The organism is Streptosporangium sp. NPDC051022 (genome assembly GCF_040683035.1).
GTDB lineage: Bacteria > Actinomycetota > Actinomycetes > Streptosporangiales > Streptosporangiaceae > Streptosporangium.
The window spans coordinates 173,015-226,703 of record NZ_JBFBCF010000014.1; the positions used below are offsets into that span (position 1 = coordinate 173,015).

General features: G+C 73.4%; 39 protein-coding genes (1 of these 39 only partly in view). 27 read left to right on the forward strand and 12 right to left on the reverse strand.

Features of this window, described 5'->3' with window-relative positions; translation table 11 throughout:
- Together AB0N02_RS23365 and AB0N02_RS23370 are read right to left on the reverse strand one after the other, a co-directional pair.
- Positions 1-684, reverse strand: partial view of an ABC transporter permease gene (locus tag AB0N02_RS23365; protein WP_363950108.1) — the 5' portion only. 327 nt of this gene lie to the left of the window's left edge; only the first 684 of its 1,011 coding nucleotides appear in the window; its start codon is at positions 682-684; its stop codon lies off the left edge, out of view.
- 3 nt (positions 685-687) lie between these two features.
- Positions 688-2,307, reverse strand: coding sequence for an ABC transporter substrate-binding protein (locus AB0N02_RS23370; RefSeq protein ID WP_363950111.1), 1,620 nt, complete (start codon positions 2,305-2,307; stop codon positions 688-690).
- A gap of 378 nt (positions 2,308-2,685) precedes the next feature.
- Here AB0N02_RS23370 and AB0N02_RS23375 point away from each other — a divergent pair, with 378 nt between their 5' ends.
- The 11 genes from AB0N02_RS23375 to AB0N02_RS23425 all read left to right on the forward strand — a co-directional run bounded on the left by AB0N02_RS23375 (position 2,686) and on the right by AB0N02_RS23425 (position 18,168).
- A complete protein-coding gene (locus AB0N02_RS23375) occupies positions 2,686-3,993 on the forward strand; it encodes an NAD(P)/FAD-dependent oxidoreductase (protein WP_363950113.1) in 1,308 nt (435 codons plus the stop codon).
- Positions 3,994-4,154: 161 nt separating this feature from the next.
- Positions 4,155-4,463: a hypothetical protein gene (locus tag AB0N02_RS23380; protein WP_363950116.1), complete on the forward strand. Its 309-nt coding sequence runs from the start codon at positions 4,155-4,157 to the stop codon at positions 4,461-4,463.
- A 124-nt stretch (positions 4,464-4,587) separates the two neighbouring features.
- On the forward strand, positions 4,588-4,893 hold the full coding sequence (locus AB0N02_RS23385; RefSeq protein WP_363950118.1) for a hypothetical protein: 306 nt from the start codon (positions 4,588-4,590) through the stop codon (positions 4,891-4,893).
- Positions 4,894-5,285: 392 nt separating this feature from the next.
- Positions 5,286-6,098, forward strand: coding sequence for a 2,3-dihydro-2,3-dihydroxybenzoate dehydrogenase (locus AB0N02_RS23390; RefSeq protein WP_363950121.1), 813 nt, complete (start codon positions 5,286-5,288; stop codon positions 6,096-6,098).
- Between the two features lie 15 nt (positions 6,099-6,113).
- The gene (locus AB0N02_RS23395; RefSeq protein WP_363950124.1) at positions 6,114-7,226 is read left to right on the forward strand and encodes an isochorismate synthase; all 1,113 of its coding nucleotides are present in this window, start codon (positions 6,114-6,116) and stop codon (positions 7,224-7,226) included.
- A complete protein-coding gene (locus tag AB0N02_RS23400; protein ID WP_363950127.1) occupies positions 7,213-8,718 on the forward strand; it encodes an AMP-binding protein in 1,506 nt (501 codons plus the stop codon). The genes AB0N02_RS23395 and AB0N02_RS23400 overlap by 14 nt, the downstream gene beginning before the upstream one ends.
- A gap of 5 nt (positions 8,719-8,723) precedes the next feature.
- Positions 8,724-9,371, forward strand: coding sequence for an isochorismatase family protein (locus AB0N02_RS23405; protein ID WP_363950221.1), 648 nt, complete (start codon positions 8,724-8,726; stop codon positions 9,369-9,371).
- On the forward strand, positions 9,364-9,582 hold the full coding sequence (locus AB0N02_RS23410) for a phosphopantetheine-binding protein (protein ID WP_363950130.1): 219 nt from the start codon (positions 9,364-9,366) through the stop codon (positions 9,580-9,582). Before AB0N02_RS23405 ends, AB0N02_RS23410 begins: the two co-directional genes overlap by 8 nt.
- A gap of 32 nt (positions 9,583-9,614) precedes the next feature.
- Entirely contained in the window at positions 9,615-16,616 is a 7,002-nt protein-coding gene (locus AB0N02_RS23415; RefSeq protein ID WP_363950133.1) for an amino acid adenylation domain-containing protein, read from the forward strand.
- The gene (locus AB0N02_RS23420) at positions 16,613-16,807 is read left to right on the forward strand and encodes an MbtH family protein (protein ID WP_363950136.1); all 195 of its coding nucleotides are present in this window, start codon (positions 16,613-16,615) and stop codon (positions 16,805-16,807) included. The genes AB0N02_RS23415 and AB0N02_RS23420 overlap by 4 nt, the downstream gene beginning before the upstream one ends.
- An 11-nt stretch (positions 16,808-16,818) precedes the next feature.
- Entirely contained in the window at positions 16,819-18,168 is a 1,350-nt protein-coding gene (locus tag AB0N02_RS23425; protein ID WP_363950139.1) for a DHA2 family efflux MFS transporter permease subunit, read from the forward strand.
- Here AB0N02_RS23425 and AB0N02_RS23430 read toward each other — a convergent pair.
- From AB0N02_RS23430 to AB0N02_RS23440, 3 genes are all read right to left on the reverse strand, one after another.
- Positions 18,116-19,318 (reverse strand): amidohydrolase, encoded by a 1,203-nt coding sequence (locus AB0N02_RS23430; RefSeq protein WP_363950141.1) that lies wholly within the window; start codon positions 19,316-19,318, stop codon positions 18,116-18,118. The two genes, AB0N02_RS23425 and AB0N02_RS23430, sit on opposite strands and share 53 nt — an antisense overlap.
- Positions 19,319-19,383: 65 nt before the next feature.
- Positions 19,384-20,544, reverse strand: coding sequence for an enterochelin esterase (gene fes / locus AB0N02_RS23435; protein ID WP_363950144.1), 1,161 nt, complete (start codon positions 20,542-20,544; stop codon positions 19,384-19,386).
- Positions 20,545-22,752: an iron ABC transporter permease gene (locus AB0N02_RS23440; RefSeq protein WP_363950147.1), complete on the reverse strand. Its 2,208-nt coding sequence runs from the start codon at positions 22,750-22,752 to the stop codon at positions 20,545-20,547. It abuts the gene before it with no gap.
- Between the two features lie 55 nt (positions 22,753-22,807).
- Between AB0N02_RS23440 and AB0N02_RS23445 the strand changes: the two genes are divergently transcribed.
- From AB0N02_RS23445 to AB0N02_RS23455, 3 genes are all read left to right on the forward strand, one after another.
- Positions 22,808-23,776: an iron-siderophore ABC transporter substrate-binding protein gene (locus AB0N02_RS23445; protein WP_363950149.1), complete on the forward strand. Its 969-nt coding sequence runs from the start codon at positions 22,808-22,810 to the stop codon at positions 23,774-23,776.
- A 125-nt stretch (positions 23,777-23,901) separates the two neighbouring features.
- Complete coding sequence (locus AB0N02_RS23450; protein ID WP_363950151.1) at positions 23,902-24,846, forward strand: TetR/AcrR family transcriptional regulator; 945 nt, start codon at positions 23,902-23,904, stop codon at positions 24,844-24,846.
- Positions 24,843-27,374 carry a PEP/pyruvate-binding domain-containing protein gene (locus AB0N02_RS23455; RefSeq protein ID WP_363950154.1) on the forward strand — a complete coding sequence of 844 codons (2,532 nt, stop codon included), beginning with the start codon at positions 24,843-24,845 and terminating at the stop codon, positions 27,372-27,374. The genes AB0N02_RS23450 and AB0N02_RS23455 overlap by 4 nt, the downstream gene beginning before the upstream one ends.
- A 56-nt stretch (positions 27,375-27,430) precedes the next feature.
- Here AB0N02_RS23455 and AB0N02_RS23460 read toward each other — a convergent pair whose 3' ends face one another.
- From AB0N02_RS23460 to AB0N02_RS23470, 3 genes are all read right to left on the reverse strand, one after another.
- Complete coding sequence (locus tag AB0N02_RS23460) at positions 27,431-28,891, reverse strand: nitronate monooxygenase (RefSeq protein ID WP_363950156.1); 1,461 nt, start codon at positions 28,889-28,891, stop codon at positions 27,431-27,433.
- Positions 28,892-29,278: 387 nt separating this feature from the next.
- Complete coding sequence (locus tag AB0N02_RS23465) at positions 29,279-30,475, reverse strand: globin domain-containing protein (RefSeq protein ID WP_363950158.1); 1,197 nt, start codon at positions 30,473-30,475, stop codon at positions 29,279-29,281.
- Positions 30,476-30,586: 111 nt separating this feature from the next.
- Positions 30,587-31,048, reverse strand: a complete 462-nt coding sequence (locus AB0N02_RS23470; protein ID WP_363950161.1) for an Rrf2 family transcriptional regulator — start codon at positions 31,046-31,048, stop codon at positions 30,587-30,589.
- A 338-nt stretch (positions 31,049-31,386) separates the two neighbouring features.
- Between AB0N02_RS23470 and AB0N02_RS23475 the strand changes: the two genes are divergently transcribed.
- From AB0N02_RS23475 to AB0N02_RS23530, 12 genes are all read left to right on the forward strand, one after another.
- Positions 31,387-32,412, forward strand: coding sequence for a ParB N-terminal domain-containing protein (locus AB0N02_RS23475; protein ID WP_363950163.1), 1,026 nt, complete (start codon positions 31,387-31,389; stop codon positions 32,410-32,412).
- Between the two features lie 180 nt (positions 32,413-32,592).
- Positions 32,593-33,834 carry a hypothetical protein gene (locus AB0N02_RS23480; protein WP_363950165.1) on the forward strand — a complete coding sequence of 414 codons (1,242 nt, stop codon included), beginning with the start codon at positions 32,593-32,595 and terminating at the stop codon, positions 33,832-33,834.
- Positions 33,835-33,927: 93 nt separating this feature from the next.
- Positions 33,928-35,322 (forward strand): diaminobutyrate--2-oxoglutarate transaminase, encoded by a 1,395-nt coding sequence (locus AB0N02_RS23485; RefSeq protein ID WP_363950167.1) that lies wholly within the window; start codon positions 33,928-33,930, stop codon positions 35,320-35,322.
- Positions 35,319-36,881, forward strand: a complete 1,563-nt coding sequence (locus AB0N02_RS23490; RefSeq protein ID WP_363950169.1) for a pyridoxal-dependent decarboxylase — start codon at positions 35,319-35,321, stop codon at positions 36,879-36,881. Before AB0N02_RS23485 ends, AB0N02_RS23490 begins: the two co-directional genes overlap by 4 nt.
- The gene (locus AB0N02_RS23495; protein WP_363950171.1) at positions 36,878-38,662 is read left to right on the forward strand and encodes an IucA/IucC family protein; all 1,785 of its coding nucleotides are present in this window, start codon (positions 36,878-36,880) and stop codon (positions 38,660-38,662) included. The genes AB0N02_RS23490 and AB0N02_RS23495 overlap by 4 nt, the downstream gene beginning before the upstream one ends.
- Positions 38,659-40,158, forward strand: a complete 1,500-nt coding sequence (locus AB0N02_RS23500; RefSeq protein WP_363950173.1) for a lysine N(6)-hydroxylase/L-ornithine N(5)-oxygenase family protein — start codon at positions 38,659-38,661, stop codon at positions 40,156-40,158. Before AB0N02_RS23495 ends, AB0N02_RS23500 begins: the two co-directional genes overlap by 4 nt.
- Positions 40,155-41,612: a hypothetical protein gene (locus AB0N02_RS23505; RefSeq protein ID WP_363950175.1), complete on the forward strand. Its 1,458-nt coding sequence runs from the start codon at positions 40,155-40,157 to the stop codon at positions 41,610-41,612. Before AB0N02_RS23500 ends, AB0N02_RS23505 begins: the two co-directional genes overlap by 4 nt.
- Entirely contained in the window at positions 41,609-43,498 is a 1,890-nt protein-coding gene (locus AB0N02_RS23510; protein ID WP_363950177.1) for an IucA/IucC family protein, read from the forward strand. The genes AB0N02_RS23505 and AB0N02_RS23510 overlap by 4 nt, the downstream gene beginning before the upstream one ends.
- Positions 43,495-44,871 (forward strand): glutamine synthetase family protein, encoded by a 1,377-nt coding sequence (locus tag AB0N02_RS23515; RefSeq protein ID WP_363950179.1) that lies wholly within the window; start codon positions 43,495-43,497, stop codon positions 44,869-44,871. The genes AB0N02_RS23510 and AB0N02_RS23515 overlap by 4 nt, the downstream gene beginning before the upstream one ends.
- 137 nt (positions 44,872-45,008) lie before the next feature.
- Positions 45,009-45,581, forward strand: coding sequence for an NADAR family protein (locus tag AB0N02_RS23520; RefSeq protein ID WP_363950182.1), 573 nt, complete (start codon positions 45,009-45,011; stop codon positions 45,579-45,581).
- 245 nt (positions 45,582-45,826) lie between these two features.
- Positions 45,827-47,368 (forward strand): helix-turn-helix domain-containing protein, encoded by a 1,542-nt coding sequence (locus AB0N02_RS23525; protein ID WP_363950185.1) that lies wholly within the window; start codon positions 45,827-45,829, stop codon positions 47,366-47,368.
- A 208-nt stretch (positions 47,369-47,576) separates the two neighbouring features.
- Positions 47,577-48,827 carry an FAD-dependent oxidoreductase gene (locus AB0N02_RS23530; protein WP_363950188.1) on the forward strand — a complete coding sequence of 417 codons (1,251 nt, stop codon included), beginning with the start codon at positions 47,577-47,579 and terminating at the stop codon, positions 48,825-48,827.
- An 88-nt stretch (positions 48,828-48,915) separates the two neighbouring features.
- Here the strand turns inward: AB0N02_RS23530 and AB0N02_RS23535 are convergent, their stop codons facing one another.
- Positions 48,916-49,476: an ATP-binding protein gene (locus AB0N02_RS23535; RefSeq protein WP_363950190.1), complete on the reverse strand. Its 561-nt coding sequence runs from the start codon at positions 49,474-49,476 to the stop codon at positions 48,916-48,918.
- Between the two features lie 427 nt (positions 49,477-49,903).
- Here AB0N02_RS23535 and AB0N02_RS23540 point away from each other — a divergent pair, with 427 nt between their 5' ends.
- Positions 49,904-50,191: a LysR family transcriptional regulator gene (locus AB0N02_RS23540; protein ID WP_363950193.1), complete on the forward strand. Its 288-nt coding sequence runs from the start codon at positions 49,904-49,906 to the stop codon at positions 50,189-50,191.
- Between the two features lie 67 nt (positions 50,192-50,258).
- On the opposite strand, the gene AB0N02_RS23545 is transcribed toward AB0N02_RS23540, so the two are convergent.
- The 3 genes from AB0N02_RS23545 to AB0N02_RS23555 form a co-directional block, all read right to left on the reverse strand.
- Entirely contained in the window at positions 50,259-51,221 is a 963-nt protein-coding gene (locus AB0N02_RS23545) for a LysR family transcriptional regulator (protein WP_363950196.1), read from the reverse strand.
- A gap of 129 nt (positions 51,222-51,350) precedes the next feature.
- Positions 51,351-52,598, reverse strand: a complete 1,248-nt coding sequence (locus tag AB0N02_RS23550; RefSeq protein WP_363950198.1) for a cytochrome P450 — start codon at positions 52,596-52,598, stop codon at positions 51,351-51,353.
- A 53-nt stretch (positions 52,599-52,651) separates the two neighbouring features.
- The coding region (locus AB0N02_RS23555) for a glutamine synthetase (RefSeq protein ID WP_363950201.1) at positions 52,652-53,689 on the reverse strand (1,038 nt) is incomplete at its 5' end.

Genomic DNA, 53,689 nt, shown 5'->3' on the forward strand with positions numbered 1-53,689 from the left:
CAGCGCGGAGGCCCGGACGCTGCGCAGCAGCGGCGCGATGATGACGATCACCAGGGTGGCCACCGGAAGCACGAGGTGCTCCAGCGCGGAGACGAAGGCGGGCCCGTTGGCCGTCAGCGCCGCGTCGAGCAGGTCGGCGCCGGTGATCAGGCTCAGCTCGGTGTCCGGGTCGACGCGACCGCTGGGCGCCGGGGCCCAGCCGAGGCCGTTGTAGGCGACCAGGACCAGCACCAGGCCGAGCCAGAACTCCGGGACGGAGTTGCCGACGAGCGCCGCGACGCGGACGGTGTGGTCGCCGAACCGGCCGGCGTGCCGCGCCGACCAGATGCCGAACACGGTGGCGCCGACGAGCGCGACGGCCAGGGCGATGACGACGAGTTCCATGGTCGGCCCGACCCGCACGGCCATCTCGGAGCCCACGGGGGCGCCGCTCTGGATCGAGGTGCCGAAGTCGCCGGTGAACAGTCCCCCGACGTAGTCGAGGAACTGCCGCCACAGGGGCTGGTCGAGTCCGAACCTGGCCCGCGCGGCGGCGGCGTCGGCCTCCGTCGCGTTGGGCCCGAGGATGGTCCGGATCGGGTCACCCGGCAGGACCCTGACGAGGAGGAAGGTGAGGACGACCACCCCGAGGAGCACCGGGACGAGCTGGAGCAGCCGTGCGAGAACGAAGCGGAGGATACGCATGGATCACTTGGCGATGCTCAGGTAACGCAGCCGGGCGAGACCGTCCATCGGCTGCACCCATCCGGCCACCTCCTCGCGCACCGGAAGGGTGAAGTTGGGCTGGCAGACCATGATCCAGGGAACGTCCTCGGCCAGGATCTCCTGCACGCGCAGCCACAGCTCGGCGCGCTTCGCCTCGTCGACGACGGTGTGGGAGCGCTCGAAGATCTTCTCGATCTCCGGGTTGGTGTAGTTGGAGTAGTTCAGGTTGGCCGCCTTGGTGAGGCTGGTGCCGAGCATGTACTCCACGTCGTTCACCCAGAGCTCGCCGAGCGTGATCTGCAGCGGGATGTTCCGCTTCTCCCTGCGCTCGGCGAGCGTCGCGGGGTCGAGCGCGGTGAGCTTCAGCTCGATGCCCGCCTTCCTGGCCTCGCTCTGCACGAGCACGGCCAGCTGCTGCTGCTCGTCGCTGTCGGTCTGGAAGACCAGCTCGGAGCTGATCTGGCCCTTGCCCGCCTCGGCCAGCGCCTGCTTGGCCTTGGCCAGGTCGTAGGTGTAGGGGTAGCCGGTCTCCGAGTAGCCGGGCATGTCCAGCGGCACAATGCTCTTGGACGGCCTGGCGTCGCCGCCGTAGACGTTGGCGATGATCTGCTCGTACGGCACGGCGTAGGCGAGCGCCTTGCGCACCCGGGGGTCGTCGAAGGGCGCCGTGGTGGTCGACATCTGGACGGTGACCTGGCTGTTGCTCGGCGCGGAGATGACCTTGACGCCCTTGGTGTTCTTCAGGTCCTTGATGTCGCGCCGGCTGATGCCGAAGGCGATGTCGATGTCGCCGTTCTGCAGCTGGAGGCGCTGGTTGGAGGCGGCGGGCACCACGCTGAGCCGGATCTTCGCGGCCTTGGCGCCGTCGGGGCCGGGGTAGCCCGTGTTGGCGGTCAGCACGACCTCCTGCCCCTGGGTGGCCTTCTCCACGTTGAAGTAGCCACCGGTCGGCGCGTTCTTGGCGAACCACTCCTTGGCCCAGGGGTCGTCGGCCGTCGCGTGCTTCTTCGCCTCCTCCGAGTCGAAGACGTACAGCGAGATGGCCTGGATCTGCCGGGTCAGCGCGCTGGGGAAGGCCTGGTGGAAGCGGACGGTGTAGTCGTCGACGACCTCGACCTGGTCGGCCTTGGTGAGCCCGATCAGCCGGTAGATGCCCGCGACGTTCGCCTGCGCGGCGAAGGCCCGGTCCTTGGACCACTTGACGTCCTTGGCGGTCATCTCGTTGCCGCTGGCGAACTTGACGCCCTTGCGCAGCTTGAGCGTCCACACCTTGTTGTCCGCGTCGGGCTCGAAGGACTCGGCGAAGGTGGGGGCGATGCCCGAGGTGTCGAGGATCTGGCCGCCGTCGACCGGCTTGACGCCGTAGTCGATCATGTAGGGGAAGACGTTCTTGTGGAGCATCAGGGCGATCAGGTCGAAGCCCACGAAGTCCTGGTCCCAGCTGCTGATGTAGCTGTTGACCGCGATCCGCAGCGTGGAGGCCCCGGGGCCCTGCGAGGCACCGCCGGCGCCGGCGGAACCGGCCTTGGTGCCCGCGGCGCAGCCGCTCGCGAGCAGGAGAGCGATTCCGCCGCCCAGCTGGAGAGCCGAGCGACGGGACAAGATGGGCGATCCCGAGCTGTCCGGGCGAGCGAAGCCGGGCATGGCAGTCCTCCAGAGGCCGCGAAGAAATAGGCCACGGGGCGGACGGCTCGTTCCCGTTCACCGCCCACCTGGCCTACACGTGCCGTTTGTTCTATCAGACCTGAGTTCAGTGAACAAGGGATAAAAATTTGTTCACACGCAAACGCGCTGATGAAAGCGCCCCCTAAAGGATCACCAAGCCCTTCCGAGAAGGTTTGTTCACTGAATTTCACAAACCGTGTCACGTAGAAACGATCACGCCTGACGACACGCCCTCCACCGCCCCGATGCTTGATCTCGCGTGGAAAGGGCACGCGAGCACCACAGGGGTTCCACGACCGGGAAGGGCTCACGGACATGACCGAACGTCAGAGAGTCGTCATCGTGGGAGGGGGCTTCGCGGGCTTCACCGCGGCCAGGACCCTCTCCCGGATCGCCAGGGGCGCCGTCGAGATCACGCTGATCAACCCGACCGACTACTTCCTCTACCTGCCGCTGCTGCCCGAGGTCGCGGCCGGGATCCTCGACCCGCGCAAGGTCGCGATCCCGCTGTCGGGCACCTGCCCGGGAGTACGGCACCTGCTCGCCACCGTGACGTCGGTGGACGTGGACGACAGGCGGGTGCACTGCACCGACGCCGAGGGAGGCCACCGCGACCTCCGCTACGACCGTCTGGTGATCGCCGCCGGCAGCGTCAACAAGCTGCTGCCGGTGCCGGGGGTCGCCGAGCACGCGCACGGCTTCCGCAGCATCGCCGAGGCCCTCTACCTGCGCGACCACCTCATCCGCCAGATCGAGCTCGCCGACGCCTCGGACGACCCCGAGGAGCGCCGGGCCCGCTGCACGTTCGTCGTCGTGGGCGCCGGATACACCGGGACCGAGGTGGCGGCGCAGGGGCAGCTGCTGACCCTCGCCGCGCACCGGCGGCGGCCCGGCCTGCGCGACCGGCCGGTCCGCTGGATCCTCGCCGACCTGGCCCCGCGCATCCTGCCCGAACTCGACGAGCGCCTGTCGCGGACCGCGCACCACACCCTGTCCGAACGCGGGATCGAGATCCGCACCGGGACCAGCGTGGCCGAGGCGACCTCCGCCGGGGTCAAGCTCTCCGACGGGGAGTTCGTGCCGACCCGCTCGCTGATCTGGTGCGTGGGCGTGCGGCCCGACCCGCTCGTGGAGTCACTGGGGCTGCCGACGGAGAAGGGCAGGCTGCTGGTCGACGAGTACCTCACCGTGCCGGGCCACCCGGAGATCTTCGCCTGCGGGGACGCGGCCGCGGTTCCCGACCTGACCAGGCCGGGCGAGTACACCGCGATGACCGCCCAGCACGCCGGCCGCCAGGGCAGGCGCGCCGCGCGCAACATCGCGGCCTCCTACGGCCGGGGAAAGCGCGAGCCGTACCGGCACGACGACCTCGGGTTCGTCGTCGACCTGGGAGGGCTCAAGGCCGCCGCGAACCCGCTGGGCGTATCGCTGTCCGGGCTGCCCGCCAAGGTGGTCACCCGGGGTTACCACCTGCTCGCCGTACCGCGGGGCCGGGCGCGCATCGCCGGGAACTGGCTGCTGGACACGGTACTGCCGCGCCAGACGGTCCAGCTCGACCTGGTGCACGGCTCGCAGGTCCCCCTGGAGAGCTGCGCCCCCGGCGAGGAGGTCCGCCAGAGCTGAGACGCGACCCTCACGTGGGGTTTCGCTCCGGTGCGGAAATCACATTCCGGACGACCCTTGACTCGTCTTCCCAGGCAAGTATCTTTTCTTTTAGGAAACTTTCCTAAGGAAAAGCCCGGCCGGCCACTTCCGCCGCTCCAACCCCCACGGAGGAAGCACACGTGAAAGCCAGCAAGTGGGCGGCTGCCCTCTCCACGACCGCACTGCTCACGACCGGCCTGCTGATGGGCACGACGTCCGGCGCCTACGCGATCCCGGACAACTGCACCACCAGCGTCTCGGGATCGACGGCCTCCAGCTACTGCGCCGGCGGCACCGGCGAGCACTATGTCTCCGTGGTCTTCCGGCACCCCAACCCGTGGATCCCCGGCCTCCAGCAGATCTCCGGGCCGTGGAAGCCCGCCGGACAGACCTCCTCTGTCACGGTGAACCTCGGGACGATCGTCTCCGTCAGCGTGATCAAGCGCTGACCTTCTCCGTGCGGTCGTCATCCGCGAACGGGCACCGGTATCCCGGCTGCCACACGGCGTCCCCGGCGGCCACCCCTTCCGGAAAGAGCATCCCCCACCTCTCCAGCCATCAGAGGAAGCACACGTGAAAGCACGCACCCGGGCGCTCGCCCTCTCCGCCACCACCCTGCTCGCCGGCGCGTTCCTGGCGGCCGGGGCCTCCACCGCCCACGCCGCCCCCGAGAACTGCACGGTCTCGGTGTCGGGGTCCTACGCCTCCAGCTACTGCCCCTCCGGCAGCGGGCAGCACCAGGTCGCCATCACCGTCCTGCACGCCAACCCCTCCGTGGGCTACGTCTACAACGTGGGACCGTGGCAGCCCGCCGGGGCCACCTCCACGGCCTACATCCCCCCGGGGACGATCATCTCCCTGCGGGTGAACAAGCGCTGAGGAAGGCCCGGAAGGGCATCCGCGCGAACGGCCCCGGCCACCCGGCCGGGGCCGTTCGTGTCACGCCGGACCCCGGCGATCCGGCCAGCTCCGCCGATCGCCCCGATCCGGCCCCCCCGAGGTCACCCGAGCACGGCCACCGAGTGGCCGCCGGGCGCGCACGAGACGCGCCCGCGGCCATTCGGTGGCCGTTTTTCATGATGTTCACGACTTTCACGATGTTCACGACGGCCGTCCTCCCGGACCCCGCTGTACCCCCTGAGCCGCCGGGACCTTTCGCTTCCCTCCACGCCACTTGACAGATCACCACAGACACATCAAATTAGGTAAGGCTTACCTAAAATTAGGCAAGGCTTACCTAACCCATATATCCTGCCCGAAAGGCATACAAAGTGGACGGGATCGGAACCCGGGTGGCCCTGGTGACCGGGGCCGCGCAGGGCATCGGGGCGGCGGTCTGCGAGGCCCTGGCCGGAGCCGGGGCGCGGGTCGCGGCGGCCGACATGCGGATCGGGCGGCCGGGAGGGCCCGCGGGCACGGTGCCGTACTCGGTGCCGTACGCAGTGCCGTACTTGGTGCCGTACGCGGTGCCGTATTCGATGGACGTGCGCGACCCCCGGGCGGTCGAGGAGACCGTCGAGCGCGTGGAGAGGGATCTCGGCCCGATCGACATCCTCGTCAACGTCGCCGGGGTGCTGCTGCCCGGCCGGGCCGAGGAGACCGAGGACGAGCGGTGGCGGCAGACGTTCGCGGTCAACACCGACGGCGTGTTCCACACCTCCCGCGCGGTCGCCCGCCGGATGGCCCCCAGACGCCGCGGCGTGATCATCACCGTGGGGTCGAACGCCGCCGCGGTGCCCAGGATCGGCATGGCGGCCTACGCCGCCTCCAAGGCGGCCGCGGCGATGTTCACCAAGTGCCTGGGCCTGGAGCTGGCGACCTACGGCATCCGCTGCAACGTGGTCTCCCCCGGATCGACCGACACCTCCATGCTGCGGGCGCTGTGGGAGGGCAGGGAACCGGACGAGGCGCACAGCGCCACGCTCCACGGCGACCCCGCCGCCTTCCGGGTCGGCATCCCGCTGGGCCGCGTCGCCGAACCCGGGGACATCGCCGACGCCGTGCTCTTCCTCGCCTCCGAGCGGGCCAGGCACATCACCATGCACGACCTCTTCGTAGACGGCGGCGCGACCCTCCGCGCCTGACCAGATTGGACCTCGATGCATTCGCTGACAACCGTCGTTGATCCGCTCGCCGGGTACGAACACGGCGGGTCGGTGCTCTTCTCCTCTCCCCGCCGTACCCTGCTGACCCACGGCGTCGAAACCGTCGTCGGCGGCGACCTCGGCGGACTGGCGGACCGGGTGGCCGCCGCGCTCGGCCCGGACGGCGTGGCGGCCGGGGCGATCGGGTTCGACGGCACGGCCCACCTGGTCGTCCCCCAGGCCGCGACCTGGTCGGAGCCGCTGGAGCCCGGTGCGGGGTCGCCGCGCGGCGGCTGGCGGGTACGCCCCGTCCCCGCGCCCGAGGACTACACGAAGGCGGTACGGCAGGCACTGGAGTCCATGGACGCGGGCCACCTCGAAAAGGTGGTCCTCGCCAGGACCCTCGAACTCGGCTCGGACGACCCGATCGAGGTGCGCGAGCTGCTGCGTCCCCTCCTCGGCCACGGCTACTCCTTCGCCGCGCCGCTGCCCGGCGGCCACACGCTCATCGGCGCCAGCCCCGAACTGCTCGTCTCCCGCGACGGCCGGACGGTCGTCGCCAACCCCCTGGCGGGCTCCGCCGCCCGCTCCGCCGACCCCGCCGAGGACCGCCGCCGCGCCGAGGCCCTGGCCTCCTCCGCCAAGGACCGGCACGAGCACCGCCTGGTCGTCGCGGCCGTGACCGACGCGCTGCGGCCGTACTGCGCGGACCTGGACGTGCCCGCGGCGCCCGAACTGACGTCGACCGAGACGATGTGGCATCTGTCGACCCGCGTCACCGGCGTGCTGCGCGACCCCGGTGTCTCCGTCCTGGCCCTCGCCGCCGCGCTGCACCCGACCCCGGCGGTGTGCGGGACGCCCGAGACCGAGGCCCGGCTGGCGATCGAGCGGCTGGAGCCGTTCGACCGGGGCTTCTACACCGGGATGGTCGGCTGGGCCGACGCGGCGGGCGACGGCGAGTGGGCGGTGACCATCCGCTGCGCCACGATCGAGGAGCGCACGCTGCGGCTGTACGCGGGGGCGGGCATCGTGCCCGGCTCCGACCCCGAACGGGAGCTGGCCGAGACCTCCGCCAAGTTCCGCACCATGCTGCGGGCGCTGGGGGTGAGCCCCGATGCACTGGCCTGAGGACGTCGCCGCCCGCTACCGGGCCGCGGGCCACTGGCGGGGCGAGACCTTCGGGCGCATGCTGCGCGACCTGGCCGCCCGGTACGGCGAGCGCCCCGCGCTGGTCTCCCCCTCGGCCCGGTGGACCTACCGCGACCTGGACGAGCGGGCCGACCGGCTCGCCGCCGGGCTGCGCGGTCTCGGCATCGGGCCCGGCGACCGGGTCGTCGTGCAGCTGCCGAACGTGCCCGAGTTCCACCAGGTCTGCTTCGCGCTGTTCCGGCTCGGCGCGTGGCCGGTCTTCGCGCTGCCCGCGCACCGCTCGGCGGAGATCTCCTACTTCTGCGCGTTCACCGAGGCCGCCGCCTACGTCTGCCCGGACGACGGCCACCGGGCCTTCGCCCCGGACACCCCCGCGCTCGTGCTGGGAGAGCTACCCGAGGCCGACCCCGTCGAACTGCCGGAGCCCGACCCCGCCGGAGTGGCATTCCTCCAGCTGTCGGGCGGCAGCACCGGGCTGCCCAAGCTGATCCCCCGGACCCACGACGACTACATCTACAGCTTCCGGGCCAGCGCCGAGATCTGCGGGCTGACCCCGGACAGCGTCTACCTGTGCGCGCTGCCCGCCGCGCACAACTTCCCGATGAGCTCCCCCGGGGTCTTCGGCGCGCTCAGCGCCGGGGCGGCCTCCGTCCTGGCCCCCGACCCCAGCCCCGGCACCTGCTTCCCGCTGATCGAACGCGAGCGCGTCACCATCACCGCGCTGGTCCCGCCGCTCGCGCTGGTCTGGCTGGACGCCGCGGCGGCGGGCGCGCACGACCTGTCCAGCCTGCGGGTGCTGCAGGTCGGCGGGGCCAAGTTCAGCCGGGAGGCGGCCAAGCGGGTCGGCCCCGAGCTGGGCTGCACGCTGCAGCAGGTCTTCGGCATGGCCGAGGGACTGGTCAACTACACCAGGCTCGACGACCCCGAGGACGTGATCGTCTCGACCCAGGGCCGTCCCATCTCACCCGACGACGAGATCCTCGTCGTGGACGACGAGGACCGCGAGAGCGAAACGGGCCACCTGCTGACCCGCGGGCCGTACACCATCCGCGGCTACTGGCGGGCCGAGGAGCACAACCGGACCGCCTTCACCGCCGACGGGTTCTACCGGACCGGCGACATCGTCCGGCGTACCCCCACCGGCCACCTGGTGGTCGAGGGCCGCGCCAAGGACCAGATCAACCGGGGCGGCGACAAGATCGCCGCCGAGGAGGTGGAGAACCACCTCCTGGCCCATCCGGCGATCCACGACGCCAACGTGGTCGCCGTCCCCGACCCCTACCTCGGCGAGCGCACCTGCGCGTACGTGATCTGCCGGGGCGAGGCGCCCTCGAAGGCCGCGCTCCGGGCGTTCCTTCGCGACCGCGGCATCGCCGCCTTCAAGATCCCCGACCGTTTCGAGTTCGTCGACGCCTTCCCGCAGACCGCGGTCGGCAAGGTCAGCAAGCGCCACCTACGTGAGAGGACATGACGATCATGGCGATCCCCTCGATCCAGCCCTACCCGATGCCGGTCGAGCTGCCGGTCAACCGGGTCGAGTGGCGTCCGGAGGCCGACCGCGCCGTGCTGCTCGTCCACGACATGCAGAACTACTTCCTGCGGGCCTTCCCCGCGGGCCAGTCGCCGACGGTCGAGCTGATGTCCAACGTCCTGGCGCTGCGCGAGCGCTGCGCCGACCTCGGGGTGCCCGTCGTCTACTCGGCGCAGCCCGGCGGGCAGAGCACCGAGCAGCGCGGGCTGCTGCTCGACTTCTGGGGCGACGGCATCGGCCACGACCCCCGGGAGGCCATGATCACCGACGAGCTGGCGCCCCGCGAGGGCGACGTGCTGCTCACCAAGTGGCGCTACAGCGCCTACCAGCGGACCGCCCTGGCCGACCTGATGGCCGAGCAGGGCCGTGACCAGCTCATCGTCTGCGGCGTCTACGCGCACATCGGCGTGCTGATGACCGCCTGCGAGGCGTTCATGCGCGACGTCCAGGCCTTCGTGGTCGCCGACGCCGTGGCGGACTTCTCCCTCGACCACCACCGGATGGCCCTGACCTACGCCGCCGAGCGCTGCGCGGTCACCGTCACCACCCGGCAGGTCAGCCGCGCGCTCTCGGCGGAGGTGGCCGGTGTCTGAGGCCGCCGAACGGCTGCGCGCCGAGATCGCCGAACTGCTCTACCTGGAGCCGGAGGAGCTGGGATTCGACGACGACCTCGTCGAGGCCGGACTCGACTCGATCAGGGTGATGACGCTGATCGAGCGGCGCCGCCGCGAGGGCGTCGAGGTCGGCTTCCCCGAGCTCGTGGAGAGGCCGACCATCGCGGCCTGGGCGGAGCTGCTGGGATGAGTGCCGGGACGAGTACGGGGACGGGTGCCGGGATGACGACCTCCGAGGCCTTCCCGCTCACCGGGGCCCAGGCCGGGATCTGGTTCGCCCAGCGCCTGGATCCCGGCAACCCCGTCTACAACACCGCCGACCGGATCGACGTCCACGGCCCCGTCGACCCGGCCCTGTTCGAACGCGCCCTGCGGCGCTGCCTGGCCGAGGCCGAGCCGCTCCGCCTGCGCTTCACCGAGGAGCCCGCCCAGTACCTGCCGGAGACGGACTCGCTGCGCGACTCCATCGCCTTCCTGGACCTGCGCGACCGGCCCGACCCCGGGGCCGCCGCCGACGCCTGGATGCGCGCCGACGTCGGGACGCCGGTCGACGTGGTGGCCGGGCCGCTGTCCGGTCACGCCCTGCTGCGTCTGGCCGACGACCGGTTCGTGTGGTACATGCGGGTGCACCACATCCTGATCGACGCCTACGCGCTGTCGATGCTGGTCGGCCGGGTCGCGGAGATCTACAACGCGCTGCTGGACGGCCTTCCTCCGGGGCCGGGGCCGTTCGGCGGCCTGCTGCCCGTGCTGGAGGAGGAGAAGGCCTACCTGGCCTCGGAGCGCCACGCCCGGGACCGGGCCTACTGGCTCGACCGGCTGGCCGGGGAGGGCGCGATCCCCGAACCCGCGGGTCTCGCCGGCCTGCCCGCGATGTCGGCCGGCGAGGTCCTGCGGCACCGTACGGAGCTGCCGGCCACCGGGCACTGGGATCCGCTCGCCCGGCAGGCGCGGGCGACCTGGGCGGACGTGGCCGCGGCCGGGCTGGCCGTCTATCTCGGGCGGCTCACCGGGGCCACCGACGTCCTGATCGGCCTGCCGCTGATGAACCGCTCCGGAGCCGCCCTCAGGGTGCCGTGCCTGGCGGTCAACGTGCTCCCGCTCAGGCTCGACGTGCGCCCCGGCATCCCGCTCGGCGACCTCGTCCGCCAGGCCGCGCGGCGGGTCGCGGAGGCCCGCAGGCACTCCCGCTACCGGATCGAGGAGCTCCGCCGCGAACTCGGCCTGTCGGGCACCTCGCGGGCCCTGTTCGGGCCGCTGCTCAACATCAAGCCCTTCACGTCCGAGGTGAAGTTCGGCGGCGCCCGCGCCACGGTCGACAACCTCGCCGCCGGGCCGGTGGACGACCTGGCCGTCGCGCTGCTCCTCGACGGCGACCGCCTCACCCTCGAACTCGACGGCAACGCCGCCCTCTACTCGGAGGAGTCGCTCGCCGCGCACGCCCGCCGGCTGGCGCGGCTGCTGACGGCCCTGGCCACCACGCCGCCGGAGACCCCCGTCGGCCGTCTGTCCCTGCTGACCGAGGAGGACGAGGCCGCCCTGGCCGCCTCCTCCGCCGTCTCCTTCCCCGCCGCCGGGCGCGCCCCGCAGTGCGGCGGCACGCCGAGGACCGTCGTCGAGAGCTTCGACGAGCAGGTGCGGCTGACCCCCGGCGAGGTGGCGCTGCGGTGCGCCGGACAGACACTGACCTTCGCCGAGCTGGCCGCGCGGGCCGACCGGCTGGCCCTGCGGCTGGCCGAGGAGGGCGCGGGCCCCGGGCGGATCGTCGCGCTGGAGCTGCCCCGCTCCGCCGACCTGGTGGTCGCGCTGCTCGCGGTACTGCGCAGCGGTGCCGCGTTCCTGCCGATCGACCCGGCCTATCCGGCCGAACGGCGGGAGTTCATGCTGGCGGACGCGCGGCCCTCGATCGTGGTCACCCCGCAGTGGCCGGCCGAACGGGAGACACCCCCGGCCACCGGTTCCGTGCCCGCCGCCGTGCCCGCCGCCGTGCCCGCCGCCGTGTCCACCGCCGTGTCCACCGCCGTGTCCGCTCCCGTGCCCGTGGAGCCCGACGACGCCGCCTACATCATCTACACCTCGGGATCGACCGGGCTGCCCAAGGGCGTGGTGGCCACCCACCGGGGTCTGGCGGCCCTGCTCGCCTCCCACCGCGAACGGCTGTTCCCCGCCGGAAGGCGGCTCCGGGTGGCGCACACCGCGTCCTTCTCGTTCGACGCCTCGCTGGACCCGCTGCTGTGGATGCTCGGCGGGCACGAGCTGCACCTGCTCGACGACGACACCTACCGCGACCCCGAGGCGCTGACCGCCTACGTCCGCGAGCAGGCCGTCGACTACCTCGACCTGACCCCCTCGCACCTGAAGGAGATGCCCGGCCTGATGACGGCGCCTCCGGGGATCGTGGTGGTCGGCGGCGAGGCCGTGCCCGAGCCGCTCTGGCGGAGGCTGCGCGAGCGCACCCTGGCGGTCAACCACTACGGCCCGACCGAGGTCACCGTCGACGCCTACACCTGGCTCGGCGACGGCCGGCAGGGGCCGACCTCGGGCACCCGCGCGCACGTGCTCGACCACGCCCTGCGGCCGGTGCCGCCCGGCGTCGCGGGTGAGCTGTACCTGTCCGGCGACGGCCTGGCGCGCGGCTATCTCGGCCGGCCCGCGCTGACCGCCGAGCGGTTCGTGGCCGGGCCCGGCGGCTCACGCATGTACCGGACCGGCGACCGGGCCCGCTGGACGCCCGGCGGGGGACTCGAACTCCTCGGGCGCACCGACGACCAGGTCAAGGTGCGCGGGATCCGCGTCGAGCCCGGCGAGATCGAGGCCGTCCTGGAACGGCATCCCGGTGTCGCCGCGGCGGCGGTGGCCGTCCGCGGGGACCGCCTGGTCGCCTACGCGGTACGGGCCGAACCCGCGCCCGCGACACCGGACGCGGCGGGCACGGCGGAGCTGCGGGAGTTCGTCGCGGGCAGTCTGCCCCCGGGCATGGTGCCCGCCACGGTCATGTGGCTGGAGGCGCTGCCGCGCACGCCGAACGGCAAGCTCGACCGTGCCGCCCTGCCCGACCCGGGCACGGCCGTACGGCGTGGCCGCGCGCCGCGCGGCCCGCAGGAGCGGGCGATGTGCGAGCTGTTCCGCGAGGTCCTCGGGGTGCCCGGCGTCGGGGCGGACGACGGCTTCTTCGACCTCGGCGGCCACTCGCTGCTCGCGGCGCGGCTGGCCGTGCGCGTCAAGGAGACCTTCGGCGTCCGGATGCCGATCGCCACGATCTTCGAGGTGCCCACGGCGGCCGGGCTGGTCGCCCGGCTGCCCGCGGGCCAGGCCGCCAGGCCGCCGCTACGGCCCGCCCCCCGGCCCACACCGATACCGCTGTCGTCCGCCCAGGCGAGGCTGTGGTTCCTGTACCGGATCGAGGGGCGGACCCCGACCTACAACATCCCGCTCGCGATCCGCCTGTCCGGCCCGATGGACCGCGACGCCCTGCGGGAGGCGCTCGGCGACGTCGTGGCCAGGCACGAGATCCTGCGGACGGTCTTCCCCGACGAGCAGGGCACGCCCAGGCAGCACATCCTGGATCCGGGTCCCGTCCCCCTGCCGGTCTGGCAGCCCGACGACCCGGCCGTGGCCATGCGGACGATCGCGCGGCGCGGGTTCGACCTGGCCGCCGAACCGCCGCTCCGCGCCCACCTGCTGCGCCGCGGTTCCGGAGACCACGTGCTGGTGCTGGTCCTGCACCACATCGCCGGCGACGGCTGGTCGACGGGGCCGCTGGTGCGCGACCTGCTCACCGCCTACGAGGCCAGGAGGTCCGGCGCCGCCCCGGCGTTCGAGCCGCTGCCGGTGCAGTACGCCGACTACACGCTCTGGCAGCTCGGCCTGCCGGACAACGACCTCACCCACTGGACGCGGGCCCTGGCGGGGCTGCCCGACCAGCTGGAGCTGCCCGCCGACCGGCCCAGACCGCCGGTTTCGAGCGGGGCAGGGGGGACGGTCCCGATCAGACTGGCCCCCGAGCTGGTCGCGGCCATCGAGGAGCTGGCGCGGGCGAGCCGTACCAGCGTGTTCATGGTCCTGCACGCCGCGCTCGCGGCGCTGCTCACCCGGCTCGGCGCGGGCACCGACATCCCGATCGGCACACCGGTCGCGGGCAGGCACGACAGCGCGCTGGACGACGCCGTCGGGTTCTTCGTCAACACGCTGGTACTGCGAGCGGACACCTCGGGCGACCCGTCCTTCGGCGAGTTGCTGGAGCGGGTCAGGACGGCCGACCTCGCCGCCTTCGACCACGCCGACCTGCCCTTCGAGCGGCTGGTCGAGGCGCTCAACCCGCCCCGGTCCCGCAACCGGCACCCGCTGTTCCAGGTGATGCTCGTGTACCAGAACGCCCCGGCGCCGGGGGTCGAGGTGGTGCACACCGGGACCGCCAAGTTCGACCTGACCCTGAACCTCGACGAGACCGGGGCCGGGTTCCTGGAGTACGGTTCCGACCTGTTCGACCGGGGGACGGCCGCGAGCATCGCCGGACGGCTGACCCGCCTGCTGGCCCAGGCCGTCGCCGACCCGGCCAGGCCGATCGGCGCGCTCGACATCATGGACGACGCCGAGCGCCGGACCGTGCTCAGGGAGTGGAACGGCGACCTGGTCAGCGAACCGGGCCCGACGCTGCCCGACCTGTTCGAGGCCCAGGTCCGCCGCACGCCGCGCGCCGTCGCCGTGGACCACCTCACCTACGCCGGGCTGAACGCGCGGGCCAACCGGCTGGCGCACAAACTCCTCGCGCACGGCGCGGGCCCCGGGGGCATCGTGGCGCTGTCGCTGCCCAGATCGGCGGACCTGGTGGTCGCGCTGCTCGCGGTGCTGAAGGCGGGGGCGGCCTACCTGCCGCTGGACCCCTCCTACCCCAGGGACCGGCTCGACTACATGATCGAGGACGCGGGTCCCGTCTGCGTGGTCGACACCGAGTGGCTGGACGACCTCGCCGACTGGTCCGCCCACGACCCGGAGCGGTCGCTCGCCCCGGGCGACGCCGCCTACGTGATCTACACCTCCGGCTCGACGGGCAGGCCGAAGGGGGTGCTCGTGTCGCACCACAACGTGGTCCGGCTGTTCGGCGCCACCGACCCGTGGTTCGGGTTCGGCCCCAAGGACGTGTGGACGCTGTTCCACTCCTACGCGTTCGACTTCTCGGTGTGGGAGCTGTGGGGGGCGCTGCTGTACGGCGGCCGCCTCGTCGTGGTGCCCTACGAGGTGAGCAGATCCCCCGCGGACTTCCTCGACCTGCTGGAGCGCGAGCGGGTCACCGTGCTCAACCAGACGCCCTCGGCCTTCTACCAGCTGGTCGCGGCCGACGACGGGCGTGACCTGGCGCTGCGGTACGTGGTGTTCGGCGGGGAGGCGCTGGAGCTGGCCCGGCTGGCCGACTGGTACGCCCGCAGGCCGGAGGGGCCGTCGCTGGTCAACATGTACGGCATCACCGAGACGACCGTGCACGTCACCCACATGCCGCTGTCCGCCGGTCACCGGGAGGGCAGCCTCGTCGGCCGGGGCATCCCCGACCTGCGGGTCTACCTGCTGGACGACGCCCTGCGGCCGGTTCCGCCCGGCGTCGTCGGCGAGATGTACGTGGCGGGCGACGGCCTGGCCCGGGGCTACCTCGGGCGTCCCGGGCTGACCGCCGAGCGGTTCGTCGCCGACCCGTACGGCCCGCCCGGCGGGCGCATGTACCGTTCGGGCGACCTCGCCCGCTGGCGGCGGGACGGCACCCTCGACTACGTGGGCCGGGCCGACCAGCAGGTCAAGGTCCGCGGCTTCCGGATCGAGCTCGGCGAGATCGAGGCGGTGCTGCTGCGGCATCCCTCGGTCGGGCAGGCCGCGGTGGTCGTCCGCGAGGACAGGCCCGGCGACAAGCGCCTGGTGGCCTACGTCGTCCCGGCCGGTCCCGCCCCGGACGACGGGCGGGAAACCGGGCGGGAGGCGACCGCCCCGGACACCGCCACGCCGGCCGCCCTCGCACCGGACGGCACGGCGCCGGAGGCGGCGATACCGGAGGCGGCGGCACCGGGCGCGGCCTGGCCGGACGCCGCCGAGCTGCGCGGGTTCGCGGCCCGGTCGCTGCCCGAGCACATGGTGCCCTCGGCGGTCGTCGGGATGGCGGCGCTGCCGCTCACCGTCAACGGCAAGCTCGACCGGAGGGCGCTGCCCGCGCCCACGGCGGCGGTCACCGAGGGGCGGCCACCGGCCAACCCCCGCGAGGAGACGCTCTGCGCGCTCTTCGCCGAGGTCCTCGGCCTGCCGAGGGTCGGCGTCGACGACGGTTTCTTCGACCTGGGCGGGCACTCCCTGCTCGCGGTACGCCTGGTCGCGCGGATCCGGGAGGTCCTCGGCGTCGAGGTCACCATCGGGTCGCTGTTCGAGGCGCCGACCGTCGCCGGGCTCGCCGCGCTGGCCGAGGGCGGCGCCACGATCGACCCCCTGGCGGTGCTGCTGCCGCTGCGCGAGTCGGGCTCCGGGGCGCCGCTGTTCTGCGTCCATCCGGCGGGCGGGCTGAGCTGGTGCTACAGCGGCCTGATCCGGCACGTGCCCGACCGTCCGATCTACGGCCTGCAGGCCCGCCACGACCCGCTGCCCACCTCGCTGCGGGAACTGGCCGCCGACTACGTGGCGCAGATCAGGCGGATCCGGCCCGAGGGGCCGTACCACCTGCTGGGCTGGTCGACCGGCGGCGTGATCGCGCAGGAGATGGCCGTGCAGCTGCGGCTGGCCGGGCAGAAGGTGGCGCTGCTGGCGATCCTGGACGCCTACCCGGCCGAGGGGCTGCGGGACCTGCCGGTCTCCGACGAGGCGGAGGCGCTGGAGGCGCTGCTCACCATGGGCGGGTTCACGCCGGACGCCGCGCTCACGATGGAGGGGGTCGTCGAGGTGCTGCGCCGCGAGGCGAGCCCGCTGTCCGGCCTGCCCGTCGAGACCCTCGGGTCGCTCAAGGACCTCTACCTGAACACCAACCACCTGGTCCGCGGCCTGGACACCCGGGTGTTCGACGGCGACGTGCTCTTCTTCCGCGCGACCGTCGACACGATCGACGACACCCTCACCCCCAACACCTGGCGGCCCCACGTCACCGGCGTCATCGACGCCCACGACGTGGCCTGCAGCCACAAGGACATGACCCGGCCGGGACCGATCGCCGAGATCGGCGCGATCGTCTCGGCCCGACTCAAGGAGCCGAACGCGTGAACCCCTTCGACGATCCCGACGGCGAGTTCCTCGTCCTGGTCAACGAGGAGGGCCAGCACTCCATCTGGCCGTCGTTCGCCGAGGTCCCCGACGGATGGACGGCCCGCTTCGGCCCCGACGCCCGCGCCGCCTGCCTCGCCTACGTCTCGGCCCACTGGACCGACCTGCGGCCCCGGAGCCTGTCCCGGTGAGAACGGGGCTCATGCCGTCGAGAACGGCGGTGCTGGCGATCTACGTGACGGCCATGTGCATGAACGGGCTGGACGCGACGATCGTCAACCCGGCGCTGTTCATCATCGGGACCGACCTCGGGGTGGGGGGCACCGCGACCAACCTGGTCGAGGTCGCCTTCCTCACCAGCCTGTCGGTCTCCATGCCGGCCGCCGGGTGGCTGTGCGACAGGTACGGCGCGGCGCGGGTGTTCCTGGGCGCCCTGGCGGCGTTCACGGTGGCGTCCGCGCTGTGCGGGGTCGCCTGGGACCTGGGGTCGCTGGTGGCGTTCAGGGTGCTGCAGGGGGTGGGCGGCGGGCTGCTGACCCCGGCCGGCATGACGCTGCTGTTCGTCACCTACCCGCCCGAGGAGCGGATGCGCCTGTCGAGGTACATCGTGGTGCCGACCGCGCTGGCGCCCGCGCTGGGCCCGGTCCTGGGCGGGCTGCTGGCCGAGCACCTCTCGTGGCGCTGGGCGTTCCTCGTCAACGTCCCGTTCGGGCTGGCCGCGGTGGTCCTGGGCGTCGTGACCGTCGGCGCCACCGCCCCGGCGCCGGAGACGACCGGCCGGTTCGACCTGCGCGGGCTCCTGCTGGCCGCCTCGGGGTTCGGGCTGCTGATGTTCGGGCTCGGGGAGGGGGCGGTGCGCGGCTGGACGTCCCCGTGGGTCGTGGCGGCGCCGGTCGCCGGGGCCGTACTGGTCGGCCTGCTGGTCAGGACGGCTCCGAGGACCGCCTCGCCCCTGCTGGACCTGGGACTGCTCGCCGACGGCGGCTTCCTGCGCGGCGTCCTGACGGCCTGCCTGTCGGCGGCCGGGCTGATGGGCATGCTGTTCGTCTTCCCGCTGATGTACCAGGACGGGCTGGGCGCGTCGGCGGCGGACGCCGGGCTGGTGGTCTTCCCCGAGGCGCTGGGGCTGATGGCGGCCGGGTTCCTCGTGGACCGGGTCTGCGCCCGCCTGGGCGAGCGGGTGGTGGTCACGGCCGGCCTGCTCGGCGGCGGAGCGCTGTTCGCGGCGCTCGCCCTGGGTGACTTCGGCCCGTGGACGCTGCGGGCGGTCATGTTCGCCGTGGGGTTCGTGCTCGGCCAGGCGGTGACGGTGGTCCAGATCTCGGCGTTCGCCGGGATCGGCCCGGAGGTGATGGGCCGGGCGATGACCCTGTTCCAGTCGCTGCGCATGCTCGGCGGCGCGCTGGGCGTGGGGGTCTGCGCCCTGGCCCTCTCCTCGGGCTACCGGGCCGCGATGCTCGTCGCCGCGGCCCTCGTACTGGCGGGGGCGGTGGCCGAGGTCACCCGGCCGCGGGACTCCGGACCAGATCTGCCGCCGTCCAGGCCATCATGACGGCGGCGTCGATGAGCGCGCGGTCCGCCACGGGGGCCGCGGCGGCGTCGGCGAAGGAGGCGTCGTGCGGAACGGCGTCTCCCGAGCCGATGTCGAGCATGGGGTGGATCGCGCGGACCGCGTGGGAGACGTTGCCCATGTCGGTCATCGCGAACGGTCCGCGCTCGACCGGGGCCGGACGGCCGAGCGCGGCGGCGTTGGCCGCGTAGAGCCCGGCCAGCCCGGCGTCGTCGCGGAAGTCGAGGTAGTCGGGCTCGGGGCGGGCCAGGCGGACCTCGCAGCCGGTCGCCGTCGCGGCGCCGGTGAAGCAGGCCTCGACCCGGGCGCGCAGGGCCGCGAGGTCCTCCGCCGCGGCGGCCCTGATCTCGTAGCTCGCCGTCGACCTGGCGGGGATGACGTTGGGCGCCTCGCCCGCCCCGGTCACCACGCCGTGCACGTGCCTGCCCGGCGGGAGGTGCTGGCGCAGCAGCCCGATCGCGACCTGGGCCAGGGTCATCGCGTCGGCGGCGTTGCGGCCCTCGTGCGGGGCCAGGGTGGCGTGGGCAGCGCGGCCGAGGTATTCGACGTCGAGCGTGCCGAGGGCGAACGAGCGGAACCTGACGGTCTCGAACGGGCCGGGATGCACCATCATCGCCGCGTCCACGCCGTCGAAGACACCCGCGTCGAGCATCAGGGCCTTGCCGCCGCCGCGTTCCTCCGCCGGGGTGCCGATCACCTTCACGGTCAGGCCGAGGTCGTCGGCGAACGGCACGAGCGCCAGCCCCGCGCCCACCGCGGCCGCGGCGATGACGTTGTGCCCGCAGGCGTGGCCGAGCCCGGGCAGCGCGTCGTACTCGGCGCAGAACGCGACCGTCGTCGGGCCGGAGCCGTACGAGGCGGAGAACGCGGTCGGCAGCCCGGCCACGCCCGCGGTCACCGCGAACCCCGCGGAGCCCAGGACCTCCGCGGTCCACTCCGCGGCCCGATGCTCCTCGAACGCCGTCTCGGGGTGCGCGTGGATGCGGTGGCTCAGCCCGACCAGCGTGCCGGCGTGCCGCAGCACACGCTCGCGGATCCCGTCCTTCACCGCGCCCGTCCCCTCCACCGCGGCCGTTTCCCCTCCCGCCGCCATCGCGTCCGCCCTCTCTCCCGTCGCCGTCACGTCCCGCACCGCTGCCGTCCTCTCTCCCGTCGCCGTCCCGCCCGTCCCCTCGCCCGCCGCCGTCCCGGTCCCCGTCACCGCCACCCCCCGGTCAGGCGGACGAGGCCGTCGGCGAGGCCGCCGAGCCAGCAGGCCGGGTCGTGGCCGCCGTTGTACTCGGTGAGGGTCACCTCGTATCCCTTGGCGGCCAGGACCTGGACGAACCTGCGGTTCTCGGCCAGCAGCATCCACTCGCCCCTGCCGACCTCGACGTGGAGGCGGACCGGCAGGCGAGGCGCCCGCTCGTACCGCCGGGTCAGCCACTCCGGGTCCTCGTCGCTCCACCAGTAGGAGCCCGACTGCGACAGCACGTTGCCGAACCGCTCCGGGGCGACGAACGCCGCGTACGAGGAGGTGAGGCCGCCGAAGCTCTGTCCGGCGACGACGGTCAGCGCGGGATCGGCCGTCACCCCGTACTCGCGTCCGGCCCAGGGCAGCACCTCGTCGGCCAGGTGCCGGACGAACGGCTCGTGGCAGGCCATCTCCCGGAGCCTGCTCTCCCTGTCGACCGCGTCGGGCATCAGCGCGACCATCGGCGGGATCCGCCCCTCGGCGATCAGGTTGTCCAGCGTCGGCCCGATCAGCTCCGCCCACGAGTCGCCGTCGAGGAGGACCGCGACCGGACAGGGGCCCGTGCCGTGCCCCGGTGGCGTGTAGACCCAGATCCGCCGCCCCGCGACCTCGCCGAGGTGGATCCGCCCCTCGGGGACGCCCGGGCGCCGCTCCCGGTACGGCTGCGCGGGCGCCTGCGGCAGTTCGAGCAGGGAGGAGGGGTTTCGGCCGTGCTGCCCGGGAAGCCGGACCGGGTTGCCCGGGTCGGGCAGCGCCGTCAGCATGACGCGCAGCCAGGAGTCGCGGTCGGTGCCGGGGATCTCGGCGCAGGGCAGGATCTGGTAACCGGCCCGCAGGTCCGCGTCGAGCTCGTAGGTCAGGCGGAGCACGTCGCTGCCCGGCACCCTGCGCATCACGTGGCCGCCGATGTCGCCCGCGTGGCGGTCCTTGTCGGTCAGCGTGTTGATCAGCACGACCGCCCGCTCGTCGGCGGACCTCGCCCGCCACAGGAAGGTCACCAGAAACCTGCCCGGGGTGGGGGCGGGCTCGATCAGCGGGGTGATCGGATCCCCCGCCTCCCACCTCCACTCGGGGGACCCGTGGGTTCCGGGGGGCTCGGGGAGCCTGGGAAGCTGGGACGACATTCACGACCTCCGGTTCGACAGCAGGGTCCACAGCAGGAACGGGCCGCCCAGGATGCTCGTCACGACGCCGACCGGAATCTCGGCGCCGTCGATCAGGACACGGCCGGCGGTGTCGGCGGCCACGGTGAGAGCGGCGCCGGTGATCAGGGAGCCGACGAGCGGGATCCGGGCGGGCCCGGACAGGCGGGCGGCGATGACCGGGGCGGCCAGCGCGACGAAGGCGACGGGGCCGCCGACGCCGATCGCCAGGCCCGCGAGGGTGACGGCCAGGGCGAGGGTGAGCAGCCGGATCACCGCCGGTCGCACCCCGAGCCCGGCGCCGACGTCGTCGCCGAAGCGGAGCACCGTCAGCGGCCGGGCGACGGCCAGCGCGAGGGGGAACAGCGCGGCCAGGCCGACCGCGACGGGCAGTGCGACCGGGTAGCCGCGCCCGGCGAGGCTGCCGATGGTCCAGGAGTAGATCGCGGTGGCCGAGCCGAGCCCGCGCCAGGCCAGGAGCGACTGGACCAGCGCGCCCGCCAGGGTGGTGATCGCCAGGCCGGTGACGATGAACCGGTAGCCCTGGGTGCCGATCCCGCCGGAGACGGCGAACACCACCACGGCCGCGACGAGCGCGCCGAGCGGGCCGGTCCACCAGTGCTCGAAGAGCGTCGCCGCCGAGGAGGTCAGGCCGCCGAGCATGATGGCGATGACCGCGCCCTGGTTGATGCCGAGCATGTCGGGCGTGGCCAGTGGATTGCGGGCCAGCGCCTGGGTCAGGCAGCCGGACAGTCCCAGCGCGGCTCCCGCGACCAGTCCCGCGACGATCCTCGGCAGCCGGATCTCCTGGACGAGCAGGACGTGCCCGCCCTCGCCGAGGCCCCGCAGGGCGGCCAGCGCCTGGCTCGCCGACATTCCGGACTGCCCGGCCGTGAGCGCGACCACCGTGGCCGCCCCCGCTAGCGCGGCCAGGACGGCGGCGACGAGGGCGGAGCGCGGCGGGAGCAGGATCGAGCAGGCGCCGAGCCGTACCGGCAGGCTGCCGGACGGCACCGGTCTCGGCGGCGGGACGGGGGACGGTGCCGGTACCGGAGCCCGTGCCGTCCGCGACGCGCTGGACGGCACGGGCTCCGCCCGTCCGCCCGGTCCCGTGACGAACGCGCCGAGCAGCCTCGCGGGCGCCCGGGTGATCCCCCGGGCACCCCGCGCGGCCTTCACGGCCGACAGGTCACCGGCGCCCGCGGCGACGGCGCGGGAGCGGGCGACCACGATCAGCACGGGCCCGCCGAGCACGGCGACCAGCAGCGAGACCGGAGCCTCGTAGGGGCGCATGATCACCCGGGCGAGCACGTCCGCGCCGAGCAGGACCGCGGCCCCGGTCAGGCCGGACAGCACGATCCGAGGGCCGATCCCGGCGCCGATCACGGTCCTGGCCAGATAGCCGGACAGCAGGCCGAGGAACCCGATCGGCCCGGCCACGGCGACGGCGGCGGCGCTGAGCAGGGTCACCGCCACGGTCACCGTGATCCGCGTGCGCCCCGGCCGGTGCCCCAGGGTCACGGCCGTGTCGTCGCCGAGGGCGAGCGCGGCCAGCGGCCTGGCGCTGAAGGCGGCGATGACCAGCCCGGCCAGGATCGCCGGGGAGACCGACAGGACGCGTTCCATGGGGACGCCCGCCAGCGAGCCGAGCACCCAGAACCGGTACTGGTCGAAGGTGACGGGGTCGGCGACCAGCATGGCCGAGGTGATCCCGGTGAGCGTGGCCGACAGCGCCGCGCCCGCCAGGACGAGTTTGAGCGGGGAGAACCGCGAGCCGATCAGCAGCACGGCGCCGGTGGCCGCCAGCGCGCCGCCGAGCGCCCAGACCAGGTAGGCGCCGCCGGTCTGCGCGCCCGCGTAGACGATCCCCACGACCACGCCCAGCGCGGCGCCGGAGTTCACCCCGAGCAGGCCCGTCTCGGCGAGCGGGTTGCGCGTGACGGTCTGCAGCAGCATGCCCGAGACGCCGAGCGCGGCGCCGACCACGAGCGCGGCCAGCGTGCGGGGCACCCGCAGCGTGGTGACCACCATCTCCAGGTGGTGGTCGCCGCGGGCTCCGAGCAGGTAGTCGACGACCTGCCCCGGCGCGACCCGGCCCGCCCCGGTCAGCACGGAGACGGCGCCGAGGGCCGCGACCGCCGCCGCGCACAGTCCGAACACCAGACGGGAGGCCCGGGGTTGGGTAAACATAAGGTAAGGCTAACCTAAAATAGGCAAGCCTTGCCTAATTAATTCAGGAGTTCACATGACCCCCCTCCGTACGGTCGGCGCCCTGTTCGCCGCCGCGCTCGCCGCCCTGTCCGTCGCGGCCTGCGGCGCCTCCGCCACGACCCCGTCGGCGAACTCGTCGGCGGCGCCCGCCGCCGCCCCGGCCGCCGCCGCGACCCGCGAGGTGAAGGACGCGACCGGCACGCTGATCAAGATTCCGGCCGAGCCGAAGCGCGTGGTCACCCTCACCCAGGAGGACCTCGACGCCGCCCTCGCCCTCGGCGTCACCCCGGTCGGCATCACCAACGGCCAGGGGATGGACAGGCCGCCCGCCTACCTGGCCGACAAGGTCCAGGGCATCGCCGTGGTCGGCGACCTGCTCCAGCCGGTGATCGACAAGGTCGTGGAGGTCAAGCCCGACCTGATCCTCGCCGGGGACATGCAGGACCAGCAGGTCCTCGACCAGCTCCGCAAGATCACCCCCGCGACCGTCGTCACCATGGCCCCGACCGACGACTGGAAGCTGTCGTTCATGGGGATCGGCAACACGCTCAACAAGCTCGCCGAGGCCAAGAAGGTCCTCGCCGACTACGACGCCGAGATCGCCGAGGCCAAGGGCAAGGTCAAGCCCGCCGAGGTGAGCATCGTGCGCTGGAACCCGCAGGGCCCGAGCTGGATGGAGAAGCGGCAGTTCTCCGGGCTCGTCGCCGCCGACCTCGGCCTGACCCGCCCCAAGGCCCAGGACAAGGACGGCACCGCCCACTCCATGCCGCTGAGCCTGGAGGCCCTGTCCGACATCGACGGCGACTGGCTGTTCGTGTCCACCCTCACCGCCGACGGGGACAAGGCCCTCGCCGAGGTCAAGGAGACGCCCGCCTTCAAGGAGCTGAAGGCGGTCGAGAACGGCCACGTGGTCTCGGTCGACGGTTCCGTCTGGAGCACCCGCGGCGCCCCGCTCGCCGCCCGGGTCGTCCTCGGCGACCTGGTCAAGGCCCTGGCGGGCTGACCCCCTCCCGGACTCCGCCGGTTCGCCGGCGGATTTCCCTGTCGCGGCGCCCCGCGACGTGCTATCAATTAAATGACCAAACGAGGACGTCTGGTCAAAATATTGTGAGCGCTCGGGGCGGGAGCATGGAGCAACGGGGCAGGAAGGCGGGACGGCCACCTCAGGACGCCGCGCTGCGGCTGGAGCGGGCGCACCGCATCCTGGACAGCGCCACGGGCCTGGTCCTGCGTCAGGGCTACGACGGGACCACCGTCGAGGACATCGCCCGGCACACCGGGATCGCCAAGGGCACGATCTACCTGCACTGGCGGACCCGCGAGGAGCTGTTCGCCGCGCTGCTGCGCCGGGAGCGGCTGGAGATGCTCTCCGAGGTACGGCGGCGCGCCGAGGAGAGCCCCGGCACGGTCGGCGACCTGCTGGGGCTGCTCGCCTCCGAGCTCATGCGCAAGCCGCTGACGAGGGCGAGCGTGCTCGGCGACTCGGAGGTGCTCGGCAAGCTCATCCGCCGCAAGCGCGACGGCGGCGTGAGCGACGACCTGCGCGACGGCCTCGGAGGCTATCTGGACGCGCTGGCGGCGCACGGCGGCCTGCGCACCGACCTGTCGCCCGCCGAGCGCGTGACCGCGCTCGTCTCCGTCCTCTACGGGTTCCTGATCGTCTCGCGGATGCTGCCGCGGGACTACCGGCCCTCCGACGAACGGCTGGCCGAACTGCTCGCCGACGCGGGAGCCCGGACGCTGGAGCCCGGTGCCCCGGTCTCCGCCGACGACGCCCGCGCGATCTCCCGGGCGACCCTGCGCTTCCTCGACCTCGCCCTGGAGAGCGCGCGGCGCAAACTACACGTCTCGCTCGGCATCCAGGACCCCGGCGTTCAGGGCAGCGGCGTTCAGGGCAGCGGCGTTCAGGGCAGCGGCGTCCGAGAGCCCGACGTTCCGAAGCCCGACGTCCACGAGCCCGATGTCCGAGAGCTCGGCGTCCGGAAGCCCGATGTCCCGAAGCCCGGCGTCAGGGAGCCGGGTCCCCCACGCCTCGCCGTCCATGAGCCGGGCCCCCAGGAGAACACGCCATGAAGATCCTTCCCCTCGACGACCCCGCGGCCGACCTCGCCACGGCGGGCGGCAAGGGCGCCTCACTGTCCCGGCTGGCCCGCGCCGGTCTGCCCGTGCCCGGCGGCTTCCACGTCACCACGGAGGCCTACCGGGACTTCGTCTCGCGTGACGGCCTGCACGAGCTGATCATGCGGGCCGTCGCGGAGGCGTCCCCCGACGAGGCCGCCCGGCGGATCTCGGCCCTGTTCGCCGCCCGGGAGATGCCCGAGGGGACCGCCGCGGAGATCCGCGCCGCGTACGCGAGGCTCGGCGACGACGTGCCCGTCGCCGTGCGCTCCTCGGCCACCGCCGAGGACCTTCCCGAGATGTCGTTCGCCGGGCAGCAGGAGACCTACCTCAACATCCGGGGCGACGCCCTGCCGGGGGCGGTCAAACGCTGCTGGGCCTCGCTGTGGACCGCGCGCGCCATCGCCTACCGCGCCGGCAACGGCGTCCCCCAGGACGAGGTGGCGCTGGCGGTCGTGGTCCAGGAGCTGGTGCCCGCGGACGCGGCGGGCGTCCTGTTCACCGTGAACCCGATCACCGGCGCGCGCGACCAGATGATGATCAACGCCTCCTGGGGTCTGGGCGAGGCCGTCGTCGGCGGCCTGGTGACCCCGGACACCGTCGTGGTCGGCAGGGACGGCCACGAGATCGTCGAGGAGCGCGTCGGCGAGAAGGACGTCATGACGGTCCGCGCCCCCGAGGGCACGCGTGAGGAGCCGGTGCCGCCGAAGCTGCGCCGCGCCGCCGTGCTGGACCGGGCGCAGGCCGTACGGCTCGCCGAGCTGGGCGCCCGGATCGAGGAGCTGTACGGCACCGCCATGGACGTCGAGTGGGCCAGGCGGGACGGGACGTTCCTCATCGTGCAGGCCCGTCCTGTCACCGGGCTCGGGCGGCGGGTCGAGGAGTGGAACGACAGCCTGACCGGCGAGTACCTGTGGACCTCCGCGAACCTCGGCGAGGCCGTTCCCGACGTGATGACACCGTGCACGTGGTCGCTCGTGCAGATCTTCATCCACGAGGCCATGTCCGCCTCGGCCCTGCCCGGGTTCGACCTGGTCGGCAACATCGGCGGCCGGTTCTACATGAACCTGAGCGTCGTGGTCTCGATAGCCAGGGCCCTGGGCATGCAGGGGCGGCTCAGCGCGACCGAGCAGGTCTTCGGCAAGCTCCCGCCGGGCCTGGACGTGCCGCTGCTGCCCACCTCGCGCTGGCGGATCATCGCGAGCGTGCTGCCGCTCGGCTTCGCCATCCAGAAGAAGGTGGCGGCCAACCTGAAAAGGATGCCCGGCTTCCTGGCCACCGCGCGGGAGCGCTGCACGACGCTGCACGAGCGGGCCACCGCCGCGGCCACCCCGGGCGAGCTGGCCGATCTGTGGGAGCGGGAGCTGCTGCCGTACTTCGTCGAGGCCTGCCGGGTCTTCGAGGCCGCCGGACGCCAGGGCGGCGGCTCCCTGGTCTGGACCCGTGACAGGCTGCGCAGGCTGGTGGGCGAGGTCGACGCGGAGGCCATGCTCACCGGCGCCGGCTCCGACGGGGAGCTGGCCAGCCTCGGGCCGATCGTCGGCCTGGAGAGGCTCGCGGCGGGCGAGATCGACCGGGAGGAGTTCGCCCGCGTCTACGGGCACCGCGGCGCGCACGAGTTCGAGGTCTCCGTCGCCAGGCCGGGCGAGGATCCGGGGTGGATCGACGCGCAGCTGGCGAGCATGTCCGGCGACCGGCGGCACGCGGGTGCCCTGCTCGACCGCCAGCGGGAGGCGCGCGAGGCCGCCTGGAAACGGTTCGAGCAGCGCTATCCCGGCAAGGCCGCCAAGATGCGGCTGCGGATCCGGCGCTGGAACGCGACCGTCCGCGACCGGGAGACGACCCGATCCGAGGTGATCCGCGTCATCTGGGCGGTGCGCGCCCTCGTCCTGCGGGCCGGGGTGCTCACCGGTCACGGCGACGACCTGTTCTTCCTGTCGATCCAGGAACTGGTCACCGTCCTGCGCGGCGACGACGGGCCGCTGGCCGAGGTGGCGGTCAGGCGGGCGACCTACGAGCGCTACGCCGCGCTGCCCGCCTACCCCACGCTGATCGTCGGCCGCTTCGACCCGGTCCGCTGGGCCGCCTCCCCCGGGCGGCGCGGAGACATCTTCGACGCCAGGGGCGGGGACATCCCGGTGAGCGACACGATCACCGGCTTCCCGGGCGCGCCCGGCGTCGTCGAGGGCGTGGCCCGGATCATCGCCGGTCCCGAGGACGGCGACCGGCTCGCCCCGGGCGAGATCCTGGTCACGACGCTGACCAACATCGGCTGGACCCCGATGTTCCCCCGCGCCGCCGCCGTCGTGACCGACATGGGCGCGCCCCTGTCACACGCCTCGATCGTCGCGCGCGAGCTCGGCGTCCCGGCGGTGGTCGGCACGGGCAACGCGACCGTGCGCCTGCGCGACGGCGACCGGATCCGGGTCGACGGCGAGCACGGCACCGTCGAGCTCCTGACCTCCCTGGACCACGACCGGTAGGGCCCGCTCGGAGGAGTGAGCCGCTCAGGGGGCGGGTCATTCAGGGGGCGGGCCGCTCAGGGGGCGGCCCGCTCGCCTCGGTGCGCGCCGAGGAGGCGGCCGACGACGTCGGCGGCCGTGTAGTCGGGAGGCAGGTCGTGCAGGAAGCCGAGGTCCTGGCCGAGGGTGAGCAGTGGAGGCTCGGCGTAGCCGTCCGCGCGGCTCTGCCCGAGCCCGATCGCGCCGAACAGCCCGTTGCACAGGCATCTCCGGTTGATCGTGTCGCTTTCGAGACCGCCTTTGCGGAGGTAGGTGTCGACCGGTTCGGCCGGGCAGCGGTAGCCGACCGCTCCGTCGGCCTTGAGGTACGGCGTGCGCAGGTGCCCCAGGTCGCACAGGCGCGGGCGGGCGGCGTAGACGTCGGCGCCGGCCGCGGTGCCGGGCAGGTCGACCACCTTGAAGGGGAATCCGGCCGGTGAGGCGCCGGGGTCGTTGCGGACGGTCAGGGTGTCGCCGGTGGCGCCGGACAGCAGGCGGCGCCGGAGGTCCTCGGTGAGGCCGGACTCCCGGCACAGGGCGAAGGCGGTCCCCACCTGGATGCCGGTGGCGCCCGCCGCCAGCGCGTGGGCCAGGCCCCGCGGACCGGCGTAGCCGCCCGCCAGCCAGAACGGCAGCCCAAGGGCGGCGATCTTGGCGGTGTCGGCCCGGTCACGGGGGCCGTAGAGGGGTTCACCCGCCTCGTCGAGCCGGAGTCTGCCGCGAGGCGGGGCGCTGTGCCCGCCGGCGGTGGGGCCCTCCACCACGAAGCCGTCGGGCCGCGTCTCCGGCCTGCGGGCCAGGTAGGCGGCCAGGACGTCGGAGGAGACGATGGCCAGCAGACGGGGGCGTTCGAGCGGGTGCGGCCGGGAGGGACCGTACAGGGTGGCCGGGTCGACGCCGGTGGAGTGGCGCTGTTCCGAGTCGGCGCCGGTGACGGTGACGGTGATCTCGGCCGGCCAGTGGGCGGCGAGGGCGTCGAGCAGGGCGGGGATCTGCGAGGGGATGCCCGCCCCCATGAGCACGTAGTCGACTCCGGCGAGCATGGCGCCGTAGACCGCCGCGGGCGTGGCCAGCTGGATCTTCTCCAGGTAGTTGACGCCGACGGGACCGTCGTGCCCTTCCTTGGCCAGGAACACCTCCGCGAAGTTGGCGACCACGGCCAGTTCGGTCCGGCCGCGGTGCGGGCGCAGGCCGAGTTTGGGCACAGGCCGGTAGGGCCGGCCGGGAGCGATGCCACCGGGCACGTGGTAGCGCTCCCAGATCCGCTCGGCGACCTCGGGGAAGGGGAACGCGTCCAGGGCGCGGCGCAGGTGGCCGCCGGGATCGCCCCGCTGCAGCCGCCGGGCCAGCACGACGTCCAGGGCGACGCCGGACACGACGCCGAGCTGGCCGGTGCCGGAGACGGCCCGCGCCAGCCGCCATCCGGACACGCCGACGCCCATGCCGCCCTGGATGAGCATGGGCAGCGCGCTGGCCGCGGGGGCGGGATCGGCAATCAAGGCGGGAACCTCCTGTCGGCGGGACGGCGCGGCCTGTCAGGCCTGATGCGCACGACATGATTCAAACGGGCGGGCGGCGGTGAGGCGTAGTGACCAAAGTCCTCAAGCGGCGGGGCCGCCGGTCACATCCTCCGGTCCCGGCCGCGGTCGCCTGCCTCGGGCCGGCGGGCGAGGACCTGCCGGTGCCGCGCCGGGTGTCGGTCAACGCGTTGTGGCCGGCGACCCTGGAGGTCGCCGGCCACAGCCTCACCGCCTTACCGCTCCACCGCGCCGCCGCCCCACCGTTCCGGAACGCGCCGGGGATGTTCCTCGGCGCCGGTACGGCCGGCCGCGACGCGGACCCGGCCGGTGCCGGTGGGCGGTGGGCGCCCGGGGAGCCTTCCCCGGTCAGGCGGCTTCGTCGCCCAGCCAGAGGTCGGGACCGAAGACCTCGTAGTGGATGTCGCGTGCCGCGACTCCCGCCTTGATGAGCTGGGCGCGCGCCTCGCGCATGAAGGGCAGGGGGCCGCACAGGTAGACGACCGCCCCCTGGGGAACCCCGACGTCGGCCAGGTTCATCCATCCCGGGCGGGCGTCGTCACCGGCGCCGTCCTCGTACCAGAAGACCCTCTCGGCCGTGGGCAGCGCGCCGACGAGTCCCTCCACGTCCCGGCGGAGCGCGTGGTCGGCCGGGGAGCGGTCGGCGTGCAGTACCAGGACCCGGCGGGTGGATCCGGTGGCGGCGAGGTGCTCCAGCATCGCGGCCATCGGGGTGCAGCCGATGCCGGCGGAGACGAGCACGAGCGGGGCGTCGCCGTCCTCGAGGGTCACCTCGCCGAACGGCGCCGACAGCGTCAGCTCGTCGCCCACCCGCACGGTCTCGTGCAGCAGGGTGGACACCTCGCCCTCGGGCGCGCCGTCCTCGTGGACCCGCTTGACGGTGATCCGCCACTGCCCGTCCCGTTCCCCGCCCGACAGCGTGTACTGGCGGAGCTGGTGGACGCCGTCGGGCATCCGTACCCGGACGCTGACGTACTGACCGGGGAGCGCGGGCGGGGCCGGCTCCTCGCCGAGCGGGCTCAGCTGGAAGGAGACCACGTCGGGCGTCTCCTCGCGGCGCCCGGTGACGCGCCACTTCCGCCAGGTGTCCCCGCCCTCGGCGCCGGCCTCGGCGTAGATGCGGGCCTCCAGGGCGATCAGCGCGCCGGCCATCAGCCAGTACACCTCGTCCCACGCCTCGGCGACCTGCGGTGTCACCGCCTCGCCGAGCACCTCGGCGATCGCCCCGAAGAGATACTTGTGCACGATGACGTACTGGTCCTGGGTCACCCCGACGGCGGTGTGCTTGTGGGCGATGCGGGCGAGCAGCCGGTCGGGACGCTCCTCGGGGTGCTCCAGCAGGGCCACGGCGAACGCGGCGATGGAACCGGCCAGTGCCCTGCGCTGCTCACCGTTGGCCTGGTTGCCACGGTTGAACATGCCGTCGAGCAGTTCGGGGCGGTCGGCGAACATCGTGGCGTAGAACCGCGTGGTGATGGCGTCGAGCGACGCGCCGACAGCGGGCAGCGTGGCGCGGACGGTATCGGCGGACTCCGGGGACAACACGTGACCTCCAACGAGAGGGCTGAGGAGCGGAAAGCCAGACCAAATTTGCATCTGATATGCAAATTAAAGTTCACAATTCGGTCTGAACCCGAGGGTCAAAAGCCATCTCCCCTAGGGACCAAGGTCCTTCACCTGGGAGGTCCCGGGAAGCAGGAGGGTGAGCGCGGGTCCGGTGGGCGAGGCCACCAGGGAGTCGACGGTGACCGGATCGAGCGCGGCGTAGAAGGCCTCCCGCGCCGCCCTCAGCGCCCCGCGAAGCCTGCAGGCGACCCGCAGCGGGCACGGCGGATCGTCCTCGCAGCCCACCAGGTCGCCCTCGCCCTCCAGCGCGCGGACGATGCCGCCGACCGACGCGCGCCGCCCCTCGCCGGTGAGCCACAGGCCGCCTCCGCGCCCCCTCCTGGTCTCCACCAGGCCCAGCTCGCCCAGGCGCGCGACCGCCTTCGCCGCGTGGGTGTACGGCACCGCCAGCATCTCCGCGACCGAACGGGTCGTGAGCGACTCCCCGTCGCCGGCGACGGCCAGCCGCATCACGATGCGGAGCGAGATGTCGGTGAAAGCGGTCAGGCGCATGCCCTCACCGTAAGCGGTCGCGCCAGGTGAGCGCCCGGCCGAGCGGGAACGGCCGGAGGATCCGCGAAGAGCGCGCCGCGCGCCGGCGCGCCGCCTCGGGCACGCCCCGCGAAAAAGCGTTAATGACGGGCGAAAACAGCTCTGACCAGCGTTTATGACCTTCCTGACAAGAGTCAGTAATGTAAATTTGGTTCGCCTTACTTCCTGTTGTAACTTGGTGCTCGCTTATGAGGAGGGCGTTACAGATCATCACACGGCGACATCATCGAACGCCTTGAACATGCCCGTCGTCCGGCGTTCCGGGCCGTACGTTCACCATGTTTCGGGGAAGGACCTCGATGCACGATCACCTGAAGGGCGGCTTGCTCAGGAAGTCCGACGCCAGCAGCCCTAACGTCATCCAGCTCGACAGTCTCCCGACGGTCACGGTGCCTGTCGAATCACTGAACCTTGCGAATTCTCCAAGACAGGAGGGACTGAACGACGATCACTGCCGGATGCTCCTCGAGTCAGGCGAGAATTTACCACCTATTGTCATTCACGGCCAGTCAATGTCTGTCATAGACGGGATGCACAGAGTCCGCGCCGCTCTCATGTGCGGTAAGCGGGAAATCGACGCCAAGATATTCTACGGGACGAGCGAGGAGGCGTTCGTGCTCGCGGTACGAATGAACATCGCGCACGGACTGCCGCTCACCCGCGCCGACCGGACGGCGGCGGCGGCGCGGATCATCGACTCGCATCCCCAGTGGTCGAACCGGATGATCGCCGCCATCACCGGCCTGTCTCCCGGGTCCGTCGCGGAGGTGCGACGGCGTTCGACCGCGCAAGGCGACCAGTCGATCGTGAGGATCGGCAAGGACGGCCGGGTGCGGCCGATGAACGCCCTGACCGGCCGGTTACGGGCCCACGAACTGCTGGTGAACAAGCCGACCGCCTCCATCCGGGCGATCGCCCGGGAGGCGGGGGTGTCCCCGTCCACGGTCCACGACGTGCGAAAACGTCTCCGTTCCGGGGAGGAGCCCATGCCGGAGCGGTACGGGCCCCGATCCACGGCGAACCCGGTACCGGGCGGGGACGGCTCGCCGTCCCCGCCACGCCTCCCGAGCGCCAGGCCGTTCGACCGCGCGGACTCGGCCGCGACCATGGCCACCCTGATGAAGGACCCGTCTCTTCGCTACAACGACGCGGGCCGCCGCCTGATCCGGTGGCTGGACGGCAGCCACCGGGGCATAACCGAGTGCAAGGAGATCGCCGAGCAGGTCCCCTCGCACTGCGCGGACGCCGTGGCGAGGCTGGCACGGGACTACGCCCAGGCGTGGACCGACTTCGCCTCCGAGCTCGAAAAACGCTGGATGCAGTGAGCTCACGGGCGGCGATTCACACAAGCGGTCCCCTGCGAAAGAGCGCGGCCGCGCCGTGACGCCGCCCACCGGAATTCGTTTCCGTTCGGCGTCGAACGCCTTCACACCGCCACCGGCCCGACGGCATGATCCGACCAGCCGGACCGGCCCCTCTCACCCCCTCATGCCGGAGGCAGACCCGTGTCCATTCAGCTTCCCCCCTCGGCGGCCCCGCGCTCCGCCTACCCCGTGGACGTCCTTCCCGTCCCGCTCCGCCGTCGCCTGCTCGACCTGACCGGGACCGGGACACCGGTGTCGGCCTACGTGTACGACGGATCGGTCGCCGCGGAACGCGCCCGTGAGCTGCGCGCGGCCCTCCCCGGGTGGGCGGCCGTCTACTACGCCATGAAGGCGAACTCCTTCCCCGGGGTCGTCGAGGCCCTCGCCCCCCACGTGGACGGGTTCGAGGTCGCCTCCCGGGCGGAGCTCGACCTCGCCCTGGGCGTCCGGCCGGCACCGGACGGCAGAGCCCGCGCCGTCGCGGCCGGACCCGCCAAGTCCGCCCCTCTCCTGACAGCCCTTGTCAGGGCCGGGGTCGAGGCGATCAACGCCGAGAGCCTGCTCGAACTCCACCGGATCAGCCGGGTCGCGGTCGCCGAGGGCGTGCGGGCCCGGGTGGCACTCCGGGTGAACCCCGCCGAGATCCCGGTCACCGGCTCCCTGCGCATGGGCGGTGTCCCGTCCCAGTTCGGCGTGGCGGAGCCGGACGTGCCGGAGGTGTTGCGCGAGGCCGTACGGCTGCCCGCCCTCGACGTGACCGGCTTCCACGTCCACGCGGCCTCGGGCAACCTCGACGCCGACTCCCACGCCGCCTACCTGCGCTGGTGCGTGGAGTGGAGCGTGCGGACCGCCCGGGAGAACGGCGTCGACCTGCGCCACATCGACATCGGCGGCGGCATCGGCGTCGCGTTCGAGGGCGAGAAGCCCTTCGACGTCGCCCGCTTCGGCGAGCTGGCCGGACAGGTCGAACCACCGGCGGGCGTGCGGGTCCTGCTGGAACCCGGCCGCTTCCTGGTCGCCGACTGCGGCTGGTACGCCGCCGAGGTGATCGACGTGAAGGCCTCCTACGGCAAGTGGTTCGTGATGCTGCGCGGCGGCATCAACCACTTCCAGCTCCCCACCTCCTGGGACATCGTGCACAACATGGCGGTGCTCCCGGTGGGGCACTGGCCGGACGACCGGCCGCGTCCCGCGGTGGAGAACGCGCGGGTGACGGTCGTCGGCGAGCTGTGCACGCCGGAGGACACGCTGCTGCGCGACGTCCGGGTGGACCGTGTGCGCGCCGGCGACCTGGTCGTCTTCCCCTGCGCGGGCTCCTACGGCTGGGAGTTCGCCATGCACCGCTTCCTCGGTCACCCCGTCGCCGAGCGCCACCTGCTCTGAGCCCGCTGAGCCACCCGAGAACCCCAACCGCGTGCGAAGGGCGCACGCGCCCGTTTTCCCGTCGCCTTCCCACCCCCTCCTGGAGGCTGATCCATGACCGCGCATCCGTCCGACCTCGCCGACGCCGGCTCCCCCTTCGGCGCGGAGGCCATCCTCCGACGGCAGAACGCCCGGGAATCCTCGGCGCGCACGTACGCCCGGTCGTTCCCGATCGTCCCGGCGTACGCGCACGGCATGACGATCGAGGGCGTCGACGGCCGCCGCTATCTCGACTGTCTCTCCGGTGCGGGCACCCTCGCCCTCGGCCACAACCATCCCGTCGTCACCGAGGCCATCCGGCGCACCGTCGACAGCGGGGCCCCGCTGCACGTCCTGGATCTGGCGACACCGCAGAAGGACGACTTCACCGACGCGCTGTTCGCCACCCTGCCCCGCGCCGTGGCCGACCACGGCCGCGTCCACTTCTGCGGGCCCGCCGGGACGGACGCGGTCGAGGCCGCGCTGAAGCTGACGCAGACCGCCACCGGCAGGCACGGGGTGCTGGCCTTCACCGGCGCCTACCACGGTATGACCACGGGCGCGCTGGCCGTCACCGGCAGCGTCGCGGTCAAGACGCCCGTGGCCGGGATCGCCACGGACGTGACCCGGCTGCCGTATCCCTATTCGTACCGCTGCCCGTTCGAGGTCGGCGGGGCGCGGGGCGCGGAGCTGTCGGCGACGTACGTCGAGCGGCTGCTGGACGACCCGTCGGGCGGCGTGGTCCCTCCCGCCGCGATGATCCTCGAAGCGGTGCAGGGTGAGGGCGGCGTGGTGCCCGCCCCGGACTCCTGGCTGCGCCGGATGCGGCGGATCACCGCCGAGCGCGGGATCCCGCTGATCGTCGACGAGATACAGACGGGCGGCGGGCGGACCGGGGCCATGTGGGCGGTGGAGCACAGCGGGATCGTGCCCGACGTGATGGTGATGTCCAAGGCCATCGGGGGAAGCCTGCCGCTGGCGGTGCTGGTCTACCACAAGGACTACGACGGCTGGCTGCCCGGCGCCCACACCGGCACCTTCCGCGGTAACACGCTGGCCATGGCCGCCGGTGCCGCGACCCTGCGGCACATCACCCGCGAGGGCCTGGCCGGACGCGCCTCGGCGATCGGCGCCCTGATGATGGCCCGGCTCACCGCGCTGTGCGCCGAACTGCCCGTGATAGGCGACGTCCGGGGCCGCGGCCTGATGATCGGCGTCGAACTGGTCGACCCCGAGGGCGTGCCCGACGCGCGGGGAACCCTCCCCGCGGCGCCACGGCTGGCCGCCGAGGTCCGTACCGCGTGCCTGGATCGCGGCCTCATCGTGGAACTGGGCGGCAGGCACGACTCGACCGTCCGGCTGCTGCCCCCGCTGATCATCACCGACGAGCAGGTCGAGACCGTTCTCGACAGGCTGGCCGACGCCATCGCGACGGTGGCCGCGCCTCGGCTCGCGGGACGGCCGGCGTGATCGGCCCCGTCGGCGGCCCGCCGCCGGGCGTCGCCGTGCTGCCGGAGAGCGTCGCCGTACTGCCGCAGAGCGTCGGCGCACCGCCGGAGGCCGGTCAGGAGAGCGCGCTGTCCGGCGGCGTCGCCGGAGCCGCCGCGCTGGAGCCCGTGCTCCGCGTCGTGCTGGACGCCCTCGCCCTGGGCGCGGCCGAACGAGGCGGTCCTCTTCCCTCCGGCAGGCCCGCGCAGCTGTCCGCCAGGGTCGCGCGGGCCCTGGCCCGGCCCGACGGCGAGGACGCGCTGCACCGGCTGACCGCCCTGCTGGCGTACGGCAGCGCCGACCCGGCCGACCCCTTCTGCGCCGCGCACCTGCACTGCCCGCCACTGGCCGTGGCCGTCGCCGCCGACCTGGCGGTGTCCGCGATCAACCCCTCGCAGGACTCCTGGGACCAGGCTCCCGCGGCGACCGCGCTGGAAACACTGCTGCTGGAGGAGCTGGCGCGGCTGGTGGGATATCCGCAGGAAGCCGCCGGTGTGCTCACCTCCGGCGGCACGGAGTCCAACCTCATGGGCCTGACCCTGGCCAGGGACCGGGTGCTGGGCCGGGTGACCGGATGCCGGATCGAAACGGGCGGAATACCCGATGGCGCGCCGCCCCCGCGGATCTTCGCCTCCGCCACCGCGCACTTCTCCGTGCATCGGGCCGCGGCCCTGCTGGGCCTGGGAGAGGAGGCGGTCGTACCCGTCCCCGTCGACCACGAGCTCAGGATGATCCCGGAGGCGCTGGCCGGCGCCATGGCCGACTGCGTCCGGCGCGGTGAGCTGCCGATCGCCGTGGTGGCCACGGCCGGCACCACCGACACCGGGGCGATCGATCCGCTGCCCACCTGCGCGGCCCTGGCCCTCGAACACGGTGCCTGGCTGCACGTGGACGCCGCGTACGGGGGCGGCGCGCTGCTGTCCGAGCGGCTCGCGCCGCTGGTGGCCGGCATCGAACTGGCCGACTCGGTCTCCCTGGACTGGCACAAGCTGGGCTGGCAGCCCGCCGCCGCCGGTGTCTTCCTGGTGCGGCACGCGGAGACCTACGCCTCGCTGGCCCGCCGGGCGGCCTACCTCAATCCCGCCGACGACGAGCGGGCCGGATATCCCAGCCTGCTGGGGCTCTCGCTGCGCACCACCCGCCGCGCCGACGCGTTCAAGATCGCTGTGACGTTGCGGACGCTGGGCAGGAGCGGCCTGGGCCGTCTCGTCGACGCCTGTCACGACCTGGCCCGCCGCGGCGCGGCGGCGGTGCGCGCCCATCCCCGGCTGGAGCTGCACGCCGACCCGGTGCTGACCACCTTCCTGTTCCGCTACGTGCCCGCCGACCCCGCGCGGGCGGACCGGGTGAACGCCGGACTGCGGCGCCGCCTGCTCCGCAAGGGGCTGGCGGTCGTCGGCCGTACCGAACTGCCGGGTGAGGGCCCGGGCAGGATCAGGCTCAAGCTCACCCTGCTCAACCCGCACACGACGCCCGAACAGGTCGAGCGGCTGATCCACCTGGTCGCCGCGGAGGGTCAGGCCGAGGAGGACCTGCCGTGAACGGAACGCCCGATCTCCCCGACCCGCTCGACCACGCCGATCCGTCACGCGCGGGAGAGGCCGCGGCGGTGGAGGCGCTGCTGCGCGCGTACGTGCGCGACGCCGGGATCCGCCTCCCCGCCACCGGCCGGGAGCTGCTGCTCGACCTCCCGGCCACCGGCGTACGGCTGGGCGTCCCGGTACGGCACCGGTCCACGACCGGCTGGCACCGTTTCGGCGAGCCGTTCGTCCTCCCGGCCGGGGACCTCGGATCCGGAGCGCGACGCCTGCCCGCCGGAGCCGCGCTGGTGGCCGCCGCCGTGATCCACGAGACCGCGGTCGCGCGGCGGCTGCCCGCCCATCTCGCCTCCGACGCCGTCGGCCGGGTGCTGAACTCCGCCCGCCGTACCGCCGCGCATCTCGCCCTGCGGCGCGCCGAGGGCCCCGATGGGCGGGGGCCGACACCGTTCCTCGACGCCGAGCAGGCGCTTTTGCTGGGGCACCCCTTCCATCCCGCGCCCAAGAGCCGTGAGGAGGCGTCCGAGGGCGACCTGGAGGCCTGGTCCCCCGAGTCGCGCGGCTCCTTCCGCCTTCACTGGTTCGCCGCGGACCCCGGAGTCGTCGTGGGCGACAGCGCCGACGGCCGTGCCCCGCGCGAGCTGCTCGGCGATCTCGCCGAGGGGGTCGAGGTGCCGGACGGGATGGTCCCGGTGCCCGCCCACCCGTGGCAGGCCCGCGAGGTACTGCGCCGCCCCGAGGTCGCCTCGCTGGTCGAGGCGGGACTGCTGCGCCCGCTCGGTCCCGCCGGTCCCGCGTGGTACGCCACGTCCTCGGTGCGCACCGTGCACCGCCCGGACGCCGAGACGATGCTCAAGCTCTCCCTCGGCATGCGGATCACCAACTCCCGGCGGAACAACCTGCGCGGCGAGATGCGTCTCGGCGTCCGGGCCGCCCGGCTGCTGGCCGCGGGCCCGGACGCCTGGCTGCGCGCCCGGCACCCGGAGTTCCGGATCCTGCGCGACTTCGCCTGGGTCTCGGTGGGGACGGACGGACCGGAGACCGGGCTGGAGACGGCGATCCGCGACAACCCCTTCCGCGGCGGCGACGGGGAGGGCAGGTGCGTGGCCGGGCTGCTGGCCGAGCGCACCGGCCCCGGCGACGGGACGGCCCCCGAACACCGCGCCCTGCTGTCGGCCGCCGTGGCGCGGGTCCGCCGCGCGCACGGCGTGTCCACCGCCGAGGCGTCGGCGCGCTGGCTGGCCCGCTACCTCGACGTGCTCGCCGTCCCCCTGATCGGCCTCCGCGCGCGGTACGGCGTCGCCCTGGAGCCCCACCACCAGAACACGCTGGTGGCGCTGGGCGACGACGGCCTGCCCCGCGCGGGCTGGTACCGGGACAGTCAGGGCTACTACGTGGCCGCCTCCCACGCCGACGACCTGCGGTCGTTGCTGCCCGGCCTGTCCGACGGCCTGGAACTCGTCTTCGACGACGACTTCGTCGACGAGCGGGTGGCCTACTACCTGGGGGTCAACAACCTGCTCGGCCTGGTCGGCGCGTTCGGCGCGCTCGGGCTCGCCGACGAGGGCGACCTGCTGCGCGTGCTGCGCGCCGCGCTGGAACGGCTGCGCGCGGCCGAGCCCGGCGCGAAGAACCTCCTCGCCCTGCTGCTCGACGCACCCGTGCTGCGCTGCAAGGGCAACTACCTGACCTGCGTGGACGGCCTGGACGAACTGGTCGGCGACGTCAGGACCCAGTCCGTTTACATCGATCTCCCCAACCCCCTCACGGAGGTGGAACGGTGACCTCGCCCCCGATGCCCCCGACGCCCCCGGGCGCCCCCGGCCCCTCGGACGCACCGGACGCGTCCGGCGGACCGCCCTCCCACCGTCCGGTCTCCGACGGCCGGGCCCACCACGACCTGGTCGGGATCGGCATCGGCCCCTTCAACCTCTCCCTGGCCTCGCTCTGCTCCGGGGTTCCCGGTCTCCGCGCCCTCTTCCTGGAGGCCAGGGCGGGCTTCTCCTGGCACCCCGGGCTGCTGCTGGAGGGCACCGTCCTGCAGGTGCCGTTCCTCGCCGACCTGGTCACCATGGCCGACCCGACGAGCCCCTGGTCGTACCTGAACTACCTGCGCCACCACGGCCGGATGTTCCCGTTCTTCTTCTCCGAGCGCTTCCACATCCCGCGCCGCGAGTACGACCACTACTGCCGCTGGGTCGCCGAACGGCTGCCCTCCTGCCGCTTCGGCGCCGAGGTCACCGCCCTGGAGTGGGACGAACGGGCCGGCCTCTTCACCGTGACGTACCGCTCGGCGGACGGCGCCGAGTCCCGGGTGACGGCCCGCCAGGTCGTGCTGGGCGTCGGAACGGCCCCCGTCGTCCCGGAGCCGCTGCGCCCGCTGCTGGGCGGAGCCCACACCGGCGGTCCCGTCCTGCACAGCGCCGACTACCTCACCCACCGGGCCCGGCTCGCCGCCGCCCGCGACGTCACGGTGGTCGGCGCCGGGCAGTCGGGGGCGGAGGTCGTGCTCGACCTGCTGCGTCACCAGGACGGCAACGGCGCGAGCGGGCCGTACGTGCGCTGGCTGGCCCGCACCCCGGCGTTCGCCCCCATGGAGTACTCGAAGATCGGCCTGGAGCACTTCACCCCGGACTACATCCACTACTTCCGCGGGCTCGGCGAGGACGAACGCGAGCGGCTGGTGCGCGAGCAGTGGCAGCTCTACAAGGGCGTCAGCGGGGAGACGCTGGGCGACATCCACGACGAGCTGTACGAGCGGACCATCGGCGGCGCCGCGCCGCGCGCCGCGCTGCATCCGGGGGTCGAGATCCGCACCGCGTCGGCCGAGGGCGACGGGTACCGGCTGACCTGCCTGCACCGGGGACAGGGAACGGTCTTCGAGGTGCGGACCTCGGCCGTGGTCGCGGCCACCGGATACACCGCGGCCCGCCCCGCCTTCCTGGAGCCGATGGCCGACCTGATCGACTGGGACGACCGGGGGCGTTACCAGGTCGACGGCGACTACCGGGTCGCGCTCGACCCGCGGGTCTCCGGCTCGCTGTACGTGCAGAACGCCGAGATGCACACGCACGGCGTCGGCGCGCCCGATCTCACGCTCGGGGCGTGGCGGGCCGCGACGATCCTGAACGCCGCGGCGGGGCGCACCGTGCTCCCGGTCCCCTCCCGGGTGGCCTGGACGACCTTCGGGGCTCCGCACACCCAGGGCTCGACGCGGGATCCGGGCGTCGGAGCACGGGACGGCGCCCTCGGTGCCACCGTGGCGGGTTCGCCGCGGTGAACACCGTGCAGGAGAGCCGCACGCCGGTCCCGGACGCGCCGTCGCGTCACGCCAGATCCGTGCTCATCTCGGTGATCGGACTGCACCTGGTCGCGGAGACCTCGCTGACCCCCTTCCTGCCGCAGCTGTTCCAGCGGCTCTACGGCATCGAGGACCCGGGCGCGACCGGGGTGTACCTGTGGATCTGCCGGATCGTCGGGCTGGCCGCGCTCCCGCTGTGGGGGCTGGCGGCCCGGCGGTGGCCGCTGCACCGGCTGGTGCTGGCCGGGCTCTGCGGGTCCGCCGTGCTCGACCTGTTCCTCGGCATGGCTCCGAGCTACGCCGCCTACACGGTGCTGTCGACGGCCGTGGTCACGACCAACAGCGCGCTGCTGCTGGCCTATCCGGCCTTCATCGCCGAGCACGACGGGAGGGCGGAGGACGGGGCGGCGCGGGACGGGGAGTGGGCCCGGATAGCCGGGATCCGCTCGATCGTGCTGGTCTTCCACCTGTCGACCGTGGTGGCGACGGCGGTGGGCGCCGGGGTGCTCGCGCTGCCCGAGCCCCGGTTCGGCATCTCGGCCTTCGCCGTGCTGGACACGGCCCTGGCCGTGCTCGCCTACCGCGTTCTCGGCCGCCGCGCGGCTCCCGGTGCTCCCGGCACCGGCCCCTCCTCCACCGCCACGCCCACCCGCACGTCCACCGGCACGCCGGCCTCCGGCGAGCCGGCCCCGGACGCAGGCACGGGCACGGGCGTGGACACAGGCGTGGGCGGCGGCCCGGTGGCCGGGGCGCGGCGCGGGCGGCGGCTGCCGCACCTCGTCCACGCCGCGCTGATCGGAATCGCGTTCGACTTCTCGGTCAACGTGGCGCGTCCCTTCTTCACCGAGTTCGCCGACGCCCTCGGCGGCGGGTCCGCGATCTCGGCGGCGCTGTTCTTCCTGCCCAGCGTCGCCGCGCTGGCCGTACTGCCCGTCGTGCGCCGCTGCCACGACGTGCTCGGCCCCCGGCTGCTGCCGCTGGCTCTGGCGATCGGCGCCACCGGGCTGGCGTGGCAGGCCCTGTCTTCCTCGCTGGCCGGTCTGGCCGGTGGCCGGTTGCTGTTCGGCGCCGGCCTCGGCCTCTGCCAGGTCGCCGTGGAGCTGCGTGTGTTCCGTGCCACGGGTACGGCGGGCCCGGCCTTCACCGCCGTGGAGACCGCCAGGTCCGCCGGGCTGCTCGCCGCTCCGCTGACCGCCGCCGCGGTCGTCTCGTACGACCTCGCGCTGCCGATCGCCGTCGCCGCGGTCGTCCAGGCGCTCGCCGTCGCCCTGACCCTGGAACGCGCGCGGCCCGCGCCACCCCCTACCGGGGCACCCGCCGCCTCCCCGTCCCCCACGGCGGCCCCGGCCACCTCCCCATCCCCCACGGCGGCCCCGGCCGCCTCCCTGTCCCCCACGACCTCCGAGATGTCCCCCGAGGAGACACACACATGAACCGCCTCACCCGCGAGGCCTGGGCCCGGGCGGGTCACCGCCTGCTCGCCAAGGCCGTCGAGGAGTTCGCCTACGAGGAGCTCCTCGTCCCGCGTCCAGACACCGGAGCCGCCTCCCCCGACGCCTACCGGCTGGACCTGGGAGACGGAATCCGGTGGACGTTCCGGGCCACGCGCGGCGCCTTCGGCTCCTGGCGCCTGGTCGACGGCACGCTGCGGCGGCACCCCGCCCCGGCCGAGGGCGAGGCCGGGCCCGAACGGCTTCTCCTCGACGCCCGCGCGGTCCTCGGCTGGGACGGCCCGACCACCGCCGAGGTGCTGCGCGAACTCACCGCGACCCGGCGGGCCGAGGCGGAGGTCCTCTCCCGCGCGCTGCCCGCCGACCGGCTCGCCGACCTGGACCACCTGGACCTGGAGGCCCACCAGGACGGTCACCCCTGCATGCTGCTCAACAAGGGGCGCCTGGGCTTCTCCGCCTCCGACGCCGCCGCCTACGCCCCCGAGGCGGCCGGGGCCGTACGCCTGCGGTGGGCGGCCGTGCACACCACGCTGGCGGACTACTCCGGCGTACCCGGGCTCGACGCTGGGACGCTGCTGGCCGAGGAACTGGACGAGGAGACACGCAAAGGGTTCGCGGTCGCGCTGGAGGAGGCCTGCGCGGGCGGCTCCCTGGACGTGGCCGACTTCGTCTGGCTTCCCGTCCACCCCTTCCACTGGGACGAGGCCGTCGAGCCCCTCTTCGCGTCCTACCTCGCCGACGGCCGGATCGTCCCGCTCGGCGAGGGCCCGGACCGCTACCGCCCGCTGCAGTCGATCCGCACGCTCGCCAACCTGGACCATCCGTGGCGCCGCAACGTGAAGGTGCCCCTCCTCATCCGCAACACGCTGGTGTGGCGCGGCCTGTCCACCGAGCCGACCCGGGCCGCGCCCGACGTAAGCGCCTGGCTGCACGCGCTGCGCGAGACGGACCCCTACCTCCGCGACGAGCTGCGCTTCCACCCGCTCGGCGAGGTGGCGGCCGTCGCCGTACGGCATCCGCTCTACGACGCGGTGCGCGACGCGCCGTACCGCTACCACGAGCTGCTCGGCGCGGTGTGGCGTGAGCCGGTGGCGGCGCTGCTCGGCGACGGCGAGCGGGCCCGCACCATGGCCTCGCTCCTCAGCGTCGGTGCGGACGGCCGCGCCCTGGTGAGCGAGCTCGTCGGCCGATCCGGGCTCACCCCCCACGCGTGGCTGGCCCGGTTCCTCACGGCCCTGCTGCCCGGCCTGCTGCACCACCTCTACCGGTACGGCGTGGCCTACTGCCCGCACGGCGAGAACACCGTGATCCTCTACGACGCCGCAGACGTCCCCGTCGGCATCGCCGTCAAGGACTTCGCCGAGGACGTCAACCTGCTGCCGGGCGACCGCCCCGAGTACGCCGCCCTCTCCGCGCGCGCCGACGCCGTCCTGCTCCGCTGGCCCGCCCACGAGCTGGCGCACTCGCTGCTCAGCGCGATCTTCGCCGGGCACTTCCGGTTCTTCGCCCCGCTGGCCGAGACGCATCTCGGTGTCCCCGCCGAGGACTTCTGGGGCATGGTCCGCGCGGAGATCGAGCGCTACCACGCCCGCTTCCCCGAGCTGGCCGAGCGGTACGAGGCGTTCGGGCTGCTCGCGCCGGAGTTCGACCGGGTGGCGCTCAACCGGGAGCAGCTGCTCGGCGGGAGATTCCACGACCGCGCCGAGCGCGACGGGGGCTTCGACGTCGTCCACGGCTTCGTCGCCAATCCGCTGGCCGCGGTGGCTCCCCTGTCCGTTCCCGTCCCTGTCCCCGTCTCCGGTTCCGTCTCCGCTCCTGTCTCCGGTCCCGCCCCCGAGCCGGGTCGCTCCCCCGGGGAGGCGGCGTGACGGCGCCGGGCACGCCGCAGGTGCCGGCGTACGAGCGGCTGCGGGCCGAGTTCTCGGCGGGACGCGTCGAAGAGGTGATCGTCGGGCTCCCGGATCTCCAGGGCCGTCTGCAGGGCAGCCGGATCGCGGTGCCGTACTTCCTGGACGAGGTGGCGCGGCAGGGCTTCGGCGCCTGCGTCTACCTGCTCGCCTCCGACGTGGAGATGGGGACCGGGCCCGGCTACGCCATCGACGCGTGGGACACCGGCTTCGGCGACTTCGTGCTGCGTCCCGACCCCGCCACGCTGCGCCTGCCTCCGTGGGACCCCGGCACCGCGCTCGTCATCGCCGACGCCGTGTGGCCCGGGGGCGAGCCGGTCGAGGTGGCCCCCCGCCGGGTGCTGCGCGCCCGGCTCGACGGGCTGGCCGAGCGGGGCCTGGTCGCACTCGCCGGAACCGAGCTGGAGTTCCTCGTCTTCCGCGGCTCCTACCGGGACGCCTGGGAACGCCGCTACCACGGCCTGGAGACGGGCACCCGCTACAACGTCGACTACTCCCTGCAGGGGTTGTCGGAGATCGAGCCGGTCGCGCGCCGCATCCGGCGGGAGATGGTGCGGGCCGGGCTCGTCATGGAGACCGGCCGCGCCGAGTGCCACTCCGGCCAGTACGAGATCGTCTTCCGCTACGACGAGGCGATGACCACCTGCGACAACCACGTCTTCTTCAAGAACGGCGCCAAGCAGATCGCCGCGCAGGAGGGCGTCGCGCTCACCTTCATGCCCAAGTTCGACGGAGGCGAGGGCAACTCCTGCCACGTCCACCTGTCGTTGCGCGGCACGGACGGCGCACCGGTGTTCGCCGACGACGCGGCGGACGGCGGGATGTCGGACCTGATGCGGCACTTCGTGGCCGGGCAGCTCGCCTGCCTCGCCGACTTCGCGCTCCTGATGGCCCCGAACGTCAACTCCTACAAGCGGCTGCGGCCCGGCGCGTTCGCGCCCACCGGTGTCGCCTGGGGCAGGGACAACCGCACCTGCCCGATCCGCGTGGTGGGCTCGGGGACGTCGCTGCGGATCGAGCACCGGGTGCCGGGCGGGGACGCCAACCCGTATCTCGCCGTCGCCGCCGTCGTGGCGGCGGGGCTGTACGGGATCGAGAACCGCCTGCCCCTGCCCGCTCCGCACACCGCCAACGCGCTGGCCGACCCCCGGCTGCCTCGGCTGCCGTCGACGCTGGGCGAGGCGTTGCGCCGCTGGGAGCGGAGCGAGATCGCGGCCAAGGTCTTCGGCGAGGCGGTGGTCGGCCACTACGCCCACGCCGCACGGGTGGAGCTGGAGGCGTTCGAGACGGCGGTCACCGACTGGGAACGCGTCCGGGGCTTCGAACGCCTGTGACGCCGGGCACCGCCGGGCACCGCCGGGCACCGCCGGGCACTGTCGGGCACTGTCGGGTACCGCCGGGCGCTGTCGGGTACCGGGCCCGGCCGGTGATCCGCTGGCCGCGACGGGATCGGGCATGGCAGTGTGGACCCGTGCCCGACCCCGTCACCTCGCCCCGCTCCGTCGCCGAGGCCGTCGCCGCCGAACGGAACGGCGAGCGGCTGCGGTTCCTGTTCTTCTGGGGGCACCGGCCCCCGCGCGACGGCGGCGTCGGCGCCGGGTGCCTCAGCCAGTGGTGGGAGACCGCCTTCACCGCGGAGGGGCACCTGTTCCGGTCGGCCGAGCACTACATGATGGCGCACAAGGCCTGGCTGTTCGGCGACGACGAGACCGCGGCCGGGATCCTCGCCGCCGAGCACCCCGGTGCGGCGAAAAGGCTCGGCCGCGAGGTCAGGGGCTTCGACGAGGCCGTGTGGAACGAGCACCGCTACGAGATCGTGGTGCGCGGCAGCGTCGCCAAGTTCGGCGCGCACCCGGAGCTGAGGGCCTTCCTGCTCGGCACCGGCACCCGGGTCCTGGTCGAGGCCAGCCCCGTCGACCGGATCTGGGGCATCGGCCTGGCCACCGACGACGAGCGCGCCGCGACCCCCTCCACCTGGCAGGGCCTGAACCTGCTCGGCTTCGCCCTCATGGACGCCCGCGACGCGCTGGGCGCCCCCTCCTGACGCCCCCGCGCGGGCGGAGACGGGATGCGCTCCGCACCGGCGGGAGCGGAGGAGAATCGAGGTGTGGAACGGACCAATTCCGGCGGGTGTCACCGGGAGCCCCTTCCCGGCCCGGGGACGCCGGGCCGGGAGGATCATGCGTGCCGGAGCCGGAGGGTGCCGGCCCGCGCGGGGGCGCTCCCCGCGAGGCGGCGCCCCCGGGGTGAGGCGCCCGGCGGTCCGGCGCGGACGGACGGGGTCGGCCCATGCTGAGGCTGGACCGGCTGGTCAACGTCCTCGGCGGTTACGGGGCCCGGCTGTGCCATGCCCCGGCCTCCCGGGAGGTGGAGCTGCGCAGCGTGGTCGTGCACGACCCGACCGACACCCGCCCGGCGACCGGTGACGTGTTCCTGGCGGTCGGCGTGGACTCGGCTGCCGAGGCCGTACGGCTGGCGCGCTCGGCCCGCGCCGCCGCGATGCTGGTGCGCGGGAGCCCGCCGCTCGACGAGAGCGTCCTGGCCGAGGCCCGTGCCGGCGGGATCGCCGTGCTGCTCGTGGAGCCCGAGGTGTCCTGGAGCCAGCTGTCGGGCGTGGTCTACGGCCTGGTGCTGGAGGGCCGGGAGACCGACGCCGGGCGGGGGCCGACCGACCTGTTCGCCTTCGCCGACACCCTCGCCACCGAGATCGGCTCGGCGGTGACGATCGAGGACCAGATGTCACGGGTCCTGGCCTACTCCGGCTCCCAGCAGACCGCCGACCCCGCGCGCCTGGAGACGATCCTGGGCAGGCGGGTGCCGGACACCGTGCGGCGGCTGTTCGAGGGCAAGGGCGTCTTCGCGCATCTGGCGACCTCGGACGAGCCGCTGTTCGTCGACCCCTCGCCCGCGCACGGCCTGCGGGGCCGGATGGTGGTCGCCGTGCGCGCCGGGCGCGAGTTGCTGGGGTCGATATGGGTCGAGTGCGAGCAGCCGCTGTCCGGCACGCGCCGGACCGTCCTGGGCGACGGGGCGCGGGCGGTCGCGCTGCACCTGCTGCGCTCCCGGGTCAGCGCGGACCTGGAACGTCAGGTGGAGTCCGACCTCGTCATCCGGCTGCTGGAGGGCACCGCCGACGCGCCCGCGGTGGTCAGCAGGCTCGGCCTGCCCCGGGGACGGTTCCGGGTGATCGCGCTCCAGGCGCACATCGGGCAGGAGAGGCACGCCGGGGTCCTGCTGGCCTTCGAACGCGCGACCACGGGCTTCGGCTGGTCGCGGCCGGGACGCAGCACGCTGTTCGGCAACACCCTGTACACCCTGCTGCCCTGCGACAACGACGTGGCGCCCGCCCTCGACTGGCTCGCCGCGATCGTCAACGTCCTGCCGCGGCAGGTCACCGTGCTCGCGGGCGTCGGCGGGGCGGCGGAGCCCACCCAGCTCGCCGCTGGCAGGCAGGAGGCCGACGAGAGCCTCGCGCTGCGTACGGCACGGCCCGGCGGCGCCCCCGTCGTCTACGACGAGTCGTGGGACGAGATCCTGCTGCAGCGCCTGCGCGCGGCCGCCTCGTCGGGGCGCGTCCCCGCCCGCGGCCCCGTCGCCGAGCTGACCCGGCACGACGCGGAGCACGGCACCCGTTACCTGGCGACGTTGCGCGCCTGGCTGGAGGCACAGGGGGATCTGGCCGTCGCGGCGGCCCGCCTCGACGTCCATCCGAACACCGTCCGGTACCGGCTCAGGAGGATGGCGGAGATCACCGACCTGCGGCTCGAACTGCCGGAGAAACGGCTGGCGATGATCATCGCGCTGGCCGTCAGCCCGGACACACGATCGTGACCTTCCGGTTCCTCCCGTCGGCCCGCGGTCTTTGTCGGCCCCGGCCAAAGCCCCTGCCCCCACTTGTCCAACAATCACAGACCGTTTCCGTGCCGCGGCGGCGATGCTCGTTGAAGCGAGCGACGCCCGCGGCGTGCGCGTGTTCTCGGCGGCCCGTCCCGGGCCCGCCAGAGGTCGTCGGAAGATCGTCCGGAGTGGAGAAGTAGTCATGGGTGTCGACGGTGGGCCGCGTACCGCGGTGGTGATCGGTGCCGGAGTCGTTGGCCTGTCCACCGCGTGGTTCCTGCAGGAACGCGGTGTGGAGGTCACCGTGGTCGACCGCGACGGGGTCGCCGCGGGCGCGTCGTGGGGCAACGCGGGCTGGCTCTCGCCGGGCCTGGCGATCCCGCTGAACGAGCCCGGGATCCTCCGCTACGGCCTGCGCTCCCTGCTCGACCCCCGTGCCCCGCTGCACGTGCCCGCGACCCCCGACGTCGGGTTGTGGTCCTTCCTCACCCGGTTCGCCGTGAACTGCACCTGGAAGTCCTGGAGCCGTGCCGTACAGGCCAACCTCTCCTTCAACGAGGAGTGCCTGGAGGCGTTCGACGTACTGACCTCCAACGGCGTCGAGGCCCCCACGATCGAGGCCCCGATCACGGCCGCGTTCGAGAACGTCAAGCAGGCCACGGCGCTCCTGCACGAGCTCAAGCGCATCGACCAGTCCGGGCTGGAGATCGACTACACCGCGCTGGACGGCGACGCCCTCCGCGCGGGGACGCCGCAGCTCTCCACCCAGGTCAAGGCCGGCGTCCGGCTGGACGGGCAGCGTTACGTCGACCCGGGAGAGTTCACCCGGTCGCTGGCCGCCTCGGTCACCGCCAGGGGGGCCACCATCCGCTCCGGCTTCCGGGTGACCGAGGTCCGCGAGGACTCCGGCTCGCTCCGGGTGATCTCCGGCGCCGGTGACTCCGTCAGGGCCGACGCCGTCGTGCTGGCCACCGGCGCCTGGCTGAACACCCTCGGCGCGGCCTGGGGCGTGCGCGTACCGGTGCGCGCGGGACGCGGTTACTCCTTCACCGTGCCGACCGACCGGCCCGTGCCGGGGCCGGTCTACCTGCCCGCCGTGCGCGTGGCCTGCACGCCGTACCAGGGCAAGCTGCGCGTCGCCGGGACGATGGAGTTCCGTGACGCCGACGCCCCGCTGGCCCAGGCGCGCGTCGACGCGATCATCGCCTCCGCCAGGCCGCTGCTCACCGGCGTCTCCTGGGAGGAGCGCACCGACACCTGGGTCGGCCCGCGTCCCGTCACCCCCGACGGACGGCCTCTCGTCGGCGCCACGAACGCCCCGGGAAGGTTCGTCGCGGGCGGCCACGGCATGTGGGGCTTCACCCACGGCCCGGTCACCGGACGCATGCTCGCCGAGCAGATCACCACCGGCAAGCAGCCCGCCGCCCTGCGGGACTTCACCCCCACCCGCTGACCCACGCGCCACCCGCGCGCCCCGTCCCCGGAGCGCGCGTTCACCGCCGGCCTCGTCTCGCACCGGTGCGAGACGGGGCCGATGGCGTTCACGGTTCCGCGTCGCGTCCGGCCAGTGCGGGAGAGGCCCCGGCCATCATCGGCGACTCCGGAATCGCCTCACTTCCCGGCAGCGCCGGTTCCTCCCGCGAGCCGTCGGCGAAGGCCGGACGCGAACAGCCGCCTATCTGGAACCAGACCGCGTTGCCCGACTCGTCGTCGTGATGAAAGCCCCACGCGTCCGCCATCGCGCTCACCAGCCACAGGCCCCGGCCTCCGCCACGAACGTTCCCGTCGTCCGACATCTCCCGGACGACGGGAACGTTCGTGGCGGAGCCCTCGTCGATCACCGCGCAGTGGGCGACGCCGTCCCCGGCGGCCACGAACACCGTGAAGAACCCGTCCGGTTCGCGTCCCGAGTCCGAGTGCAGCACGGAGTTGGTGACCAGCTCGCTGAGCAACACGACGGTGTCGTCCAGCACGTCGTCGGCGACCTCTCCGGCCAGCAGCCGCCGCGCCCATCCGCGTACCCTGCCGACCGAGGTGGGCCGCCCGGAGAACCGCGCCCGGCCCAGCTGGATGAATCGCCGCTGTCGCTCGTCCGTTCTCATCGCGCAGTCCTCCGGATGCCGTCGGCAGGTCGCGGCGCGAGCGCACCGGACCGGCCGCCATCCTGGTCGTTCGTTGGTCGTCGCACGGGGGCCGCGCTCCGGCCGGGCATCCCCGCGAGGAGCGGGCGGGCCGGTGTCGCCGTGGCGCGGAATGGTGGTCGTCGCGCCGTGGACGCGCGGCTCGTGCGAGCCGTCGAACTCGTTCGCGCGGCCACCGTCCGGGGTGGTCCGGACGTCGGGCCGTCTGGGCATCCGCGGAGATCGCCCGCACCGCGGAATGTCGCGGTCCGGATCCGGCCGATCAGGCGATCTCATGAACGGATTTCCTTCAGCAGGGGGGCAGGGGTCGAGCGGCCGGGAACAGGTGAATTCACTATGTGTGACGAACGCGCTCACGAACAATCTCAATGTTGCATAGGCTCTGCCTATGGAGCTGGAATTCCGGCACCTGCGGGTGGTACGGGCCGTCGCCGACATGGGAACGCTCACCGCGGCGGCCACCGAGCTGCGGATGACCCAGCCGTCGGTGACCGACACGCTGCGCCGGGCCGAGCGTGCCGCGGGCGGCCGGTTGTTCCGCCGGAGCGCCCAGGGAGCCGTGCCGACCCCCCTGGGCGAGCTGGTGGCCGCGCACGCCAGGACGGTGCTCAACGCCCTCGACCGGTTCGAGACGGCGGCCGTCCGGCATCGGGCGGAGGCTCCGCCGTACGGCTGAGCACCCGGAACCGTACGGCGGACCACTCGGGCGGAGCGGGCGTCCTCGGGCGCAGCGGGCGTCCCGGTCACTCAGGTGAGCCGAGCCAGCCCGGATTCCGGTCCGGCCAGCCCGGCAGCCGGCACCCGTCACGGGCCAGAGCGGTGGAGGCCGAGATGAGACCCGCGCGCACCTCGTCGGCCGTCTTCTCGTCGACCTTCCCGCTCTCCGACCACAGCAGCAGGTGGCGCACCCGTAGCGGGCAGTCGCGCAGGGCGACCACCACCCCCGGTATCGGCAGGGGACCGCCGAGTGCCTGCACCAGCACGGCGACGTCGTCCCCCCGGCGCATCATCTGGGCCATCACCAGCGGATCGAACGCGTGGACGACGATCGGGCCGATGCCCGCCGCGGCGCACCGGTCGGCCAGGTGCCGGTCCAGGTCGTCGTCCCGGTGCGGCGCCGCCAGCCAGATCGTCCCGGCCATCTCGGCGAGGGAGGCCTCGGCCCGCGACGCGACCGGATGACCGGTCGGGACGGCGATGAACAGCGGTTCCAGTCCGACCGGCGTCACCCGCACCCCCTCCGGGACCGCGTACTCCTGCCCCGGGAAGTCGACGTACAGCACCAGGTCCAGTTCACCGTCCGCCAGCGCGTCCAGCGCGGCGCTCCGCCTCTCGACCACCGTCAGGTCGACCGGCCGATCCGGCAGCGCCGCCGTGACCGCGTCGCACAGCGCGACGGCGAGCCCCGTGGTCAGCACCCCGACCTTCACGCCCGTTCCGTCGTGGAAGCGGCGTACCGTCCGGTTCAGTTCGTCCAGCGCAGCCAGCACGTCCCGCGCGTGCGGCACCAGGACCTCTCCGAGCGGGGTCGGCCGGACGCCGTGCCTGCTCCGGTCGAAGAGCCGTCCCCCGACCACCTGCTCGATGCGCCGGAGCTGTGCGGTCAGCGACGGCTGGGACATCCCCAGCATGGCGGCCGCCCTGGTGATGCTACCCTCGGCCTCGACCGCGTCGATGTACCTCAGATGCCGGGTCTCCAGGTCCATCCGACCAAGTATGGTCGTTTCCCCCCGAACTCACCTGTCATATCGGCCTATGTCGACCGGACAGGCCCGGTGACGCGGCCGGCGGGGGGACGCCCGCCGGACCGCGTCGTGTCCCCGCTGCCACCCGGCTCAGGCGAGGGTGACCGTGACGGGCAGGGTCTTGATGCCGTTGACGAAGTTCGAGCGGACCCGGCGCGGTGCCCCGGCCAGCTTGATGTCCGAGATTCGGGGCAGCAGCTCCTCGAACATGATCCGCATCTCCAGCCTGGCGAGCGCGTTGCCCAGGCAGAAGTGCGGGCTGCCCTTGCCGAAGGTGATGTGGTCGTTGGCGGGCCGGGTGACGTCGAAACGGTAGGGGTCGTCGAAGACCCGGTCGTCCCGGTTGCCCGAGGCGAACCACATGACGACCTTGTCCCCCTCGCGGATCCGCTTACCGTGCATCTCCACGTCGCGGGTGGCCGTGCGGCGGAAGTGGTAGACCGGGGAGGCCCAGCGCAGGAACTCCTCGACCGCGCCCGGCATCAGCGACAGGTCCTGGCGGAGCCTCTCCGCCTCGCCCGGGTTGTTGATCAGCGCGAGCATCGTGTGCGAGATCGCGTGCCGCGTGGTCTCGTTGCCCGCGACCACGAGCAGCAGGAAGTAGTTGTCGAAGTCACGGTCGGAGAGGGGCACCCCGTCCGCGGTCGGCTCGTTGACCAGCTTGCTGACCAGGTCGGTACCGTCGCCACCGCGACGCTTACGGGCCAGCTCGCGGCCGTACTCGAAGACCTCGAGCGAGGCCGGGCTGCGGAAGGGAAGGTCGCGGTACTGCTCGCTCTCCTCGCTGTGCAGCAGCACGTCGGCGTAGTCGGGGTCGGTGTTGCCGATGATCCGGTTGCCCCAGTCGATCAGCTGCTGGGTGTCGTCCTGGGGGACGTCCAGCATCTTGGCGAGCACGTTGATCGGGAAGTCGGCGGAGACCTCCTTCACGAAGTCGAAGGTGCCCCTGGCCAGCGCGGCGTCCAGGGTCCTGGCGGTCAGGCCGCGCAGGAAGACCTCGTAGCCCGCGATCGCGCGGGGCGTGAACTGGCGCTGCAGGATACGGCGGAGCACGCTGTGCCGGGGACCGTCGGTCTCCAGCAGCGAGCGGCGGATGGTGGCCTGGCGGTCGTCCACCTCCTCCAGGTTCGTGAACTTGCTGGAGGTGAAGGTCTCCGCGTCGCGGTCCACGGCGACGATGTCGGCGTGCCGGGTGACGGACCAGAAACCGCTGCCGTACTCGCGCTCGTCCTGCCAGTGCAGCGGGGCCTCGGCCCTGAGCACGTCGAACATGCGCCACGGGGTGTCGCCGTCCAGGAACTTGTCGTTGTCCGCCAGGTCGACGTCGTCCAGGCGCATGGGGTCCTCCAGGTGATGCTCGAAATGAACTACGGGGTCGGATATGCGGGGAACTACAGCTGGTAGGCGTACTCGCGGAACTCCCAGTCGGTGACGGTCTTGGAGAACCGCTGCACCTCGTCGCGCTTGTAGGCCAGATAGGCGGCGGAGAACTCCTTGCCCAGCACCTCGATCAGTTCGCCGTCGGCCTCGAAGGCGTCCAGCGCGGCCGGCAGCGTCATCGGCAGCACCGGCGCCTTGGCCGTGTCGTAGCCGTAGCCCTCCAGCGGGGCCGGCGGCAGGACGCGGTCGCGGATGCCCAGGTAGACCGCGGCCAGCAGACCGGCGATGCCCAGGTAGGGGCTGGCCGAGGCGTCCCCCAGCCGCACCTCCAGGCGGCTGCCGGCGCCGCGCTCGGGCGGGATGCGCAGCATGGCGCTGCGGTTGTCCAGCCCCCAGTCGTTCAGCCAGGGGGCCAGGGTGTCGGGACCGAAGCGCTTGTAGGAGTTGATCGTGGGGTTGAGCAGCGCGGCCAGGGCGGGGGCGTGGGCCAGCACACCGCCGATGGCGTACATCGCGGTCTGCGACAGCCCGTAGGGCGCCCCCGCGTCCCCGGCTTCCCCGCCGGGGGTGGTGTCCTGGGCGGGGGTGGTGGCGAAGACGTTGCGGCCGGTGGCGTCGACGCACGACAGGTGGACGTGGAAGCCCGAGCCGCCCTCGTCGTCGAAGGGCTTGGCCATGAAGGTGGCCATCAGGCCGTCGTGGCGGGCCAGTTCCTTGATCGCGCTCTTGAAGCGGAAGGCGCGGTCGGCGGCGTCCAGGGCGTCGGAGTGGTGCAGGTTGATCTCGAACTGGCCGCCGGAGAACTCGTGGTTGCCCATGGTGGCGCCGATGTCGAGGGCGCGCAGGGTGCGCAGGGTGCGCAGGACGTGGGAGCCGCGGTCGCCCTTGCGGCCGGCGACGTAGACGTTGCCGGGGGCGTCGTCGTAGCGCTTCCAGGCGGTGCCGGAGGCATCGCGGGAACCGGTGCCGGGGGTGGCGGGTTCGAGGAGGTAGTACTCCAGTTCGGGGCCGGCCACGCCGGTCAGGCCGAGGTCGGCCAGGCGGGCGGC

Bases quoted from the DNA above. Each gene is read 5' to 3' on its own strand.
- AB0N02_RS23375 (WP_363950113.1), top strand. From the start codon at position 2,686: ATGACCGAACGTCAGAGAGTCGTCATCGTGGGAGGGGGCTTCGCGGGC.
- AB0N02_RS23395 (WP_363950124.1), top strand. From the start codon at position 6,114: ATGCATTCGCTGACAACCGTCGTTGATCCGCTCGCCGGGTACGAACAC.
- AB0N02_RS23400 (WP_363950127.1), top strand. From the start codon at position 7,213: ATGCACTGGCCTGAGGACGTCGCCGCCCGCTACCGGGCCGCGGGCCAC.
- AB0N02_RS23405 (WP_363950221.1), top strand. From the start codon at position 8,724: ATGGCGATCCCCTCGATCCAGCCCTACCCGATGCCGGTCGAGCTGCCG.
- AB0N02_RS23415 (WP_363950133.1), top strand. From the start codon at position 9,615: ATGACGACCTCCGAGGCCTTCCCGCTCACCGGGGCCCAGGCCGGGATC.
- AB0N02_RS23425 (WP_363950139.1), top strand. From the start codon at position 16,819: ATGCCGTCGAGAACGGCGGTGCTGGCGATCTACGTGACGGCCATGTGC.
- fes (WP_363950144.1), bottom strand. From the start codon at position 20,544: ATGTCGTCCCAGCTTCCCAGGCTCCCCGAGCCCCCCGGAACCCACGGG.
- AB0N02_RS23440 (WP_363950147.1), bottom strand. From the start codon at position 22,752: ATGTTTACCCAACCCCGGGCCTCCCGTCTGGTGTTCGGACTGTGCGCG.
- AB0N02_RS23445 (WP_363950149.1), top strand. From the start codon at position 22,808: ATGACCCCCCTCCGTACGGTCGGCGCCCTGTTCGCCGCCGCGCTCGCC.
- AB0N02_RS23450 (WP_363950151.1), top strand. From the start codon at position 23,902: ATGGAGCAACGGGGCAGGAAGGCGGGACGGCCACCTCAGGACGCCGCG.
- AB0N02_RS23455 (WP_363950154.1), top strand. From the start codon at position 24,843: ATGAAGATCCTTCCCCTCGACGACCCCGCGGCCGACCTCGCCACGGCG.
- AB0N02_RS23470 (WP_363950161.1), bottom strand. From the start codon at position 31,048: ATGCGCCTGACCGCTTTCACCGACATCTCGCTCCGCATCGTGATGCGG.
- AB0N02_RS23475 (WP_363950163.1), top strand. From the start codon at position 31,387: ATGCACGATCACCTGAAGGGCGGCTTGCTCAGGAAGTCCGACGCCAGC.
- AB0N02_RS23485 (WP_363950167.1), top strand. From the start codon at position 33,928: ATGACCGCGCATCCGTCCGACCTCGCCGACGCCGGCTCCCCCTTCGGC.
- AB0N02_RS23510 (WP_363950177.1), top strand. From the start codon at position 41,609: ATGAACCGCCTCACCCGCGAGGCCTGGGCCCGGGCGGGTCACCGCCTG.
- AB0N02_RS23525 (WP_363950185.1), top strand. From the start codon at position 45,827: ATGCTGAGGCTGGACCGGCTGGTCAACGTCCTCGGCGGTTACGGGGCC.
- AB0N02_RS23530 (WP_363950188.1), top strand. From the start codon at position 47,577: ATGGGTGTCGACGGTGGGCCGCGTACCGCGGTGGTGATCGGTGCCGGA.
- AB0N02_RS23535 (WP_363950190.1), bottom strand. From the start codon at position 49,476: ATGAGAACGGACGAGCGACAGCGGCGATTCATCCAGCTGGGCCGGGCG.
- AB0N02_RS23540 (WP_363950193.1), top strand. From the start codon at position 49,904: ATGGAGCTGGAATTCCGGCACCTGCGGGTGGTACGGGCCGTCGCCGAC.
- AB0N02_RS23545 (WP_363950196.1), bottom strand. From the start codon at position 51,221: ATGGACCTGGAGACCCGGCATCTGAGGTACATCGACGCGGTCGAGGCC.
- AB0N02_RS23550 (WP_363950198.1), bottom strand. From the start codon at position 52,598: ATGCGCCTGGACGACGTCGACCTGGCGGACAACGACAAGTTCCTGGAC.